Source organism: Aeromonas veronii, assembly GCA_041319085.1.
GTDB classification, from domain to species: Bacteria; Pseudomonadota; Gammaproteobacteria; order Enterobacterales; family Aeromonadaceae; genus Aeromonas; species Aeromonas veronii_F.
Map to the genome: position 1 here is coordinate 2,961,612 of CP101033.1, position 57,671 is coordinate 3,019,282.

The 57,671-nt window shown below is 58.7% G+C and carries 53 protein-coding genes and 1 pseudogene (2 of these 54 cut by a window edge); 13 read left to right on the top strand and 41 right to left on the bottom strand.

Annotated features, from left to right (window positions below):
- The 26 genes from NMD14_13950 to NMD14_14075 all read right to left on the bottom strand — a co-directional run.
- Positions 1-292, bottom strand: the 5' portion of a protein-coding gene (locus tag NMD14_13950) for a chemotaxis response regulator protein-glutamate methylesterase (protein ID XEI31862.1). It extends 827 nt beyond the left edge of the window; only the first 292 of its 1,119 coding nucleotides appear in the window; its start codon is at positions 290-292; the stop codon falls past the left edge of the window.
- Between the two features lie 32 nt (positions 293-324).
- Positions 325-2,475 carry a chemotaxis protein CheA gene (locus NMD14_13955; protein ID XEI31863.1) on the bottom strand — a complete coding sequence of 717 codons (2,151 nt, stop codon included), beginning with the start codon at positions 2,473-2,475 and terminating at the stop codon, positions 325-327.
- 11 nt (positions 2,476-2,486) lie between these two features.
- Positions 2,487-3,227: a protein phosphatase CheZ gene (locus tag NMD14_13960; GenBank protein XEI31864.1), complete on the bottom strand. Its 741-nt coding sequence runs from the start codon at positions 3,225-3,227 to the stop codon at positions 2,487-2,489.
- A 12-nt stretch (positions 3,228-3,239) separates the two neighbouring features.
- The gene (gene cheY, locus NMD14_13965; GenBank protein ID XEI31865.1) at positions 3,240-3,623 is read right to left on the bottom strand and encodes a chemotaxis response regulator CheY; all 384 of its coding nucleotides are present in this window, start codon (positions 3,621-3,623) and stop codon (positions 3,240-3,242) included.
- Positions 3,624-3,734: 111 nt separating this feature from the next.
- Positions 3,735-4,454: an RNA polymerase sigma factor FliA gene (locus tag NMD14_13970; GenBank protein ID XEI31866.1), complete on the bottom strand. Its 720-nt coding sequence runs from the start codon at positions 4,452-4,454 to the stop codon at positions 3,735-3,737.
- Positions 4,447-5,331: a MinD/ParA family protein gene (locus tag NMD14_13975; GenBank protein XEI31867.1), complete on the bottom strand. Its 885-nt coding sequence runs from the start codon at positions 5,329-5,331 to the stop codon at positions 4,447-4,449. The genes NMD14_13970 and NMD14_13975 overlap by 8 nt, the downstream gene beginning before the upstream one ends.
- Complete coding sequence (gene flhF, locus NMD14_13980) at positions 5,324-6,748, bottom strand: flagellar biosynthesis protein FlhF (GenBank protein ID XEI31868.1); 1,425 nt, start codon at positions 6,746-6,748, stop codon at positions 5,324-5,326. Before flhF ends, NMD14_13975 begins: the two co-directional genes overlap by 8 nt.
- A gap of 16 nt (positions 6,749-6,764) precedes the next feature.
- Positions 6,765-8,867 carry a flagellar biosynthesis protein FlhA gene (gene flhA, locus NMD14_13985; GenBank protein XEI31869.1) on the bottom strand — a complete coding sequence of 701 codons (2,103 nt, stop codon included), beginning with the start codon at positions 8,865-8,867 and terminating at the stop codon, positions 6,765-6,767.
- Between the two features lie 107 nt (positions 8,868-8,974).
- Positions 8,975-10,105 (bottom strand): flagellar biosynthesis protein FlhB, encoded by a 1,131-nt coding sequence (gene flhB / locus NMD14_13990; protein ID XEI31870.1) that lies wholly within the window; start codon positions 10,103-10,105, stop codon positions 8,975-8,977.
- Positions 10,098-10,895: a flagellar type III secretion system protein FliR gene (gene fliR, locus NMD14_13995; GenBank protein XEI31871.1), complete on the bottom strand. Its 798-nt coding sequence runs from the start codon at positions 10,893-10,895 to the stop codon at positions 10,098-10,100. The genes flhB and fliR overlap by 8 nt, the downstream gene beginning before the upstream one ends.
- Positions 10,892-11,161: a flagellar biosynthesis protein FliQ gene (gene fliQ / locus NMD14_14000; protein XEI31872.1), complete on the bottom strand. Its 270-nt coding sequence runs from the start codon at positions 11,159-11,161 to the stop codon at positions 10,892-10,894. The genes fliR and fliQ overlap by 4 nt, the downstream gene beginning before the upstream one ends.
- A gap of 25 nt (positions 11,162-11,186) precedes the next feature.
- On the bottom strand, positions 11,187-11,960 hold the full coding sequence (gene fliP, locus NMD14_14005; GenBank protein XEI31873.1) for a flagellar type III secretion system pore protein FliP: 774 nt from the start codon (positions 11,958-11,960) through the stop codon (positions 11,187-11,189).
- Entirely contained in the window at positions 11,947-12,321 is a 375-nt protein-coding gene (gene fliO / locus NMD14_14010; GenBank protein ID XEI31874.1) for a flagellar biosynthetic protein FliO, read from the bottom strand. The genes fliP and fliO overlap by 14 nt, the downstream gene beginning before the upstream one ends.
- Entirely contained in the window at positions 12,318-12,710 is a 393-nt protein-coding gene (gene fliN / locus NMD14_14015) for a flagellar motor switch protein FliN (GenBank protein ID XEI31875.1), read from the bottom strand. The genes fliO and fliN overlap by 4 nt, the downstream gene beginning before the upstream one ends.
- Positions 12,711-12,762: 52 nt before the next feature.
- Positions 12,763-13,833, bottom strand: a complete 1,071-nt coding sequence (gene fliM, locus NMD14_14020; GenBank protein XEI31876.1) for a flagellar motor switch protein FliM — start codon at positions 13,831-13,833, stop codon at positions 12,763-12,765.
- A gap of 7 nt (positions 13,834-13,840) precedes the next feature.
- A complete protein-coding gene (gene fliL, locus NMD14_14025) occupies positions 13,841-14,356 on the bottom strand; it encodes a flagellar basal body-associated protein FliL (GenBank protein ID XEI31877.1) in 516 nt (171 codons plus the stop codon).
- 57 nt (positions 14,357-14,413) lie between these two features.
- Entirely contained in the window at positions 14,414-16,378 is a 1,965-nt protein-coding gene (locus tag NMD14_14030; GenBank protein ID XEI31878.1) for a flagellar hook-length control protein FliK, read from the bottom strand.
- A 66-nt stretch (positions 16,379-16,444) separates the two neighbouring features.
- Positions 16,445-16,885, bottom strand: coding sequence for a flagellar export protein FliJ (gene fliJ, locus NMD14_14035; GenBank protein XEI31879.1), 441 nt, complete (start codon positions 16,883-16,885; stop codon positions 16,445-16,447).
- Between the two features lie 27 nt (positions 16,886-16,912).
- On the bottom strand, positions 16,913-18,244 hold the full coding sequence (gene fliI / locus NMD14_14040) for a flagellar protein export ATPase FliI (protein ID XEI31880.1): 1,332 nt from the start codon (positions 18,242-18,244) through the stop codon (positions 16,913-16,915).
- Between the two features lie 52 nt (positions 18,245-18,296).
- Positions 18,297-19,106, bottom strand: a complete 810-nt coding sequence (locus NMD14_14045) for a flagellar assembly protein FliH (GenBank protein XEI31881.1) — start codon at positions 19,104-19,106, stop codon at positions 18,297-18,299.
- Between the two features lie 68 nt (positions 19,107-19,174).
- Positions 19,175-20,233: a flagellar motor switch protein FliG gene (gene fliG, locus NMD14_14050; protein ID XEI31882.1), complete on the bottom strand. Its 1,059-nt coding sequence runs from the start codon at positions 20,231-20,233 to the stop codon at positions 19,175-19,177.
- Entirely contained in the window at positions 20,226-21,935 is a 1,710-nt protein-coding gene (fliF, locus tag NMD14_14055) for a flagellar M-ring protein FliF (protein XEI31883.1), read from the bottom strand. Before fliF ends, fliG begins: the two co-directional genes overlap by 8 nt.
- Positions 21,936-21,997: 62 nt before the next feature.
- Entirely contained in the window at positions 21,998-22,315 is a 318-nt protein-coding gene (gene fliE / locus NMD14_14060; protein XEI31884.1) for a flagellar hook-basal body complex protein FliE, read from the bottom strand.
- A 183-nt stretch (positions 22,316-22,498) separates the two neighbouring features.
- Entirely contained in the window at positions 22,499-23,275 is a 777-nt protein-coding gene (locus NMD14_14065; protein ID XEI31885.1) for a hypothetical protein, read from the bottom strand.
- A 246-nt stretch (positions 23,276-23,521) separates the two neighbouring features.
- The gene (gene pyk, locus NMD14_14070) at positions 23,522-24,961 is read right to left on the bottom strand and encodes a pyruvate kinase (GenBank protein ID XEI31886.1); all 1,440 of its coding nucleotides are present in this window, start codon (positions 24,959-24,961) and stop codon (positions 23,522-23,524) included.
- 162 nt (positions 24,962-25,123) lie between these two features.
- A complete protein-coding gene (locus NMD14_14075) occupies positions 25,124-25,978 on the bottom strand; it encodes a MurR/RpiR family transcriptional regulator (protein XEI31887.1) in 855 nt (284 codons plus the stop codon).
- A gap of 350 nt (positions 25,979-26,328) precedes the next feature.
- Here NMD14_14075 and glk point away from each other — a divergent pair, with 350 nt between their 5' ends.
- On the top strand, positions 26,329-27,297 hold the full coding sequence (gene glk, locus NMD14_14080) for a glucokinase (GenBank protein ID XEI31888.1): 969 nt from the start codon (positions 26,329-26,331) through the stop codon (positions 27,295-27,297).
- 204 nt (positions 27,298-27,501) lie between these two features.
- Here glk and NMD14_14085 read toward each other — a convergent pair whose 3' ends face one another.
- On the bottom strand, positions 27,502-28,002 hold the full coding sequence (locus NMD14_14085; protein XEI31889.1) for an SRPBCC domain-containing protein: 501 nt from the start codon (positions 28,000-28,002) through the stop codon (positions 27,502-27,504).
- A gap of 161 nt (positions 28,003-28,163) precedes the next feature.
- Here NMD14_14085 and NMD14_14090 point away from each other — a divergent pair, with 161 nt between their 5' ends.
- Entirely contained in the window at positions 28,164-28,601 is a 438-nt protein-coding gene (locus NMD14_14090) for a GNAT family N-acetyltransferase (protein XEI31890.1), read from the top strand.
- Positions 28,602-28,963: 362 nt separating this feature from the next.
- Here the strand turns inward: NMD14_14090 and NMD14_14095 are convergent, their stop codons facing one another.
- Positions 28,964-30,202: a uracil-xanthine permease family protein gene (locus tag NMD14_14095; protein ID XEI31891.1), complete on the bottom strand. Its 1,239-nt coding sequence runs from the start codon at positions 30,200-30,202 to the stop codon at positions 28,964-28,966.
- A gap of 306 nt (positions 30,203-30,508) precedes the next feature.
- Here NMD14_14095 and NMD14_14100 point away from each other — a divergent pair, with 306 nt between their 5' ends.
- Together NMD14_14100 and NMD14_14105 are read left to right on the top strand one after the other, a co-directional pair.
- On the top strand, positions 30,509-31,891 hold the full coding sequence (locus NMD14_14100; GenBank protein XEI31892.1) for a Hint domain-containing protein: 1,383 nt from the start codon (positions 30,509-30,511) through the stop codon (positions 31,889-31,891).
- Positions 31,888-32,229, top strand: a complete 342-nt coding sequence (locus NMD14_14105; GenBank protein ID XEI31893.1) for an RT0821/Lpp0805 family surface protein — start codon at positions 31,888-31,890, stop codon at positions 32,227-32,229. Before NMD14_14100 ends, NMD14_14105 begins: the two co-directional genes overlap by 4 nt.
- Before the next feature lie 86 nt (positions 32,230-32,315).
- On the opposite strand, the gene NMD14_14110 is transcribed toward NMD14_14105, so the two are convergent.
- Complete coding sequence (locus tag NMD14_14110; GenBank protein XEI31894.1) at positions 32,316-34,031, bottom strand: NAD-dependent malic enzyme; 1,716 nt, start codon at positions 34,029-34,031, stop codon at positions 32,316-32,318.
- A 183-nt stretch (positions 34,032-34,214) separates the two neighbouring features.
- Between NMD14_14110 and NMD14_14115 the strand changes: the two genes are divergently transcribed.
- Positions 34,215-35,072 (top strand): transporter substrate-binding domain-containing protein, encoded by an 858-nt coding sequence (locus NMD14_14115; protein XEI31895.1) that lies wholly within the window; start codon positions 34,215-34,217, stop codon positions 35,070-35,072.
- A gap of 90 nt (positions 35,073-35,162) precedes the next feature.
- Here the strand turns inward: NMD14_14115 and NMD14_14120 are convergent, their stop codons facing one another.
- The 9 genes and pseudogenes from NMD14_14120 to NMD14_14160 form a co-directional block, all read right to left on the bottom strand.
- On the bottom strand, positions 35,163-35,573 hold the full coding sequence (locus NMD14_14120; protein ID XEI31896.1) for a DNA breaking-rejoining protein: 411 nt from the start codon (positions 35,571-35,573) through the stop codon (positions 35,163-35,165).
- Between the two features lie 158 nt (positions 35,574-35,731).
- The gene (locus tag NMD14_14125) at positions 35,732-36,703 is read right to left on the bottom strand and encodes a formate dehydrogenase subunit gamma (protein XEI31897.1); all 972 of its coding nucleotides are present in this window, start codon (positions 36,701-36,703) and stop codon (positions 35,732-35,734) included.
- Entirely contained in the window at positions 36,700-37,359 is a 660-nt protein-coding gene (gene fdh3B, locus NMD14_14130) for a formate dehydrogenase FDH3 subunit beta (protein XEI31898.1), read from the bottom strand. The genes NMD14_14125 and fdh3B overlap by 4 nt, the downstream gene beginning before the upstream one ends.
- A gap of 4 nt (positions 37,360-37,363) precedes the next feature.
- Complete coding sequence (locus NMD14_14135) at positions 37,364-40,240, bottom strand: formate dehydrogenase subunit alpha (GenBank protein ID XEI31899.1); 2,877 nt, start codon at positions 40,238-40,240, stop codon at positions 37,364-37,366.
- Between the two features lie 35 nt (positions 40,241-40,275).
- Positions 40,276-40,479, bottom strand: coding sequence for a transcriptional initiation protein Tat (locus tag NMD14_14140; protein XEI31900.1), 204 nt, complete (start codon positions 40,477-40,479; stop codon positions 40,276-40,278).
- Positions 40,480-40,612: 133 nt separating this feature from the next.
- A complete protein-coding gene (locus NMD14_14145) occupies positions 40,613-41,230 on the bottom strand; it encodes a molecular chaperone TorD family protein (GenBank protein XEI31901.1) in 618 nt (205 codons plus the stop codon).
- Between the two features lie 10 nt (positions 41,231-41,240).
- Positions 41,241-42,959, bottom strand: a complete 1,719-nt coding sequence (locus NMD14_14150; protein XEI34770.1) for a 4Fe-4S binding protein — start codon at positions 42,957-42,959, stop codon at positions 41,241-41,243.
- 131 nt (positions 42,960-43,090) lie between these two features.
- Complete coding sequence (locus NMD14_14155; GenBank protein ID XEI31902.1) at positions 43,091-43,684, bottom strand: DUF3306 domain-containing protein; 594 nt, start codon at positions 43,682-43,684, stop codon at positions 43,091-43,093.
- A pseudogene (locus NMD14_14160) lies at positions 43,677-44,266 on the bottom strand (DUF3305 domain-containing protein). Before NMD14_14160 ends, NMD14_14155 begins: the two are co-directional and overlap by 8 nt.
- A 442-nt stretch (positions 44,267-44,708) precedes the next feature.
- Between NMD14_14160 and NMD14_14165 the strand changes: the two are divergent.
- A complete protein-coding gene (locus NMD14_14165; protein XEI31903.1) occupies positions 44,709-45,662 on the top strand; it encodes an IS1595 family transposase in 954 nt (317 codons plus the stop codon).
- Positions 45,663-45,719: 57 nt separating this feature from the next.
- Here NMD14_14165 and NMD14_14170 read toward each other — a convergent pair whose 3' ends face one another.
- On the bottom strand, positions 45,720-47,540 hold the full coding sequence (locus NMD14_14170; GenBank protein ID XEI31904.1) for a DUF4365 domain-containing protein: 1,821 nt from the start codon (positions 47,538-47,540) through the stop codon (positions 45,720-45,722).
- 279 nt (positions 47,541-47,819) lie between these two features.
- Between NMD14_14170 and NMD14_14175 the strand changes: the two genes are divergently transcribed.
- Positions 47,820-48,677, top strand: coding sequence for a formate dehydrogenase accessory sulfurtransferase FdhD (locus tag NMD14_14175; protein ID XEI31905.1), 858 nt, complete (start codon positions 47,820-47,822; stop codon positions 48,675-48,677).
- A 15-nt stretch (positions 48,678-48,692) separates the two neighbouring features.
- Positions 48,693-49,559 (top strand): helix-turn-helix transcriptional regulator, encoded by an 867-nt coding sequence (locus NMD14_14180; protein ID XEI34771.1) that lies wholly within the window; start codon positions 48,693-48,695, stop codon positions 49,557-49,559.
- Positions 49,560-49,639: 80 nt separating this feature from the next.
- Here NMD14_14180 and NMD14_14185 read toward each other — a convergent pair whose 3' ends face one another.
- Positions 49,640-51,742 carry a cache domain-containing protein gene (locus tag NMD14_14185; protein ID XEI31906.1) on the bottom strand — a complete coding sequence of 701 codons (2,103 nt, stop codon included), beginning with the start codon at positions 51,740-51,742 and terminating at the stop codon, positions 49,640-49,642.
- A 25-nt stretch (positions 51,743-51,767) separates the two neighbouring features.
- Entirely contained in the window at positions 51,768-53,123 is a 1,356-nt protein-coding gene (locus NMD14_14190) for a sigma-54 dependent transcriptional regulator (GenBank protein ID XEI31907.1), read from the bottom strand.
- 253 nt (positions 53,124-53,376) lie between these two features.
- Between NMD14_14190 and NMD14_14195 the strand changes: the two genes are divergently transcribed.
- The 5 genes from NMD14_14195 to NMD14_14215 form a co-directional block, all read left to right on the top strand.
- Positions 53,377-54,219 (top strand): substrate-binding domain-containing protein, encoded by an 843-nt coding sequence (locus NMD14_14195; GenBank protein XEI31908.1) that lies wholly within the window; start codon positions 53,377-53,379, stop codon positions 54,217-54,219.
- 150 nt (positions 54,220-54,369) lie between these two features.
- The gene (locus NMD14_14200; GenBank protein ID XEI31909.1) at positions 54,370-55,071 is read left to right on the top strand and encodes an ABC transporter permease; all 702 of its coding nucleotides are present in this window, start codon (positions 54,370-54,372) and stop codon (positions 55,069-55,071) included.
- A gap of 34 nt (positions 55,072-55,105) precedes the next feature.
- Positions 55,106-55,801, top strand: coding sequence for an energy-coupling factor ABC transporter ATP-binding protein (locus tag NMD14_14205; GenBank protein XEI31910.1), 696 nt, complete (start codon positions 55,106-55,108; stop codon positions 55,799-55,801).
- The gene (gene mobA, locus NMD14_14210) at positions 55,773-56,417 is read left to right on the top strand and encodes a molybdenum cofactor guanylyltransferase MobA (protein ID XEI31911.1); all 645 of its coding nucleotides are present in this window, start codon (positions 55,773-55,775) and stop codon (positions 56,415-56,417) included. The genes NMD14_14205 and mobA overlap by 29 nt, the downstream gene beginning before the upstream one ends.
- A protein-coding gene (locus NMD14_14215; GenBank protein ID XEI31912.1) for a bifunctional molybdopterin-guanine dinucleotide biosynthesis adaptor protein MobB/molybdopterin molybdotransferase MoeA crosses the window boundary here: on the top strand, positions 56,414-57,671 show its 5' portion. 521 nt of this gene lie beyond the right edge of the window; the window shows 1,258 of its 1,779 coding nt (coding positions 1-1,258); its start codon is at positions 56,414-56,416; its stop codon lies beyond the right edge, outside the window. The genes mobA and NMD14_14215 overlap by 4 nt, the downstream gene beginning before the upstream one ends.

Here is a 57,671-nt window from a genome sequence, read left to right on the forward strand (position 1 = left end):
CGTCAAGTGCATCCAGCGTCGCCTTGGCCCCTTCATGGGTCAGGGAGGAGAACATCAGAATGGGGGTTGGGCACTTGGCCATGATCTCCCGCACCGCACTGATGCCATCCATCACGGGCATCTCAATGTCCATGGTGATCACATCAGGACGCAGCGACATCGCCTTGTCCACCGCTTCACGCCCATTCTGAGCCGTATCGATCACCGTCAGCATGGGATCCTGATTGATGATCTCGCTCACCCGACGGCGAAAGAAACTTGAATCGTCGACAACTAATATCTTGACTGCCATTGTTGTTATTCTAACTCCTTGAGCCTGAGCTATTAGTGTCTACGCGCATATGCTTTGAGCAGACCCGGCACATCCAAAATAAGAGCAATACCGCCATCACTGGTAATCGTCGCCCCGGCCATGCCAGGCGTACCTTGCAGCAGGTTATCGAGTGGCTTGATCACCACCTCTTCCTGACCAATCAAGCTGTCGACCACAAACCCGATTTGCTGAGTACCAATCTGCACGATCACCACATGCCCGGTATCCTGGCGAGAACGCTTGCTGGACCCACGGTTCAACCATTTGTGCAGATAGAAAAGCGGTATTGCTTTCTCGCGCACTATGATGGTGAGCTGACCATCCACCATATTGGCCTTTTTCAGGTCCAGATGGAAAATTTCGTTCACACAACCAAGGGGCAAGGCGAAGGTCTGTTCACCCACTTCCACCATCAGGGTCGGTAGGATAGCCAGCGTCAACGGAACCTTGATCTCGAGACGGGTACCTTTCCCCCAGGTGGAGTCGATATGTACTGAGCCATTGAGGCTGACAATACTGGTCTTGACCACGTCCATCCCGACACCACGGCCGGAAATATCAGAGATTTCGGCCTTGGTAGAAAAGCCCGGGGCAAAGATCAAGTTATAGGCATCGTTGTCGCTCATGCGTGCTGCGGTATCCGCATCCAGCACGCCACGACTGATCGCAATGGCTTTGAGCTTTTCAGGATCCATACCCGCCCCATCATCCTCGATGCAGAGCAGGATATGGTCACCTTGCTGAGAGGCGCTAAGAGTGATCGTCCCTTGCCGCGGTTTACCCGCCTTCTCCCGCACATCCGGCATCTCGACACCGTGGTCACAAGAGTTGCGAACGAGGTGAACCAGAGGATCGGCGAGCGCCTCTACCAAGTTTTTATCCAGATCGGTCTCTTCCCCCACCATCACCAGCTCAATCTCTTTTTTGAGGGTTCTGGCCAGATCACGAACTACCCGCGGGAAGCGACCAAACACCTTCTTGATTGGCTGCATGCGGGTTTTCATCACCGCACCTTGCAGGTCAGCCGTTACCACATCGAGATTGGCAACAGCTTTTGACATCTCTTCATCATTGCTGGCTATGCCCAAGCTCACCAAACGGTTACGTACCAGTACCAGCTCACCCACCATATTCATGATGACGTCGAGGGTCTTGGTATCCACCCGCACTGTGGTATCGCTTTGTACAGCACTGTTTTCTGCTGGAGCGGGCGCAGCCTTGACAGCTGGCGCAGGTGCCTTGGCTGCTTCTGCGGGTTTTGCCGGTGCTGTCGGTACAGGTTTAGCGACAGGAGCATCTGGCTTGGACGGGGTCCCCGCGGCTGGTGCCCTGGTACTCTGCGGTGCTTGGCCACGGCCATGCAATTCATCAAGCAGACGCTCAAACTCATCATCATCGATAAGCTCGTCCACCTCTTTTTGCACGGACTTCAACGGATTGACTTCTGGCGCTCCGATGTGCTGACCCTGACCATGAAGCTGATCCAGCAAGGCTTCAAACTCATCATCGGTGATATCACCAGAGCCACCCGCTATCGGGGCAACTGCAGCAACTTTGGTGGGGGCACCACCCACGCCGTGAAGTTCGTCCAGCAAACGCTCGAATTCGTCTGCTGAAATTTCATCGATAGAGCCACCGCCATTGACAGGGGCCGGACCACTACTGATGGCAACGGGTTCAACTGCCTCGGGAACAACGTTGACTATTGACGCTGCGGGGTCAGGCTCCGCTGCAACGGCTGCACTGGTGGCAGTGCGCAGTTGCTCTTCCCCTTCCGGCTTGCACAACTCGTGGAGGTCATGAAGCAAATCATCTGACGCAGGGCTGGGTGCTTCGCGATTTTGAACCTGGGCGAACATGACATTGATGGCATCCAGCGCTTGCAGGATCACATCCATCAGCTCGGCGGTAACGGTTCGTTTGCCATTACGCAAAATGTCGAATACGTTTTCTGCACCATGGCATACATCAACCAGTTCGCCGAGCGACAGAAAACCTGCGCCCCCTTTCACAGTATGAAAACCGCGAAAAATGGCATTCAGCAGATTCTTGTCATCAGGCCGTTTTTCCAAGTCAACCAGTTGTTCAGACAACTGTTCCAATATTTCGGATGCTTCGACCAGAAAGTCTTGCAGTATGTCCTCATCAACCTCGAAGGCCATGCGTCACTCCATTAGAATCCCAGGCTAGACAGCAGATCGTCCACATCATCCTGACCATTAACCACATCGGCACGAGTCTCCGGGTGCATGATCGGCCCTTCTGCTTCAATCCCGTTGACAGGAAGGCTGCGAGTTGAATGCTCAGCAGAGGCTTCACCAAACATGGTCAGCATTTCTATTAATTTTGTTTCAACTTCCTGAACAAGCTTGATGACCTTGCGGATCATCTGCCCTGTCAAATCCTGAAAATCTTGCGCCATCAGGATTTCTGTCAGCAGTTGTCGTAATTTATCGGCATCAGACTCAGAAGCCTTAATAAAATCATCAAGTTGGTGACATAAGGATTTGAACTGCCCCACACTCATGTCACGGGACATCAGCGCATTCCAGTTCGGCATCACCAACTGGATATTGTCATTAAGGCGATCCGCTATCGGTAAACTGGCTTCCACCGCATCCATGGTGCGATTGGCCGCTTTATCGGTCATATCGATAACGTAGCTCAGGCGCTCCCGTGCATCGGGAATTTCATGGGTAGCCAAATCGGGAATACGGGGATCGAGGCGAAATTCTTGAAGTGAATCATGCAGTTGTCGGGTCAGCTGACCTACTTTATCAAACAGATCGGCTGCGTTGGGGGCACATACTTCGGCAAGCAGTTCATCGGCCAGCTCAAATTTATCTTGCTCCAGATGAGCAACAAGCGTCCTTGCCTGGTCGAGCGAAATCATTGCTCTCGTTTTGGCCATCATCCCTGCAGCTCCTTAGCCAATTCGTTCGAAAATTTTGTCGAGTTTTTCTTTGAGCGTTGCTGCAGTGAAGGGCTTGACGATGTAACCGTTGACGCCTGCTTGGGCAGCTTCAATGATCTGCTCACGCTTGGCTTCAGCCGTGACCATCAGTACCGGCAGATGCTTGAGCTTCTCATCAACACGGATGGCTTTAAGCAGGTCGATACCTTGCATGCCTGGCATGTTCCAGTCGGTCACCACAAACTGAAAATCACCATTTTTCAGCATCGGCAATGCTGTATTGCCGTCATCCGCCTCATGGGTATTGTTGAATCCCAAATCGCGCAGCAAGTTCTTGATAATCCGGCGCATCGTTGAAAAATCGTCAACAATGAGGATTTTCATGTTCTTGTCCAAAATTCCCTCCTAAATAGCCACCAGAGTGGCTCACTTACATGATGCTAAAAACGGGTTGTGTCGTGCGGATTATGCCTTAGAGTTTCATCTCAGTGTAGCCATTACAAATACTTATAGATGCCAATCTCTCAAACGAGCGCGCAATCTGTGCATTGCCTGACTGTGGATCTGGCTCACACGCGACTCGCTCACATTCAAAACCTCGCCAATTTCACGCAAGTTCAGTTCCTCATCGTAGTAAAGTGAGAGAACCAACGCTTCTCGCTCTGGTAGACGACCAATTTGCTCGGCTAATTGAACTTGAAATCGCTCTGCGGCCAATTCATCGAATCCCGAGCCGGAAGGGGCATCATCGGGGTTGCCAATCACATCCTCACTGACCCCCAAATCCTCGATGCCGATAATTTTGCCGCAGGATACGTCTTGCAGCATTGCATGATAATCAGCAAGGGAGACCCCCATCTGGGCAGCAACCTCGGTATCACGCGCATCACGTCCATGGGTTTGCTCGACATTCTCAATCGCTTCTGCGATTGCCCGGCTGTTGCGATGCACGGAGCGGGGCACCCAGTCACCGCGCCGGATCTCATCCAGCATGGCGCCACGGATGCGGATCCCGGCATACGTCTCGAAGCTGGCGCCCTTGCTGCCGTCAAAGTTACGGGAGGCTTCAAGCAACCCAATCATACCTGCCTGGATCAGGTCATCCAGCAAGACACTGCTGGGCAGGCGAGCCAGCAAATGCTGGGCAATTCGCTTGACCAGGGGAGCATGGCGCTCCACCAGCACGTAGGAATCCTGATGACGCAAGTACGCTTGGGCTTTATTCACGGGAACCTTCCTGTGTTGTAGCCGGTTTCTGCAACAAATTTTCCAGGAAAAACTCCAGATGGCCGCCCGGCTGGTTGGGAACCGGCCAGCTCGCCGCCTTGTTGGCAAGGGCCCTGAACGCCAGCGCGGCCGGCGACTTGGGAAACGCCTCGACAATCAGTTTTTGCTTGCGCACTGCAGCGCGCAGGTTGGTGTCATAAGGCACACAGGCGACCAGCTCCAGCGAGGTATCGAGGAAACGATCTGTTACCCGGGTCAGTTTGGCAAAGAGTTCCTGCCCTTCGCGCAGGCTGCGTACCATATTGGCCACCACCTTGAAGCGGAACACGCCGTGATCCTTGGAAAGGATCTTGATCAGGGCGTAGGCATCGGTGATGGAGGTCGGCTCATCGCAGACCACCACCATGATATCCTGAGCGGCACGGGTGAAGCTCAGCACCATGTCGGAGATCCCCGCCGCCGTATCCACCAGCAGGATGTCGACCTGGGTCTTCATCTCGCTGAAGGCGCGGATAAGCTCGGCATGCTGCACCGGTGAGAGCTCCACCATGGACTGGGTGCCCGAGGTCGCCGGCACGATCATCATGCCGTAAGGGCCTTCAACGATGATATCGTCGAGGGTGCATTCACCAGCCAACACATGGGAGAGGTTGCGATGAACTCGCAGCCCCAGCATAACGTCGACGTTGGCGAGACCCAGGTCGGCATCCAGCACCATCACCCGCTTGCCTTGGGCGGCCATGGCTCCGGCCACGTTCAGGGTTACGTTGGTTTTGCCCACGCCACCTTTGCCACCGGAAACGGCGATTACTTTTACTCGATTGTTTTGACGCATTTTGCGCAGACCACTCGCCTGATCCATATGTATGTTACTCATAAAACTCCGAATCTTCGGCCTCGCCAAAGCCTGTGCCCCAGAAATAGGGCTCCTCAGTTTCTCGCTCCAGCGAGCCCATGGCAGCCCCGACGAGCTGCGCCGCATTGGCAACCTGAATATCTTCCGGAACCCTTTGTCCGTCAGTGATATAGCTGATAGGCAAGGCATTCTGGATACACACGTTAATCACTTCGCCCAGATTCAGACTTTCATCCAATTTGGTAAGTATGCAGCCGCTTAATGGAATACGCCGGAAATGGTCCACCGCCTCCTGCATCACCCGACGCTGGGAAGTTGCCGACATCACCAGATAACTGCGGATCCGCACCTTGGCATTCTTGACCAGGGTATCGAGCTGCTCGGTCAGCCGGATATCCCGCTGGCCAACCCCGGCCGTATCGATAAGTACCAGCCGACGATGGCGGAACTGATAAAGCGCATTGGCCAGCTCTTCGGCATCACGCACCTGCCGTACCGGGCAACCCATGATGCGGCCATAGGTCTGCAGCTGTTCATGGGCCCCAATCCGGTAGTTGTCGGTGGTGATCAGCGCCACCTGCTCGGCGCCATACTTCATGGCGAAACGGGCTGCCAGCTTGGCGATGGTGGTGGTTTTGCCCACCCCGGTCGGACCAAGCAGCGCAACCGCGCCGCCCTGACGCAAAATCTCGTCTTCGCTGATCTTGAGCTGGGCCGTCAGCACCTCGGCCAACTGGGCCATCGCCTGATGGATGGACATATCTTCGGGGATCAGTCCCGCCAGTTGATCGGCAAACCCATCGTCAAAGCCCAGCTTCTTGAGCTCCTTGATCAGCAGGGCCCGCATCGGTTCGCGGCGCTCCACCTCTTGCCACATCAGCCCGGAGATCTGGTGCTCCAGCAATTTACGGATGCTGGCCATCTCCTTGCGCATCCCCTCCATCTCCTGATCCCGCTGGGCAGGTTGAGGCGCACGCTGACCGGAGGCAACCCGGGCCTTGGGCTTGGCAGGTTCCGGGGCTGCGCCCCACTGCCCCTGCTCGGCCAAGGTTTTGGGCGCTGCATTGGCTGCAGCTAGACCGGCCGATTGGGTATTGCCCATTGGCGCCGCATTACCCGGCTTGAGCTTCTGCTGGCGCGCCAGCAAGGCGGCCAGAGTATCGGCATAATGTTCGTTCTGCTCCTTCGCCGGTGTCGGCTCGGGGCGGATCATCTGCCGGGCCGCAGACGAAATATTGACGCTCTCATCGTTCAGCTGACGGCGAACCGGCGCATCTTTGGGCCCCGGAACCTGAGATTGATAATCGACTGCGGCGACTATCTCTACCCCTCCGGTGACTTTCTTGTTGGACATGATGACGGCGTCAGGCCCGAGAGTCTCCTTGACCTCAGCCAGAGCCGTTCGCATGTCCTTGGCAAAAAACCGCTTAATCTTCACCCGTCGTCTCCGCTAACTAGTTCTGCCCTACCGCACTGACGATGCGAATTTGCTTGTCGTCGGGCACTTCCTGATAAGACAGAACGCGCAATCCAGGAATGGCATTCTTGACAAATTTCGCCAGGGTATTGCGCAAGATCCCCGATGTCAGAAGCACGGCCGGTTGGCCTTCCAATTCTTGTCGTTGAGTGGCTTCCACCAGCGAACGCTGCATCCGCTCTGCCAGACCCGGTTCAATACCGGCACCATCTCCGCCACCAGCCTGCAGGGATTGATGCAATATACGTTCCAATTCCGGCGCCAAGGTAATCACCGGCAGCTCGGGATCGGGACCTGCAATCTCCTGCACAATCAGGCGACGCAGGGCAATCCGGCAAGCGGCGGTGAGCACTTCCGGATCCGGACTGCGCGGCGCGTATTCAACCAGGGTCTGCAGGATAGTGCGCATATCGCGGATTGGCACGCCTTCATTGAGCAAATTCTGCAATACCTTCACCAGGTTACCCATGCTGATCACTTCCGGCACCAGCCCTTCGACCAGCTTGCTCTGATGTTTGCCAATCATGTCCAGCAGCTGTTGTACCTCGTCATGCCCCAGCAACAGAGCAGCATGGTTGGTGAGGATCTGGCTCAGATGGGTAGCCACCACGGTCGCGGTATCCACCACCGTATAACCCAGCGTCTGCGCCTGAGAGACCATCTCCTTGGCAACCCAGACCGCTTCCAGGCCGAAGGCGGGATCCCTGGTGGCTATCCCCTGGATCTGGCCAAATACCTGCCCCGGATTGATGGCCATCTCTTTATCATGGTAGACATTGGCCTCGCCGGTACTGACCCCCATCAAGGTGATGCGGTATTGGTTTGGCGCCAGATCCAGGTTGTCGCGAATGTGCACGGCCGGGACCAGAAAGCCCAGCTCTTGCGAGAGTTTCTTGCGCACCCCTTTGATCCGGTTGAGCAGTTCACCACCCTGATTGCGATCCACCAGCGGGATCAGTTGATAGCCCACTTCAAGCCCGATGATATCCACCGGCATTACATCGTCCCAACTCAGCTCTTTCTGCTCATGAGGCTGTTCGGCAGTGGCAGGCAACAGTTCACCTTTGGCCGCTTTGGCGGCCGCCAGTTTCTCGCGGCGCAGCAACCACCAGGCGCCAGCGGCGGCGAGAGCCCCCAGACTCAGGAAGGCAAAATGCGGCATCCCCGGCACCAGCCCCATCATCAACAGAATGCCGGCAGAGATGATCAGCGCCTTGGGATTGTCAAACAGCTGGCCCAGTACTGCGGTACCCATGTCCTGATCGGTATTCTGCCGGGTCACTATGATGGCGGCGGCGATGGAGAGCAGCAGGGAGGGGATCTGCGCCACCAGACCGTCACCGATGGCCAGCAGGGTATAGATCTCGGCCGATTCACCGAAGGTAAGCTGGTGCTGCATCATCCCGATGATGAAGCCGCCGATGATGTTGATAAAGAGGATCATGATGCCCGCAATAGCATCCCCTTTGACAAACTTGGAGGCACCGTCCATGGAGCCGTAGAAGTCGGCTTCCTGGGTCACATCCTGACGACGCTTCTTCGCCTCTTCCTGATTGATGAGACCGGCGTTCAAATCGGCATCGATAGCCATCTGTTTGCCCGGCATCGCATCAAGGGTAAAACGGGCACTCACTTCCGCGATCCGCCCGGCCCCCTTGGTGATGACCACAAAGTTGATGATCATCAGGATGGTAAAAACGATGATGCCGACCGCATAGTTGCCGCCGATCACCACGTTACCGAATGCCTCGATCACATGGCCCGCAGCGGCAGTACCATTATGACCTTCCAGCAACACCACCCGGGTCGAGGCGACGTTCAACGCTAACCGCAGCAGGGTAGCGAGCAACAGAACGGTCGGGAAGGCCGCAAATTCGAGGGGACGCCGAGTATAAACGGCCACCAGCAGTATCACGATGGAGAGGGCAATGTTGAAGGAGAAGAGCACGTCCAACATCAGCGGCGGAATGGGCAACACCACCATGCCGAGCGCAGCCAATACCAGCAGAGGGGTACCAAGGCCTTTGCTCAATACTCCCCGGGACTGTTTTAACTGGCCCAATACTGCCTTGAATTCCATCGCTCTTCTCAATGTCAACCTGCTGGTGCCAGATTAAAGCAAACATTAAGCCAACAATGCAAGATATTGAAATTAAATGGATTTATTTTGACTACGTCAGAACTTTGTCATTTGCGATATTCGGTCGGGATGGGGAGATCTTTCGCCAGCGGTTGAGGACGGCGCCCCTGACCACGGCGGAATTTCTTGAGCTGGAAGACATAGGCAAGCACCTGGGCAACCGCCGCAAACAGCCCCTCTGGGATCTCGTGGCCCAGCTCGGTTGAGTGATAAATAGCTCGAGTCAAAGCGGGTGACGGCATGATGGGGATCTCGTACTCTCTGGCTATTTCTCTGATCTTCAGTGCAATTTCATCAGTGCCCTTGGCCACGACCTTGGGCGCGGCACCGGGTTTGCCCGCATCATACTTGAGCGCCACCGAGTAGTGAGTCGGGTTGGTGATCACCACATCAGCCTTGGGTACATCCCCCATCATCCGGCGCATCGCCATCTGCATCTGCAACTGCCGGATCCGCCCTTTCACTTCGGGCTTGCCTTCGGTGTCCTTGAACTCGTCCTTGATCTCCTGCTTGGTCATCTTGAGCTGACGCATGTGATTCCACTGCTGGAACGGCACATCGATGGCCACGATGGGAAGCAGGGCACAGCAGAGGATGATCAACATCCAGAGAAACAGCTCCAGCGCATCGATAATGCCGCCGGGAAATCCCTCCATAGAGAGATTGAGCAGGTGATTGAACTGGCTGGATAACATCCACCAGGCAAACAAAGTAATGAACACTACCTTGGCGATGGATTTGACCAGCTCGATCAGCGACTGCACTCCGAACATTCGCTTGAAGCCTTTGAGTGGACTCAATTTGCTCATCTTGGGCATCATGGCTTCGGTGGAGAAGTTCATCCCCCCCATCAGGGTGTTGCCGATAAAAGCGGCAATCGCCACCAGCGCGAACAACAGCCCCAGCGGAAGCGCCAGCTCCCCCAGCAGCGCTGGCACCATGGCGATCATGGCATTGGGATCGAAAGCCTGTTCTCTGTCCAGGGTAAAGCCCATGGTGACAACCTTGACCATGGCGGTCGCCAGCGAGCCCTTGAGCATCAACAGGCCAAAGACCGCCGAGAGCAGAACGCTGGCGGTCCCCAACTCTTTTGAACGTGCAATCTGCCCTTTTTCACGGGCCTGTTGCAGTCGTTTGCCCGTGGGTTGTTCGGTACGTTCCTGGTCGGTATCAGCCATGAGCGCCCCCGAAGCACTGGGTGTTGATCAGCTCGCAGCTGACCTCCTGCACCCGCTCCCACATCATGTCGAAGTGGCCGAGGAACCCGCCGATAGTGAGCCAGAGGATCAGCAGACCCGACATCATGCTGACCGCAAAACCGATACTGAAAATGTTGAGCTGCGGCGCCGCCCGGGTCATCACGCCAAAGGCGAAGTTGATCAGCAGCAGAGCGACAATGGCAGAGAGAGCCATCACCAGCGCAGCCTGATACATCACGCCCAGAAACGCACTCAGGGTTTTCATGGACGAAACCGAAAGGCCGTACTCTGAGACAGGCAATGTCTCGAAACTAAGAATGACCAGCCGCAGCATCACCAGATGGCCATCCAGCGCCAGAAACACCAGGGTCGCCAGCATCAGATAGAACTGACCCACCACGGGGGCAGACTGGCCATTCATCGGATCCACCAGAGTGGCAAAACCCAGACTGGTTTGCATGGCGATGACCTGACCGGCCATCACGAAGCTCTCCATCAGAAACTGGGTCATCAGACCGAGGGCAATACCGATCAGCAGTTGCTGGCCCAATACCAGAAAGCTGCCGGCCGAGAAGAGTTCAATGGGGGGCATTTTCGGAAGCAACGGGGCGATCAGAAAGGTGATGGCCAAAGCCAGCCCCATCCGTACCCGCGCAGGAGCAAGGCGGCTGCCAAATACCGCCATCACCATCAGCAGGCTGCTCACCCGCGCCAGCGGCCAGAGGATGGAAGACAACCACTCCATGATCAGAGCGGTTGTGTAGGTCATCCCACCACCTCGGGGATTTGGTTGACCATCAGCACGAAGAAGTCCATCAGACTCTGCAATCCCCAGTGAGCCCCCGCGCCCAGCGCAAACAGCGTCACGATGAGACGGGGCAGAAAGCTCAGGGTCTGTTCGTTGATGGAGGTGGCGGCCTGAAAGATGGCGACCACCAAGCCAACAGCCAAGCTGGGCAAGATCACGGCGCACACCATGATGGTCACCAGCCAGAGCGCCTCGCGAAAGACGTCAACAAAGGTTTCAGGACTCATGTTCGGGCTCCTTGCGCTCGACCGGCTAACCGGCACCCAGTCCGAAACTGTTGGCCAGCGACCCCAGAATGAGGTTCCAGCCATCCACCATCACAAACAGCATCAGCTTGAAGGGCAGCGAGACGATCATCGGCGAGAGCATCATCATCCCCATCGCCATCAGGATACTGGCGACCACCAGATCGATGACCAGGAACGGCAAGAACAACATAAAGCCAATCTGGAAGGCGGTTTTCAGCTCGCTGGTGACAAAGGCAGGGATCAACACCCGCAACGGTACATCCGCTGGTTTCTCCACCTGCACGTTGGCGATCTCCATAAAGGTATTGAGATCCTTGACTCGGGTCTGGGCCAGCATGAACTGGTGGATGGGCAACTCGGCCCGCTCCAGCGCCTCCTTGGCCTGGATGGTCTCGGCCAGATAGGGCTGCAGCGCCTCGTTGTTGATGCGATCCAGCACCGGCGACATGATGAAAAACGACATGAACAGGGCGATGCCGATCAACACCTGGTTGGAGGGGCTCTGTTGCAGACCGATCGCCTGACGCAAGATACCCAGCACCACTATGATGCGAGTAAACGAGGTCATCATGATCACCATGGCCGGCAAGAAGGAGAGCGCGGTCATCAGTGCCAGCACTTGCAGGGTCAGGCTGTACTCCTGAGAGCCATCCCCCAGGGTCTTGACGGTCACCGCCGACATGGCGTCCTGTGCCAGCGTGGGCCAGGAGCAAAACAGGGGGATCAACAGGCTGACCAGCAGCCCCGTTTTCAGCAATAAACCGTTAGCTTTTTTCATGCTTGCCCATCAATTTGCCAAGCTGTTGCGAAAACGCCTGCGGCTGGCTCTCGTCCAGCGGCGCCTCTAGCCGGTAGAGAAAGTTGACCTGCTGCGGCGTTACGCCGACCAGCAACTGCTGTTCCCCCACCTTGACCACCAGCAACTTCTCCTTGTAACCCACCGGCAACGAGGCAATGACCCGCATCTGGCCGCCCCCCAGGGCCGTGGCAATCTTGCTCTTCTTGAGCAGAAAACCCAGCACCAGGATCAGGCCGATGACCATCAGGCTGGAGAGCAGCCAGGAGGTGATGCTGGGAGGATTAGCCCCCTCGGCCAGCGCCGGGGCCGCGAACAGTATCAGAGCGAGGGCACGGATCATTTGAGTTTCTTAATTCGCTCAATCTGGCTGATGACGTCGGTCAGGCGAATACCGAACTTGTCGTTCACCACCACCACCTCGCCGTGAGCGATCAGGGTACCGTTGACCAATACGTCCAGCGGCTCACCTGCAACGCGATCCAGCTCCACCACCGAGCCCTGGTTCAGCTGCAGCAGGTTGCGGATGCTGATCTGGCTACGACCCACTTCCATGGCGATGGTGACCGGAATATCGAGAATGGTATCGAGCTTGCGCCGCTCCTCGGCACTGATGGGGGCGTCGTCAGTCAGCTCCTCCAGGGGGGCAGGCTTGGCTTCGGCAGTGACCTGCTCCTCTAGCGCTGCAGCCCAGGCATCAGCCATCAAATCCTCTTCCTCAGTTCCGCTCATCTCTTTGTTTCCTTATGCTACTTCGTGACCGTTTACCGTAATAAACCGTCGATTATCGCTGTTGATTTTCGATACTGTGCTCGAGCTCTTCCAGCTCGGCCTCGCCATCGATGCGAACCCCGCCCCGAGTCACCAGATGCATCTCGGTCTTGACCCCTTCCGGACGTTTGAGTTTGTCGGTGATCTTGAGCGCCACATTCTCCTTGGTACGCCCCATCTTGGCGTGGAAGGTGGGCAAGTCCTCCACAAAGACCAGCAAATTTTCCGGCATCTCGACCGGGATGATATCGCCGGGTCGCAGTTCCATCAGTTCACGCAGGGTGAGTTCAGTCTCCAGCAGCTTGGCGCGCAGCTCCACCTTGACATCCATGATCTCGTCACGCAGCGCCTTGCTCCAGCGCACATCGGTATCCCCCTTGTCACTCTGCACCCCGGCATCCAGCAGCTCGCGGATCGGCTCCAGCATGGAATAGGGCATCGCCACGTGGAAATCGCCGCCGCCACCATCGAGTTCAATGTGGAACGAGCTGACCACGATCACCTCGGTCGGGCTGACGATGTTGGCCATCGCCGGGTTCACTTCGGAATCGAGATATTCGAAGCCCACGTCCATCACCGGCGCCCAGGCATCCTTGTAATCCTCGAACACCAGTTTGAGCAGCATCTGGATAATGCGCCGTTCGGTCGGCGTGAACTCGCGCCCTTCGATCTTGGCGTGATAACGGCCATCACCACCGAAGAAGTTCTCCACCAGGATAAAGACCAGCCGGGCCTCCATGGTGATGAGCGCCGTCCCCTTGAGCGGGCGGAAGCGCACCATGTTGAGACTGGTCGGCACAAACAAGGTATGAACATACTCGCCAAACTTGAGCATCTGCACGCCGTTGATGGAGACCTCGGCGGTGCGACGCATCATGTTGAACAGGCTGATCCGCATATGGCGGGCGAAACGTTCGTTCACCAGCTCAAGCGTCGGCATGCGACCACGGACGATGCGGTCCTGGGAGGAGAAGTCAAACTGGGTAACGCCAGGATCCCCCGCCGAACCTATCTCTTCCTCTTCAACATCATCGACACCGTGCAAGAGGGCATCAATTTCGTCCTGACTTAACAGATCGCTCACGCTTCACCTACTGCATTACAAAGCCGGTAAACAGCACTTGTTCGATAACGGGGGAAGAGACCAGGTCCTTGAGCACCCGACGGCACTCTTCCAGTGAATCCTTGCGCAGCTTCTCCTTGCCTTCGAAGGTCATCAGCTGTTCGGCACTGGCGGCACTGAATACCCGCAGCAAGGTGCCTTCAATGAGGGGAATATTTTGTGTGGCCAGCGTCTCGTCGGCGGTACCACGCACCATCAACTGGATCTTGATCTGCACCAGCCGATCCCGCTGGGCACCTGCGACGTTGAAGACAAAGGGGCGCGGCATCCCGACATACAGGGAAGGTTTAGGCGCTGCCACCTTGGGTTTTGCCTCGGCACCCTCCGCCGCTTCAGCAGGCGATTTCTGCGAGCCGGAGAGCATCAGGAAGGCGCCAGCAGCACCACCGCCCAGCAAAATAACCGCCAGGGCAATGATAATGATCAGCTTCTTTTTCTTGCCCGCGGCCGGGTCTTTTAGCGTCAACTCGTTATCGTCAGCCATCCCTTGTCCACCCTAGTCTCAAACTTGTTCGATATCATAAACTTACTCGGGATTGCATCAAGCATAGAAATCAATTCCGGAACCGTTTGTCGATTCCACCAGCAAACTGGGGTTGGAATTGGTGAGTTCCCCGTCAACCAGACCGTTACCGGACCGAGGCTGACCGCCACTCTGACCCTGCTGACCCTGCCCGCTACTAAAGGTGGGCTGGCCCTGTTGTTGCTGCTGTTGTTGCGGCTGTTGTTGCGACTGCTGCTGCACCTGCGTCTGACCAAGCTGGATCCCCTGCCCTGCCAACATGTCGCGCAGCCGTGGCATCGTCTGCTCCAGCATCTCGCGGGTCTGTCCATGTTGTACCACGAAATGGACGTTGGCCTGGCTGTCGGCTCCAATCTGGATCTGGATCTTCATCTTGCCAAGGCCGAGGGGGTCGAGCTGAATTTCGGCCTGTTGCAGTTTTTCGGCCAGCATCACGTTGACCTTCTGGTGCAATTCGGCAGGCGCTTCCTGACTGGCCAGTTTCAAATGGGGTAAATTCTGCGGCTCACGGCGCAGCGTGCCCTCGGCGGCGGGCGCCCGGCTATCGGCCACCAGTGGCTGGGGCTGGCTGTTCTGGCCATGCTGAACAGTCTGGCTCTGGCTGCTGTCACCGCTTGATGTCGTCGCAACCAAGCTCTTCTCCGCCTCACCGGCCTTCGGTTTTACCTCAAGCGAAACCGCTTTGCGCACCTCGTCGGTGCCCGTCACTTCCATCTGTTTGATGCCGGCTGAAATGGTCGACAACGGCGCTTGCGGCCCCTGAGATTCAGCCTGTGCCAACACTTGCTGCGGCGCCACCATCACAGGAGCGGCAGCGCTATCGGTCGGAGCCGTTGCATTTGTCGTCACGCTGCCCTGGGCTGCGGCACTTTCTCCGGCACTCTGCGCCGTCCTCACGGGCGCCGAACCTTGATTGGCTACTGTGGTAGTGGCTGTTTGCTGGCTGCCCTCGGCGGCACTCTTTTCTGCCCCCTTGCCAGCAGCACCACTGTTCTCTGCAGTGGTGGCAGTGGTTACGGTGCCCGCCTCAGGTTGCTTGAGCCCCTCGCTGAATGCCTTGAGCGCAGCCCCCTGAGTCGCAGCTTGCGCCGTTTGCCCCTTGCCGGTCACGACGCTGCTGGCTGCGGAGTCGGATTTGCTGTCGCCAGTTTCTTTTGTTGCGAGTGACTCAGCTGATTTGGCGGTGCTTGCCGACTCATCGACCGGCAGCACCTTGGCCAGCAGGGCCATCCGTTCTGCCCCCGTGAGGGGCTTGGTGTGCTTGCCATCCGCGGGGGTTTCGCCCTTGGCAGAGGCTTTTTCCCCAGACTGCTCATCCGGAGTGGTCGCGGCTTTCTCTCCCTCAGAGGAGAGGGCCGCGGGGGAGAGAACGGCAGAAGAGGCATCGCCCTGCGCCACCACACGCGCCGCAGAGGGCGATACGGTGGTGTCAGGAGTCGATTGGGCGGTCGTGGCCAACGGCGATTGCGCCCCGGTCTGACCGGCAAGCTGGCGGGCGATCCTGGCTGCGGCAGGGGCTGGCTCGCTTTCATCAAGCGCAATGCCCTCCTGCACACCCTCTTGCGGCAACGGATTGCCGTCTACCACAGTGGCGCTCTGTTGGGCCGTCACAGCCAGCTGGGGTGTCACTAGCGAGGTATCGAGCTTGAGGGAGTCTTGCAGACGCAGCAGAAAGTCGGTGGCAGGGACTTCCTCTACCTTGTTGTCGGCGTCAGGATCCTGCTCCTTGCCGGTCTCCTCTTTGGGAGCGGCGCTCTCGGTCGCCAAAGATTTGGCTGATCGGACATGGTTACCGCCCTGAGTGGCCTCGGCGGCGCCCTGTTCGCTGTTCCGGGCCTTGGCAATCAGGGTGGCGAAATCACCCTTGCTGTCGCTGCTGGTTCCCCCATCGATACTTTTGCTCTCGACGGAACCGCTCAGAGGCGCTTTGTCCAACCCGTTGGCCGGAGCCGAAGGCGTTTGTGTCAACAGTGTCTGCATCATGATGGGATCCCTGAATTCTGGTGGCCCCAAGGAGATGGCCGCCGACAATGTTCAGATCAAAGCAAGTTACAGGCCAGATTGATGAAAGCGTCGCAACATGGCGTACTCATCCAGCATCTTCTGCTCCTGACGCTGGGCTTTCTGCTGCTCGCGGCTCGCCTGCTTCTCCAGCAGCAGCTCTACCGCCTTGCGCCGCTGCTGGGCCGCCAGCCACTCTTCACGGCGCAATTCGAGGGCCTGACGCACCTGCAACACCCCTTCGTACTGCTGGGTCGCCGCCTGTTCGAGCTTGTTGATAAAGGCGTGATACTGGGTATTTTGCTGGGGCGAAATCCCCTGCAGGCCGCGATCGGTCCACTGTTGGTGATAGATCTGGCGGTACTGGTTGAGGGCATTTTGCTGATCCATGAACAACTTGAGATCCTGCTGCGCCTTCACCAGCGCCAGCGCACACTGCTGCTCCGCCTCCACCAGCCGATCGGCCAACAATACCAACCCTTTACTCATCGTCGACCTCTCTGTTACCGACCGTTATCAGCGCATCAATGGCATCGCCACCATCTGCAAGGCTTGCAGGCCATCATCGTAGTGAATGACCTCACGCATCCCCTGCTGCAAGAACTGATCCAGATAGGGTTTTTGAATGATGGCGCGGTCGATACGCGGATCGGAGCCCTGACTGTAGGCACCGATGGTAATGAGATCCCGGTTCTGCTGATAGAGGGAGTAGAACTGCTTGAGGGTGCGCGCCAGATCCATATGTTCCGGCGAGGTCACCATGGGCATGACCCGGCTGATGGACTTCTCGATGTCGATAGCCGGATAGTGGCCCGCATCGGCCAGCTCGCGCGACAACACTATGTGGCCATCGAGGATCGCCCGCGCCGCATCGGCAATAGGATCTTGCAGGTCATCCCCCTCGGTCAGGACGGTGAAGAAGGCGGTGATGGAGCCCTGGCCGTCACTGCCGTTGCCCGCCCGCTCCACCAGCGCCGGTAATTTGGCAAATACCGAGGGAGGATAGCCCTTGGTCGCTGGCGGCTCGCCCACCGCCAGCGCGATCTCACGCTGGGCCTGGGCATAACGGGTCAGTGAATCCATCAAGAGCAGCACATTAAGCCCCTGATCGCGGAAATATTCTGCAATGGCCAGCGCCGTTTCACACCCCTTTAGCCGCATCAGCGGCGAGGCATCGGCGGGAGCCGCTACCACCACGGAGCGGGCACGGCCCTCCTCTCCCAGAATGTCTTCAATAAACTCTTTCACTTCCCGGCCCCGTTCACCGATGAGGCCGACCACCACCACATCCGCCACCGAGCCGCGGGTCATCATGCCCAGCAGCACCGATTTACCGACACCGGAACCGGCAAACAACCCCATCCGCTGGCCCTGACCGACCGTCAGCACGGCGTTGATGGCGCGCACCCCCACGTCCATCGGCTGATGGATCGGGCGGCGAGAGAGCGGGTTGATGCGGTGCTGGGCAAACTGCACGGTCTGGGAGGAGAGAATGGGACCGAGGCCATCGAGTGGCTGGCCGATGCCGTCGATGACTCGACCTAGCAGGTTCATGCCGACCGGAATGCCGTGCTCTTCGGTGATGGGCACCACCCGGGCACCGGGGATCACCCCCTTGAGCTGCTCGCTCGGCATCAGATAGAGGCGATCGCCAGAAAAACCGACCACTTCAGCCTCCAGCGTCCCATCAAGGGTATCGATGCGACAGAGGGCACCGATGGCGGCACGGCAGCCGATGGCTTCGAGGGTCAGCCCCACCACCCGGGTCAATTTGCCGGCAACCGGCGGTTTGGGGGCGCTGTCGCGTACCTTGTACCCTTGCAACCGGTTCAGTAGCGAGCCGCTCATCTGGCCTCCTGGAAGCTAAAAAGTGCAGCCGGACGGCAACGTCCGGCATCAGTTATGGGCGTGGATCCTGCGACGCATTGTCCCGCAAGAAGTTGCGCAGCAACTGATCGATGCGCCCGGAGAGGGTCAAATCGATGCTGGAGAGCTCGGTGGCCAGTTGCAGATCGCCGGGGGAGAGGGTGGGATCGCGCTGCAATCGCCAGTGGCGCTTGGCGCACTCTTCGGCGCCAAATGCCTGTTCGATGCGTGCGATATCGTCGGGATGCAGCATCAGGGTCACCCCCTGTTCGGCGGCGGGCAGCAAGGCCAACCCCTCTTTAAGAGCCTCCAGCAGAATGCGGGGGGAAGTCTCTGCTTCGTGACGAATGAGCGCGCGGGCCAGTTGCATCACCAGCGAGACCAGTTGCTGCTCTACCGCCTGATCCAGCTCGTTAAGCGGATTGGCAAGGCGGGCGGCGAGCCCCTGCCAGTGGGCGATCTCCTGCTCCACCAACTCGCGGCCCATAGCCAGCCCCTCCTCGCGCCCCTGTTCGAGACCGGCGGAGTGGCCCTGTTGCAATCCTTCCAGCTTGCCCTCTTCCATCCCTTTGGCATAACCGGACTCGCGTCCCTCGGCCATTCCCTCTTCCCAGGCGGCCTGGCGGATCGCTTCGAGCTCTTCGGCGGTGATGCTGGGGGTCGGCTCCTGTTCGGGCTCCGGCTCCACCACCTCCTCTTCCTGCTGATACCAGTCAGGGGCCAGGCCGAGGGCATTGGTGGGCGCCCCCGCCTCTACCTCGACCTCCATCTCGGGCCAGCCCCAGGTCTCAACCCGGGCATCATCGCCCTCGGGGCGCACATAACCACGCAGTTTGTTATTCATGCTTTGCGCGGCTCCTCGCCACAGCCTGATGCGGGCTTGGCATCGCGGTTCTGTTTATGGGCCATGGCTTAGAGGAACTCCTCGCCGCCACCGGCCCCCAGCATGATCTCGCCGGCATCCGCCAGACGACGGGCGATGGAGAGGATCTCCTTCTGGGCCGCTTCCACTTCGGAAACCCGGATCGGCCCCATCGCCTCCAGATCGTCCGCCAGCATTTCGGCCGCCCGTTTAGACATGTTCTTGAAGATCTTCTCGCGCATCTGATCGTCGGAACCCTTGAGGGCCCGTTGCAGCAGATCCCCCGGCACTTCCCGCAGCATGGTCTGGATGCCGCGATCGTCCACATCGATGAGGTTTTCGAACACGAACATCAAATCCTGGATTTGCTGGCTCATCTCCTCGTCCGAATCACGGATGGAGTCCATCAGCTGGCCTTCGATGTTGGTATCCAGGTAGTTCATGATGTTGGCGGCAGCCTTCAGGCCACCCATCTTGGCTGCCTGGGCACCGGCCGCACCGGCGAACTGTTTCTCCATGATATCGTTCAGCTCTTGCAACGCAGCCGGTTGCACCTCTTCGAGGTTGGCGATACGCATCACCAGATCGAGGCGCACCTGCTCCGGGAACTGGCTCAGGATCTCGGCGGATTGCTCCGGATCCAGATAGGAGAGCACGATAGTCTGGATCTGCGGGTGTTCGTTCTGGATGATGCTGGCCACCTGACGGGCATCCATCCACTTGAGGGAGTCGAGGCCACGGGCACCGGAACCGAGAATGATCTGGTCCACCAGGTTGCTCGCCTTGTCCTCGCCAAGGGCTGCCACCAGCGCCTTGCGCACGAAGTCTTCGCTGCCGATACCTATGTTGGTGTACTTCTGGATATCGTCGATGAATTGACGGTGCACTGCCGCCACCCGATCGTGGCTGAAGTCGGACATGGAGGCCATCGACATACCGAGCCGCTGCACCTGCTTGGGCTCGAGATGACGGAAGATTTGGGCGGCATCCTCTTCATTGAGGCTCAGCATCAGCACCGCAGCCATCTCAATCCCCGACATCTGGTCGAGGATCAGGCGCTGACTGTCGGTGATGTCATTGCCGGTGACTTGATTCTTCTTTTCAGGCATCTTTGTTCGTTACCCATTCTTTAATGACCTGAGCGGCCAGATCCGGCTCGTTCGCCACCAGCGCACGGACCGCCTTGAGCAAGTCTTCATCACGATGCAGATCAGGCAGTTTCAGCTGACCATCGCGCAGACCGAATACCGGTTCCGCTTCTGCCTGTGCCGCCAGCAGACTGAGTTCGTCGTCGCCACCCAGTACGGTGTGGTTGTCGAAGTCCAGCTCTCCTTCCGGTTTGGCATCCGGGTAGAGCAGTCGCTTGAGCATGGGGCGAACCACGGTGACGATCAAGACGATGATCACCAGTACCGAGGCGGCAATCCGCACCGCACGCCAGAACCAGGGCTGATCATAGATGGGCAGATCGGCGACGGTTTCCAGCTCGGGTCGGTTGAACGGAATGGCAACCACCTCAAGGGTATCACCACGGGTCACATCAAAGCCAAGGCCACCGCTCAGCAGACGGCGCAGGGTATCGAGTTCAGGCTGGGTACGGGGCTCGCGGGTCACCTTGCCATCGGCGCCGGGCATCGCCTTGTAATCCACGGCAACCGAGACGGTCATGCGGCGAATGCCGCCCATCTGGCGACGGGTATGGCTGACGGTGGTATCCAGTTCGAAGTTGCGGGTCGCCTCTTTGCGGGAACGGCCCGAGGCAGCAGCGCTAGCGCCATCAGCCGTGGCGGCCTGCTCGGGAATGTTGGTGGCGGCGGGTGGCTGGTTGGAGAGGGCACCGGGCACACCACCATTGCTGCCGCTGGCGCTGTTCTCTTCCATGGTCATTTCGGAGCGCACCGCAGGCAGGTCTGGGTTGTAAGTTTTGCGGGTCAGCTCCTGCTGGGAGAAGTCGAGTGAAAGATCCACTTCCGCCGTATAGTTGTCGGCACCCAGCACCGGGATCAGGATGGCGTCAATTTTTTGTTTGTACTCCAGCTCCTGCTTCTGCTGCATGGCAAACTCTTTGCGAGTCTGGGCAGAGAGCGGGTCTTGCGAGCCGGAGTTGAGCAGGCGACCATTCTGGTCGGTCACGGTGACGCGGGTCGGTTCGAGGCCATGAACGGCAGAGGCGACCATATCGACGATGGAATCCACCTCACCCTGCCCCAGCGCCGTCCCTTTCAGGTTGAGCACCACGGTGGCACTGGGTTTGCGTTCGTTGCGGGCGAATACGTTGTCTTTGGGGATGGCCAGCAGCACCTGGGCCTTGGCCACATTCTGGAACTGCTCGATGGCGCTCGCCAACTGGCGCTCGCGGCTCAGCTTGAGACGCTCGCTCTCCATCCGCTGGCTGACGCCAAAACTGGAATCTTTCAGCAGGATATCTTCACCGCCGTTGCTGGCATCGGCGGCATTGGCGAGACCGGCACGGGTCAGCGCCAGCTTGATATTGGGGTAGTTCTCGGCACTAACCAGTACGCTTTTGCCCTCCACTTCATAGGGGATCTTCTGCTGATCGAGGAAGTCGAGGGTCTTCACCAGCTCCTGGGTGGTGTAGGTGCCAAGCGGGCGCATGTCCGGCTCCTTGCCCCACAGCAGGATGAAGACGGCAATGGCCAGACAGATGGCAAGCCCCAGGATCAGGGTGATTTGCCGCAGCACATCGGTGTTGGACAAGAAGCCCAGCGCCGAGCTCTTCTGCTCATTTTCATCAAGGGCGGCGGTGCCCTCATCGTTTATCAGCAGATCGCCGTTTTGGTCAGTAGCCACGATTTATGTCCTTGTTGCTGACATGTTCATGATGCTCGGTCGCCATGATGCGTTGCAATCCTTTATACCGGCATGTTCATGATGGTTTTGTAGGCATCGACCATCTTGTTGCGCACCTGTACCGTGGCTTCAAAGGCGATGGACGATTTTTGGCCCGCGATCATCACCTCGGCCAGATCCACCGACTTGTCGCCCATATCGAAGCGGGTACGCAGATCATTGGCGGCGCCTTGCAGCTCGTTGACGTTGCCGAGCGCCTGTTGCAGCAGCTGACCAAAGTCGGAAGTCACGGGACGACCGGGCTGTGCCAGCGGCGTTGCGCCTGCTTCGATCTTGAGCGCCTGCATCTCTTGCATCAGGCTGCTTGCACTTATTTCCATTTTCCATCCCCAGACAAATCATTGACGCTGGCATGCAATAAGCAATTAAAGTGCCAATCAGAAAAACATCATGTCAGGCAAGGGGTATAGCGGGATCATCAGCAGGATAAAACGCGGAAAATGTGATCGCTCCTGCCGGTTGTTCAACTCGATACTCAACCGACAGGAGATGGCTCTTCACCCTTATTGGGTCAGATCCTTGTCGATCCAATATTTGGAACCAGAGATATTGGCATCGAGCAGCAAGCCCTTCTCGCCAATCTGGTAGATCGCCATGCCGCCGTTGTATTTGGCTCTCAGCTCAGCACTCTCCTTGCCTGCCACTACCCCCACTTCGGAGGTGGCCTCCCACCCCTGGGTCACGAAGGCATCAAATCTGGCCTTGTCTTCAAACAGGATCACCTGCTGATAGAACTTGCCGCCAATCCCGGCCGCCACCCCCGCGCCAAACATCTTCATATAGGTGTGCTTGCCAGTTTTGCGATTGACCGCCACTCCGGCGCCCTGATTGGTATGCAGCATCAGGGAGAACTTGCGCGAATCGAACACCGCATAACCATAAGCCTTGTCAAACAGCAGCTTGGCTGAGGGCTGCTCGTTGAACAGCCGTACCAGTGCGGTATCTGCCATGGTGTTAAGGGCCAGCCGGGCCTCTGGCACCGTCTTGGGATTCAACATCTCATCGAGCTTCTTGTCGGCAACTTTCAACCACTCCTTGCCGGTCGCGATGCTCTTGTCGGTCCAGACCCCGGCGGTGTTGAAAGCATCCTCACCCCAGGCGGAGATGGAGGCCCAACTCTTCTTGGAAAAATCGCTGACATCCTGCCACACCTCCTTGCCGGTCTCGCTCACCGCCGTCCCGAGATCGGAGGCGGCGGCCTTGAGCTTGGCCCAGTCGGCATAACAGGGTGAGAACGCCAGACTCAGTGACAAGGCCAGCAACCAGTTACGATTGTTCATCTTTTTGCTCCCATTCCGTGTTACCCGTTTACGCCCCATCACCCTAGTTTTAGGTCATGGCCGACATAAACAAGTTTGTCATGCATGTCGTGCGCGGGTCATTCCGCATTATCGGGACGACGGGCTATTGAGGCAATCATTGAGTCTAGTCTCATTCCACGCTTGGCGATTGATCCTATACGGCAGCTATAAAAAAAGCTGTTCGCCCGTGGCGAACAGCTTTGATGACAGCACAGGCAGAGGCGCTTATTCGACCATCATCACCTTGCAGGTGTTGGTACTGCCCACGGTTTCCATCTTGTCACCGTGAGTCAGCAGCACCATATCGCCGCTCTGTACCAGACCTTTGGCCTTCAGCACGTCCAGCGCGTCACGGCACACTTCGTAGACCGGCTTGGTCTCGTCACCGTCGAACATTACCGGGGTGACGCCACGGTAGAGGTTGGTCCAGGCCAGGGTCTTGTTGTGGGGAGACATGGCGAAGATCGGCAGACCGGAGCTGATACGGGACATCAGCAGCGGGGTGGTGCCGGATTCGGTCAACGCCACAATCGCCTTGACCCCTTCCAGGTGGTTGGCGGCATACATGGTGGACATGGCCACCGCCTCTTCCACCGAGGTGAAGGTGTAGTTCATGCGATGGTTGGAGACGTTCAGACTCGGGTGCTTCTCGGCACCGACACAGACGCTCGCCATGGAGGTTACAGTCTCGATGGGGAACTGACCGGCGGCGGTTTCGGCGGAGAGCATCACCGCATCGGTACCATCCAGCACGGCGTTGGCCACGTCCATCACTTCGGCACGGGTCGGCAGCGGCGCGTTGATCATCGACTCCATCATCTGGGTCGCGGTGATCACCACACGGTTCAGACGACGGGAGTAGCGGATCAGCTTCTTCTGTACGCCAACCAGCTCGGGGTCACCGATCTCGACACCCAGATCACCACGGGCGACCATCACGGCATCGGAACCGAGGATGATGTCTTCCATCGCCTCATCGGTGGCGACGGTTTCGGCACGCTCAACCTTGGCCACGATCTTGGCATTGGAACCGGCTTCGCGGGCCAGTTCACGGGCGTAGCGCAGGTCATCACCACTGCGTGGGAAGGAGACGGCCAGATAATCCACGTTCATCAGCGCGGCTGTCTTGATATCTTCCTTATCTTTCTCAGTCAGGGCCGGAGCGGAGAGACCACCCCCTTTCTTGTTGATGCCCTTGTTGTTGGAGAGCGGCCCGGCCACGGTCACCGTGGTGTGAATACGGGTACCTTCAACCTGTTCGACTTGCAGTTGCACGCGGCCATCATCCAGCAGCAGGATGTCGCCCGGAACCACATCATTTGGCAGACTCTTGTAGTCGATGCCGACCTGCTCCTGACAACCTTCACCCTTGCCAAGCGCCGCGTCGAGCATGAACTTGTCACCGATGGCCAGATAGATTTTGCCATCCTTGAAAGTGGACACACGGATTTTCGGGCCTTGCAAATCGCCCATGATGGCGACGTGACGACCGAGCTTGGCAGCAATGTCACGCACCTGATTGGCGCGCAGGATATGGTCTTCAGCAGTGCCGTGAGAGAAGTTCATCCGCACCATGTCGGCCCCGGCGCGGATGATCCCTTCGAGGATCCCTTCGCGGTCGGTAGCTGGACCGAGTGTGGTTACAATCTTTGTACGTCTAGGCATGAAAGACTCCAATATGAAGTTGATACGACTTGCGATTCTGCCCCATCAAGCCCATGGCTCGATGCACCCGTTTGCAAACCATCCGGGTGATTTTTGTTATTAAATTACAAGTCTACACCAAGGCAGGTGGCATAGACAGTTGAGAGCCAACGCCCCAGTGATTCAGGAAGAGTGCGGGGTATCGAAGCGGGATTCGCGCAATCCCTCTTTCACTTTTTTCAGATTTTCGCGAAATTTCATCCCCCTACGCAGGGTAAAACCGGTCGCCAGCACATCTACCAGTGCCAGCTGGGCGATGCGAGATGCCATCGGCATATAGACATCGGTATCTTCCGGCACATCCATGGAGAGCACCAGATTGCATTCGCGGGCCAGCGGGGAATCCTTGGCAGTCATGCCGATCACTGTGGCATCGTTCTCACGGGCCAGCGCGGCGATTTCGACCAGCGCCTTAGTGCGGCCAGTGTGGGAGATCAGCACCACCACATCCCCTTCGCTGCTGTTGATGCAGCTCATGCGCATCATGACGATATCGTCAAAACTCACGACCGGAATGTTGAAGCGGAAGAATTTGTTCTGGGCATCGCGGGCAACGGCGGAGGAGGCGCCCAGGCCGAAGAAGCTGATCTTCTTGGACTGAGTCAGGATATCGACGCAACGATTGATAGCGGAGATATCCAGGCTATTTTTGGCGGCATCCAGACAGGCCATGGTGGATTCGAAGATCTTGGCGGTGTAGGTATCCGGCCCATCTTCCGCTTCCACATGACGATTTACATAAGGCGTGCCATTGGCCAGGCTCTGGGCCAGATGGAGTTTGAAATCAGGAAAGCCCTTGGTATCGAGACGGCGGCAAAAGCGGTTGACGGTCGGTTCACTGACGTCGGCCATCTTGGCCAGGGCGGCAATGCTGGAGTGAATGGCGGTCTGGGGAGACGCTAAAATCACCTCGGCAACCTTGCGTTCTGATTTACTGAAACTTTCCAAGTTGTTCGTAATTTTATCAAGGGTATTCATCATCACCACCAGGCATTTTTGTAATTTAGCTTCAGTGTCTTTGCACTCAATCTACGGCTAAGCAGGTTTCCAATAAGGCTAAGCACTATACAAGACAAGCGGTTATCGCAACTAACGCCTGTCATACAAAGTATGACTCATCTCTAATTATTTCGTACTTTTCGTTACAAAACGTCACTTTTTCGTGAAAGCGCTTACAAATGTTGCAAAGCAACAACACTGTGAGCAGGCGCACGTTTGTATCGTTCCGGCGAGTGAGCTGGGCTCAGTTGGGGTAGAATGGGCCACCATAATCCAACAATAATGTCGGGGCAGCACTGTCGTCCCCATCCTGTAACGAAGGAGTTGTTATGCAGCATACTCATGCGCTGGTCGGTGATGTCGGCGGCACCAATGCGCGGCTGGCCCTGTGTGAGCTGGCCACCGGTACTATCTCTCAGGCAAAGACCTACTCAGGTCTGGCCCACCCCAGCCTTGAAGCCGTGGTACGCCTCTATCTGGACGAACACAAGGTAGAGGTGGGTGAAGCTTGCATCGCCATCGCCTGCCCCATCAACGGTGACTGGGTCGCCATGACCAACCACAGCTGGGAGTTCTCCATCAGCGAGATGCAGAGCAATCTCGGGCTGGCTCGCCTGCAGGTGATCAACGACTTTACTGCGGTCTCGATGGCGGTGCCGGTATTGGCGGAATCGGATCGCATCCAGCTAGGCGGCGCGGCGCCGGTGGCTGGCAAACCCATCGCCATCTATGGTGCGGGCACCGGCCTTGGGGTCGCGCATCTGGTCAAGGCGGGCGAACAATGGCTGAGTCTGCCGGGTGAAGGGGGTCATGTGGATTTTGCCGCCAACACCGAAGAGGAAGATGCGGTATTGCAGGTGATGCGGGGTGAGTTGGGCCATGTCTCGGCTGAGCGTTTCCTCTCCGGCCCGGGTCTGGTCAATCTCTATCGCGGGCTGGTGAAGTCAGATGGCCGTGAGCCCGAGCCGTTCGCCCCCAAAGACATTACCGAGCGCGCGCTGGCCGGGGAGTGTCTCGATTGTCGTCGCACCTTGAGCCTGTTCTGCGTGCTGATGGGCCGCTTTGCCGGCAATCTGGCCCTCAACATGGGCACTTTCGGCGGCGTCTATATCGCAGGCGGCATAGTGCCGCGCTTCCAGGAGTTCTTCACCGGTTCCGGTTTCCGGGTCGCCTTTGAAGACAAGGGGCGCTTCAAGTCCTACCTCAAGGAGATCCCGGTGTTCCTGATCACCCATGAAGGACCGGGACTGCTCGGCGCGGGCGCTTACTTGCGCCAGTCGATGGGGATCACTATCTGATTGAAAAGAGGCGCGAGGCGGGATCATTCATGGTTCAGCCTCGATTCAGTGTGAATGGCATAACGTAGCTGCACGTAACCAAGAGTGTTGTGCTTCACAAGGGGTGGAAAGCGATGCTCATCCGCTGGATACGTTTGTCACCTGACAAGCCTGAACTGTTTCAACCGGCCTTTTGGCCGGTTTTTTTATGTCTGACATCCGGGATTACTGGGCTAGCGCCTTCAACTGCGCCTTGTCTGGCGGATTATTCCAGTCGATGGGGCCATGGGTAAAACGGTACTGCAACCGTGGCAGACTGGTCTCCAGCCACTCTTCGCGAAAATAGGCATAACCCTGATCCCAATCCGGATCATTGGCCCAACCGGTCTGCAGGAAGTAGAGGCGAGTACCCTGCCCTTCCGGAACAAAGCGCAGACAAACCTGGGTTTTCTGCTGACGGATATGGGGCAGACTGGGTGGAAAATTCCAACTGAAGCTGAGCAGGTCATAGGGCATGACAGCCATCACCCGGCACCCTTCGCTACCACGCTCGCCTAAGGGAGCATCAGGCCTGAAGTAGATCTCGAAAGGGCCATTCGGTTCGGCCACCATCAAGCATTCAGGAGCCAGAAAGCTGCGCAGACCGCTCTCGGTGGTCCAGGCGTGCCAGACATCGTCTATGTGCGCCGGAACAAAAATGTTGCCTTCAATCTGTTTATTGTCCATAAATCAGCGATCCTCAAGCCATCCATACAGTGGACTCCGGCAGTATAGCCCCATGACAAATACAATGGACAGGGCTTAATCACCCCCTTGTCATTGGCATCAGATTAACCTGCCGCCGTGCGACTACCTCAGCGAACAGGGGCTTGATCCGGGAGGGCATCATGATCCGGCTCATGGAAGAACACGACATTCCCCAACTGGCCCGGCTGTTTTTAAAGAGCCGTCGGGATACCTTTCACTGGGTCGAGCCAGCCTGTTTCAGGGCGGATGATTTTGCAACACAGACCCATGACGAAATCATCTGGGTGGCAGAGCGAGGGGGACATCTATGTGGCTTTATCGCCATCTGGCAGCCTGAAGCGTTCGTGCACCATCTCTATGTCAGCGCGCAATGGCATGGTCAGGGCATAGGGCGATCCCTGCTCGAACATGGCCTGGCGGATGCGCAGCACCAACCCAGCCTCAAGGTGACAACCCGCAACACCGCTGCGGTGTATTTTTACCATCGCTTGGGGTGGCAAAGCACTGAAGAGACCGGTCACTGCGAGATAACCGGCCCCTGGTGCAAATTGATCGCCCCTTGGCCAAAGCGCCCATAGGTCAGCGGTCTGATATTGTCTCTCTGTTCACCGTCTACTGGCACTCAACTTAATAAAAAACCCCGAGGTCGCGATAGGAATGGCCGTCACCGCCACCTCCGCACAGATCAGGGCGTGCGCGACTCACGCTGGGGGCGCGGTAAGTGGCTTATCAAGGATCATGAGATGCGGTGGAGGTTTATGAAAGATCATTCGCCAGTCGTGTAGGTACGTGATAAGGCGGGCCCCTCGCAGTGGGCAGCCAAGGCCACCGCAGTACCGGGTAAAAAAGCCAATAAAAACAATGCCAGTCAGACTTATCTGACTGGCATTCTGCCCAACGGTATCTTCAATAGCGACATGCTTTACCGCAAACGGATCACTCAATCCTTGGCAGCGTCCATCACACCCTCTTCGGAGTGCGCAGGCAGGATCAGGTTGAGCAGGATGGCGGCAACAGATGCCAGGCCAACGCCGGCCAGCGCGAAGTCGCCAATCTTCATCTCCAGCGCACCGACACCGACGGTCAACGTCACGGCGACGATGGCGATATTGCGTGACAGCCCCAGATCCACCTTGGATTCCACCAGCGTCTTGAGGCCGATAGCGGCGATGGATCCGAACAGCAGCAGCATGATACCGCCCATCACCGGCATCGGGATGGAGGTGAGCAGCGCATTGAACTTGCCGAAGAAGGCCAGAATGATGGCAAACACGGCGGCCCAGGTCATGGTGACCGGATTGAAGTTGCGAGTGATCATCACGGCACCGGTCACTTCGGCGTAGGTGGTCACGGGTGGGCCACCGATGAAACCGGCGAAGCAGACGCCGATGCCGTCACCGGCCAGCGTACGGTGCAGACCCGGATCCTTGGTGTAATCCTTGCCAGTCACGCCACCAATCGCCAACACGCCACCGATATGCTCGATACAGGGGGCAATCGCTACCGGCAGCATAAACAGGGCGGCGGCCCAGTTGATCTCCGGGGTTTCGAAGTGAGGCAGCGCCAACCAAGGGCTATTGACCAGACCGTCGAAGTTCACCTGACCCATCAGCACGGCAGAGACATAACCGGCAATCACACCGCACAGGATGGGGATCAGCTTGATCCACCCCTTGCAGAACACCGCTGCAATCAGGGTGACCGCCAGTGAGATACCGGCCAGCGTCAACGCAGTCCCCGCAGGCATCACCTGCTCACCACCGGCACGGCCCATCGCCATGTTGCAGGCAACCTGCGCCACTGAGAGACCGATCACCATGATCACCGGGCCAATCACCACGGGTGGCAGCAATTTGTGTACAAAGCCCATGCCCCGCACGCGAATGAGTGCAGCCAGGATGAAGTACATGAAACCGGCAGCAAACAGGCCAAACATGGTGGATGGCAATCCCCAGGTCTGGGTGGCGTAGATGATAGGGGCGATGAAGGCAAAGCTGGAACCGAGGAAAATCGGGACCTGGCGGCGGGTGCAGAGCTGGAACAACAGGGTTCCCACACCGGCGCCAAGCAGGGCCATGGAGGGGTTCAATCCGGTGAGCAGGGGCACCAGAACCATGGCACCGAAGGCGACAAACAGGATTTGCAGCCCGGCGACACTTTGCTTGACTAAGGAAAACATGGATGTCCTTAATTTTTTGATAACTGATGGGGATATTTATCACTTTTCAGTTATCACAAGACTTTTTCAAGGCACGAAATGAACACAAAATCGTCACTCGTGACCTTTTACTGCTTGGGGAGGGCATGAAACTGGCTTTTTAGGCAGGATTCGTTGCTACAAGCATCGAGTACGCGATTTTACGCATTATTGTGGCGAACGCCAATCGTTTTTCTATCATGTTTATTGTGTTCAGGGTCAAAAATGCCGCCATCCAGAGGGCGATCTATAATAGATACTGTGAATAAAGATGGACAAGGAGTCCCCATGTCACAGCCCCCATTCAAAACCAGCCAGCGCCGATTGCTGATCGGCTCTGCCATCGCACTCGCCCTGTTTGCGAACCCATTCAGTTATGATTTTACCCACAATGAGTGGCAAATGAATCAGGCCTATGCCAAGTCCTGCTTTGTTGCTGGCACCCGCATCACGATGGCCGATGGCTCCATCCGCCCCATCGAAACGCTGCGGGTCGGTGAACAGGTGCTGGATCAGCATGGCGGCAGCAACCAGATCCGGGCGATCGAACGGGTACTGCTGGGAGAGCGCAGGCTATACGGGATCAACAAGCTGCCGCCATTCTTTACCGCAGAGCACCCTCTGCTGACCACTCGGGGCTGGGCGGCCATCTCACCCGCCATGACCCGAACCGAAAACCCGCAACTGACGGTGCTGCCGCTATTTACCGGCATGCAGATAATGTGTCGCCCGGCACATGGCGTGGTGACGGGCAATCTGGCCCTGCAACCCCAACCAGAGTTACTGCTGGTGGAGTCACTCTGCTGGATCGAGGCGCCTCCCACTACCGCACTTTTCAATCTGCTGCTCGATGGCAGCCACAGCTATATCGCCAATGAGCTGATCGTTCACAACAAAGATGGCGATGGTAGCAGTGGGGGAAGCGGCGGAGGCAGCGATGATAGCGGCGGAGGCAGCGATAGCGGCGGTGGCAGCAATAGCGGCGGTGACAGCAATAGCGGCGGTGACAGCAATAGCGGCGGTGGCAGCAACAGCGGCGGTGGCAGCAACAGCGGCGGTGGCAGCGATAGCGATGGGGGCAGTGATGATAGTGGTGGCCAGGGCGAGCATGCTGGCGGTGAACGACATGGTGGCGGTGAACGGCATGCCGGCGGTGAAAAACATGCAGGGGGAGATCGCCATGGCGGCGGTCGCGGACTTGGCAATGGCCTTGATGACAACGGCGTGGATGCCGTCGATGCCAACGGCAACAAACTCAGAGGCGATGGCACTATCGATGACAACGGCGTGGATGCCGTCGATGCCAACGGCAACAAGCTCAGAGGCGATGGCACTATCGATGACAACGGCGTGGATGCCGTCGATGCCAACGGCAACAAGCTCAGAGGCGATGGCACCATCGATGACAACGGCGTGGATGCCGTCGATGCCAACGGCAACAAACTCAGGGGTGATGGCACCATCGATGACAACGACGTGGATACCGTCGATGCCAACGGCAACAAGCTCAGGGGTGATGGCACCATCGATGACAACGGCGTAGATACCGTCAATGCCAACGGCAACAAACTCAGAGGAGATGGCACGGTCGATGATCGCCAGCAAGTGCTTACCGATGAGCAGGAGCGGGCGCTGCTCAACAACGGTTTTCGCCAACAGGGGCAACCATGATGCGATATCTGTTACCACTCCTCCTGCTTGGCCTCGCTGGCTGCGCCACGGTCGACACCCCGCCGCTTTACCATCAGATGGATAAGGCCGATGTTCAACTGGCCAATCAGGCCCTCGCCAAGGCGCTGGAAACCCGCACCAAAGGGCAGAGCCTCACCTGGTTCAATCCGGCCAGCCGTCACTCGGGCAGCGTCACCCCGCTGCGCACCTTCCGCCATACCAGTGGGGAGTGGTGTCGCGACTATCGCGAGCAACTCTATATCGGCAAGGCCAGTCAGCAATGGCAGGATACCGCCTGCCGCAATCAGCAAGGGCGCTGGCGACCACTACGCACTTAATGCGTGACGGGATAAACGAAAGGGGGTAGCAGCGCTCCCCCCCTTGTCATCTTGACCGACCCATTATCTGGGCAGTGGATCCGAGGTTATACCCGACGATAAGGAAGGTAAACCGGCTCCCACATGTGGTTAAGGATATGCTGCTGCAGATCCTGACCGATCAGCGGGTGGGAGGGATCCCGACGCACGATATCCTTGAGCACGGCGGTGGCCACATGCACCGAGATGCTGCGCAGCTCGCGAATGCGCGGATAGACGGCCCCTTTCGCCAAATCCACCTCACTCACGCACTCGGCCAGCGCAAAAGCAGCGGTAGTGAAGATATCGGGCGTGATCTCGCGGATCTGGCTGACGATGGCCGCCAAACCCACTCCGGGGAAGATAAAGACGTTATTGCCCTGCCCGACCCGGAAATCCTGCCCCTCGTAGCTTACATCCTTGAACGGGCTGCCGGTGGCAACGATGGCCTTGCCCTTGCTCCAGCGGTAGATATCTTCCGGCAGAGCTTCACAGTTGGCGGTCGGGTTGGAGAGCGGGAACACCATGGGGCGCTCGCAATGCTGCAGCATCAGCTGGACGTGCTCTTCCTGGAAGGCACCGCCCGATCCGCTGGTCCCCAGCAGCACGGTAATGGGCACATGACGCAGCACATCGGCCAGATTGGCCTTGCCGGGCACCTCGGTGTCCCAGCCAGCCAGCAGCAGCCCCGGTTTGGCGTAACGGCGTTTGTACTCGTCGAGCCCGTCCCGGTTGTCACACACCAGCCCCTGGGTATCCAGAATGTAGATGCGATCGCGGGCCGCCTGCGGTTCCATCCCCTCGCGGATCATCCCCGCGCAGATCTGATCCGCGACGCCAACCCCACCGGCGCCAGCGCCGTAGACCAGATAGTTCTGCTGACCCAGGGTCTCCCCCTTGACCTTGACTGCACCTATGATACCGGCCAGCACCACGGCACCCGTGCCCTGAATGTCATCGTTGAATGACGGCAGCGCCTGCTGGTAGCGAGCCAGATTGTTGAAGGCGTTGGATTTGCTGAAGTCTTCCCACTGCAACACGGCATTGGGGAAGTGGCGCTTGACCCCGGCGACAAATTTGTCGATGAAGTCGTCGTACTCCTTGCCGCGAATGCGCTTGTGGGGCTGACCCAGATACATGGGATCATCCAGCAGTTTCTGGTTGTCGGTGCCTACATCCAGTGCGATGGGCATGCAGCAGGCGGGGTGAATACCGGCCCCCAGGGTATAGAGAGAGAGCTTGCCGATGGGAATACCCATGCCGCCAACACCTTGGTCTCCGATCCCCAGAATGCCCTGGCTATCGGTCACCACAATGATGCGGATCGATTTGGCATCGAAGTGACGAGCCTGACTGCCCATGTCATCCACGTTGCCCGGGGTGATGTAGAGTCCGCGCGGCTTCTGGAAGCGGTGACTGAACTCCTGACACGCCTTGCCCACTGTCGGGGTATAGATGTAGGGGGTCATCTCCTCTACATGGCGTGACAACAGGGCATAGAAGAGGGTTTCGTTACGATCCTGCAGGGCTCGCAGGTTCTGATACTTCTCGATATCGCTACAAGCACTCTTGAACCCTTCGTACACTCGCTCCAGCTGGGCTTCAAAGGTCTGCACCTGAGGTGGCAGCAAGCCATCGAGATCGAAATCGGCCCGTTCCTGTTCGGTAAAGGCGGTGCCCTTGTTGAGATAGCGATTGTTAAGCAGATCAGTGCCGGTCAGTGCAACGGGGCGAAAATCCTGTCCTTGTGCATCTTTCCACAGCAGATATTGTCCGGTAGCCATAGTCATTCTCTTTGATTTACGTGAAATTGCCGTTCGGCAGGAGAGCAAGACTCATAATGAAATCAATCATATGACGTTTATTCAATCGGTTTTGTGAGCTTGGGCATACCCTGCGGCCAAAATAGGCCTTCGGCGGCTCCGACAAGACAAATATTCACGGCAAGAAATGAGACTCATGCTAGCATGGCGGACAACCCAGCCACCCTTCACAGCATCACCGCCGGGAGTGACCCTGATGCCCTCGACTCTGCCAGCCTGTCCCCCCTTCTTCTTGCCATGCGCCTGATCCCGCTACTTTATCTATGGCTGTGCCTGACCTGCCAGTCGGCTCTCGCCGCACCGGGCCGGGTGCTCAACATCATCGTCGGCGAGTGGCCCCCCTTTGTCTCGGAGCAGTCCAAACAGCACGGGCCGGTGGCCCACCTCATCCGCGATCTGTTCAAGGAGGCAGGCTATGAGGTGAAATTCCATTTCGCCCCCTGGGGTAGGGTCTATTCGCTGGCGGCCAACAGCCAGCTCTACGACGCCACCGCCGTCTGGATGTACAAGCCGGAGCGGGAACAGGATTTTCTGTTCAGCGCAGCGGTGCTGCAGGAGCAGTTTGTCTTCTTCTCCCTCAAATCACGGCAGTTACAGGCCGAGCGCCTTGAGCAGATCATCGGCATGCGGTTGGGGGGCGATATCGCCTACAGCTACGGGCCCGAGCTGGACAAGATGGTAGCGGAGGGCAAGGTAAGCCAGCAGCGGGTTACCGATGTGAAGCAGAACTTCGGCAAGCTGCTGCGCGGGCGCATCGACCTCTATCCGCAAGAGCTGCGGGTCGGTCTGGCCGAGTTGCAGAGCCAGCTCGATCCCATCAGCGCCGCGCTCATTACCCACAGCCAGACCCCTTTTCTGCGCAACGACAGCTTCGTGATGTTCCCACGCAAGATGCCGGATTCAGCCAAACTGCGGGATCAGTTCAATCAGCAGTTGCAGCAGGCCATCGCCAGCGGGCGTTATCAGACCTACTTCGAGCAGCTGGCTCGGGGCGAATATTGACCTTGGCGAGGCCAAAACAGAGGGGATAAAACAACGGTGGCGGCCCTTTGTGGCTGCCACCCTTGTGACCATTCTCAGCCACAGCGGGCATTAACCGCTGATGCCTACCTCCAGCTTGAACGAGGTCTTGGCCTTGCTGCTCTCGGCCGCCCCCATCTGGTAGACCCGAATGGTATAAGTGCCCTTGGCGGGCAGGGTCGCCTCAAAGTGGTTCCCTTCGGTGGAGCCGATAAAGATCGCCTCCCCCTTGCTGCCTGGCGGCAGAATATTGAAGTAGGGCTTGCCGGTCAGGATCACCACCATGCTCTGGCCCTTGTTGGCCGTCAGCTTGTAATCGAGGGTCTGGCGGCCCTGAATGGTGCCATTGATAGTTGCCCCTGACTCCCCCTTCTTGAACTGCACCTGCTGGGTTTTGATCCCGTCAGCCGCCTGCGCAACGCCCGCCATGCCACCGAAGAGCGCCGATGCGCATACCGCTGCCAGCCATGCTTTTCTCATCATTTGTCATCCCTTATGTGAATGGAGTCCCTGTTACTCTTGCTCAAGATGGCCAAAAAAACCACTGCTGGTTACTGTCGCGCTCAATCTATTTGCCATCACGATCGACCCGTCATAAAAGGGGCGCCGCAGCGCCCCTCCTTTTTACTCTTTGTCGACCATCAGCTTGATTTGTCCGTCTTGGGCTCATCGAGGGTGTGCTTCACCTCTTCATACCAGAGGTCGTGGTGCTCCTTGGCCCAGGTCTCGTCCACCTCACCTGTCACCATCCCCTCCAGCGCCCCTTCCAGCTGGAACAGGCCCATATAGATATGGAAGATAAAGCCGCAGATAAGGATCAGCGCGCCGACGATATGGATAAAGCTGGCCCACTCCATCTGACGGCGCAGCTGGCCGAAGATGGGGAAATCGAGGAACAGCCCGGTCGCCACCACGATGCCGCCAAACCAGATCAACAGCCAGAAGATCGCCTTCTCGCCGCCGTTGGAGAAGCCCGCCGAAGGGTGGCTTCCCTTGTGCTTGCCCAGCATGCCGCCCGCCTTCATAAACCACTGCACATCCACCATATTGACGATGTTGTGGCGGAACCACTTGATGAGCACCCCCATCAGGCAGAGGAAGAAGAGCGGCCCCACGTAGTTGTGGAATACCTTGGCAAACCAGATCCAGTTCTCCCACACCCCGAGGCTCACCACCGGCTTGATGAAGTACTTGCCGTAGATGATGGCCAGCCCCGACCCGGAGAGGGTCAGAAACATGGCTGCCGTGGTCCAGTGCAGCGCCCGATCCAGCCTGCTCCAGCGCTTGAGCTTGCGCCCGGTGCGCGGTTTGGAGAGCTTGGTCTGCCCCACCACCAGGTACATCAGGCCACACATGGCGAGCGACCCGAAAATAGCGATGGCGCCCAGCGGAGACACCCACTTGGTCTTCACCTCGAACCAGAGCTGGCCCGGCACCGAGATAAGCACCCCGTGCTCCGGCGAGCGGGAGGTAGTCACCCCCTCCTGCCCATCCTTCACCGCCCGCCAGTAGTCGGCGCCGGCAAAGCCGACCGCCTCTTTCTGCGCATCAGCGAAGCCGGGCGCGCTGAACAGCAGCAAGGCCGTCAGCAGCGCTGTCAGCCAGTGTCTCATTGGCCATCCTCCTGCTTGCCAAGCTTGAGCCCCTTGCCTCTGCCATCGTGAGGTTTGCTGGCATCGCGATAGAGCGCCTTATCATCCTCACCCCAACCCGCATGAGGGGCGCCGCGATAGGCGACCCGCTCGCGGAAGATGTCGGAGATCACCTGCGCATCCCCTGCCAGCAGTGCCTTGGTAGAGCAGAGCTCGGCACACATCGGCAGCTTGCCCTCGGCGATGCGGTTGGCACCGTACTTCTGGCGCTCCGCCTCGCTGTGATCCTCTTCCGGGCCACCGGCACAGAAGGTGCACTTGTCCATCTTGCCCCGATCGCCAAAGGCGGCGGTCTTCGGGAACTGGGGCGCCCCGAACGGGCAGGCGAACAGGCAGTAGCCGCAACCGATACAGAGATCCTTGTTGTGCAGCACGATGCCGTCGTCGGTGTGATAGAAGCAGTCGGCCGGACAAACCGCCATGCAGGGGGCATCGGTGCAGTGCATGCAGGCGACCGAGATGGAGGTCTCTCCCGGCAGGCCGTCGTTGAGGGTTACCACCCGGCGACGCTGGATGCCCCACTCGAGGGCATCGTCGTTCTCGTTCTTGCACGCCGTCACACAGCCGTTGCACTCGATGCAGCGCTTGGTGTCACACATGAATTTCATTCTGGCCATGGGATCAGGCTCCTACTTTGCGAAAACGGCACAGGGTGACCTTGGTCTCCTGCATCTGGGTGACCGGGTCATAACCATAGGTGGTGACTATGTTGACCGACTCCCCCAGCACATAGGGGTCAGACCCTTCCGGATATTTGGATCGCAGATCCTTGCCCTCGAAATGGCCGCCGAAGTGGAACGGCATAAAGGCGAGCCCCGGTTTGACCCGCGGGGTCACCAGCGCCTTCACTTTCACCCTGCCCCCTTCCGGCCCCTCGACCCAGACATACTGGCCGTCACGCACACCGACGTCGTTGGCATCCGCCGGGTTCATCTCGACAAACATCTCCTGCTGCAACTCGGCGAGCCAAGGGTTGGAGCGGGTCTCATCACCGCCCCCCTCGTACTCCACCAGACGGCCCGAGGTGAGGATGATCGGGAACTCCTTGCTGACGTCCTTCTCCTGCACCGAGGCGTACTGGGTCGGCAGGCGCCACAGGCTTTTCGAATCAGGCCAGGTGGCGTAGTCGGCCAGCAAGTCGCGGCGCGGGGTGTAGAGCGGCTCGCGGTGCTTGGGCACCTGATCCGGGAAGGTCCACACCACGCAGCGCGCCTTGGCGTTGCCATACGGCACAAAGCCGTGCTTGATGGCGACCCGCTGGATGCCGCCGGAGAGGTCAGTCTTCCAGTTCTTGCCCTCGGCCTCCTTCTTCTCGGCCTCGGTCAGCTCATCCCACCAGCCAAGCTGCTTCATCAGGTCGGCAGTGATCTCGGGATAGCCGTCTTCTACTTCGCTTCCCTTCGGCCAGGACTCTTCGGCCAGCAGCGAGACGCCCTGATACTCGATACCGAAACGGGCGCGGAAACCGCCGCCCCCTTCCGAGACCGGAATGCTGGTGTCGTAGAGGATGTGGCTGCCAGGATGTTTCATCTCCGGGGTGCCCCAGCAGGGCCACGGCAGACCGTACACTTCACCGCTGACCGGGCCACCTTCGGCCTTGAGGTTGGTCTTGTGGAAGGTGTGCCAGTTCTGCTGGTGCGCCTTGAGCCGCTCCGGGCTCTGGCCGGTGTAGCCCACGCTCCACATGCCACGGTTGTATTCGCGGGTGATGTCTTCCAGCAGTGGCTCGTTGTTCTCTACCTTGATGTGCTTGAACAGCTCATCGGCAAAGCCGAGCTTCTTGCTCAGCAGATACATGATCTCGTGATCGACCTTGGATTCGAACAGGGGCTCGATCACCTTGTCGCGCCACTGCATGGAGCGGTTGGTGGCGGTGACGGAGCCATAGGTCTCGAACTGGGTGGTGGCTGGCAGCAGGTAGACGCCGTCGGTGCGATCGTTCATGACGGCGGCGACGGTAGGGTACGGGTCGACAATCACCATCATGTCGAGCTTTTGCATCGCCTTCTTCATCTCGGGGCCGCGGGTCTGGGAGTTGACCGCATGGCCCCAGTAGAACATGGCGCGGATGTTGGAACCCTGCTCGATGAGGTCAGCGTTCTCCAGCACCCCGTCCACCCAGCGGGAGACAGGAATGCCGTTGTTGTTCATCGGCAGCTTGCCGTTGTAGGCCTTGTTGTCAAAGCGGGCCTTGATCCACTCGTAATCGACATCCCACACCCGGGCCCAGTGCTTCCAGGAGCCCTCTTCCAGCCCGTAGTAGCCGGGCAGAGAGTCGGAGGTGACGCCAAAGTCGGTGGCGCCCTGCACGTTGTCATGACCACGGAAGATGTTGGTGCCCGCCCCGCTCTTGCCCACGTTGCCGAGGGCCAGTTCGAGGATGCAGTAAGCACGGGTGTTGTTGTTGCCTGTGGTGTGCTGGGTGCCGCCCATGCACCAGACCACGCAGCCGGGGCGGTTGTCGGCCAGCAGCTTGGCGGCATCGTGCACTTGCTGTTCGTTGAGGCCGGTCACCCGCTCCACTTCCGCCGGAGTCCAGCGCGCCACCTCTTTTTGCACCTCGTCCATGCCGTAGACTCGGGTGCGGATGAACTCCTTGTCTTCCCAGCCGTTCTTGAAAATGTGCCAGAGCATGCCCCAGATAAAGGCGACGTCGGTGCCCGGACGCAGGGAGAGGTACATGTCCGCCTTGGCGGCAGTGCGGGTGCGGCGCGGGTCGACCACCAGGATCTTGCAGCCGTTGCGCTCTTTCGCCAGCAGGATGTGCTGCATGGCGACCGGGTGGGCCTCCGCCGGGTTGGAGCCGATAAACATGATCGACTTGCTGTTGTGCATGTCGTTGAGGCTGTTGGTCATGGCGCCGTAGCCCCAGGTGTTGGCGACCCCGGCGACCGTGGTGGAGTGGCAGATCCGCGCCTGGTGATCCACGTTGTTAGTGCCCCACAGGGACGCCATCTTGCGAAACAGGTAGGCCTGCTCGTTGGAGTGCTTGGCGGAGCCGAGCCAGTAGACGCTGTCGGGGCCGGACTCCTTGCGCAGGCGCAGCACTTCATTGCCTACCTCTTCGATGGCCTGATCCCAGCTGAGGCGCTGCCACTTGCCGCCCACCAGTTTCATCGGGTACTTGAGGCGACGCTCGCCGTGGCCGTGCTCGCGCAGGGCCGCCCCTTTGGCACAGTGACCGCCAAGGTTGAAGGGGTGATCGAAGGCTGGCTCCTGACCGGTCCAGACGCCGTTCTGCACCTCGGCATAGACGCCGCAGCCCACCGAGCAGTGGGAACAGATGGTGCGCTTCACCTCGACCGGCACGTCGGCCGCCACGGTTTTGGCCTCGGCCCGCTGCATCATGGCTGGGGCCAGCCAACCGGCGGCCACGGCGCCACCGGCCACCAGACTTGAGTTGACCATAAAGGCGCGACGGGTCAGCCCCTGACCGCGAACAGCCTCATTGCTCTGCTCGCCCGCCTGGGGCTGCTCGGCACGTTTTGTCAGTTTCATGAGTTCTCCTTCGCTATATTCGGCACTGATCCGGCTCAGTCGGTGCCGCGCAGGGTGCGATAAAAGTCGTGAACATGGGGGGTCTCCCGATAGCCCTGATCAGGCTTGGTATCGTGGGTCAACGCCTCTTTGCTCACCACCCGACCGGCAGCACCGGCCAGTACGCCTATGGTGGCGACCACGCCAACTCCCTTGATCAGATTGCGGCGAGACGGGTCTTTCAGCTGTTCATCGCTCATTCTTGTGACCTCTGTTGTTGTTCTTGCTGGCGCCTGCGCGCCAGCTTCGCGTCCAATGGGATATCTCGTCTGCTCGTTTTGTTATGTGCAGCTCTTGCTATGCACAGCTCTTATTGCGCACAGACAGGGGCATTCAGCCCGTCACCACGCAGGCGCCAAACGGCAGGCGCAATTCGTTTTCCAGCTTGAAGAAATCTTCGGCCAGCGCACCGACCGCCCGGTAGAAGCTGCCCCCTTTCGCCTGTTGCTGATCGCGGCAGCAGGCAAGTACCCAGGGGGCAAGGTGGCGCTCATAGAAGCGGTTGCGCTCCGGGTGCTGCTCGCCAATCAGTACCGCCATCACCTCACAGAGGGCGGCGAGATGATCTTCCGGCTCGCACACTCCGCTCTGGCGCTCGAAGCCGAGGGACTGCAGATCTGCGCGCAGTACCGCCAGCGGCAGCTCCATCAAAGAGCCGGTGAGATACCAGGAGGCAAACGGCACGATCTCCCCGCGCCCCAGCCCGATAAAGAGATCCTGATACTCCTCGGCAAGCTCGTTTTCGTGGTGGCTGCTGGCAGCCAGCTGCACCAGCCCCAGCCCTCTGGCAAAGGGGCCCGGCATAGCCTGCAACCCTTGCAGCCAGGCGAGCTGTTCACCACGGGGGGCGGCGCGCCAGAGACTTGCCAGCAGGGCGTAGAGATCGGCGCTGCTCTGTTCCAGTTCGGTTATGGTCAGTTCGCCAGCCTTTTCGTTATGTTGTTCACTCATCACTGGCCCCTCACACCTTGAGCTGGGAGACGGGATCCGCCGCCAGCGCCGCAAACACGTCCTTGACCCGGCAATCCTCACACATCAGCAGCCGCTGGGCGGCCTCGTTCTGAAAGTGGGAGTGACCGGCCAGTTTTTGCTGGATGCGGCGGATCATCGAGGCGGGCGCGAACGGCTTGGCGCAGCGAATGCAGCAGGCAGCCTCTTCGGCTTTCAGGCTCTGCACGGCGCGGCGCGCCTCGGGCACGGGTTGCAGACGGGGCACCAGTACGATGGCCTGCTCGGGGCACGCCTTTTCGCACATGCCGCACTGGATGCAATCCTGCTCAATAAAGTTGAGGCCGGGCGTGTGCCCAACCGCATGCAGGGCGCGGCTCGGGCAGACCGCCACGCAGCCCATGCAGAGGGTGCAGTCAGATTCTTTCAGCTCCACGCTGCCGTAAGGGGCACCGTGGGGCACCGCCAGCGGCTCGCGGCTCCCCTCGTTGGCCTGCCAGAGGGCATCGAAGGCGGCAAACAGGTTCTCCCGTTTGTCCCCTTTGAGCGGCTTCTCCAACAGGGCAACGGCTGGCTCACCGGAGATCGGCTTATCTTGTTCGGCATCCGGGTTAAACAGGGCGATGCGATCGGCAGCAAGCCCAGCGCCCGCCAAGAGCACGGCGGCGCTGGCCAGTTCCCGCTCAACCAGTGCACGGACGCTGGCGGGGGCGTCATCGACCAGCGCAATGCGCACCGCGCTGGCGCCATAGGCAAGGGCGGCGAACCAGCTCTCGATGCCTAAACTCGCGCTCTCCTCCACCCAGACCGGCAGCCAGTTGGCGGGCAGGCGGGTGAGTTCGGCTTCCACCCATTCACGCTCGTTTTCACCGGCGATCAGCAGTCGAGGCACTTCGCCGCCCGCCTCCCGGTAGTGCTTGAGCAATCGGAACAGATAGTCGCCGCTGGTGTTGGCATCGGGCTGGTGATAGACAATCGCCCCGGTCGGACAGGCCGAGGCACAGCTGCCAAAGCCCTGACAGAGATGGGGATCAATCTGGATGCGACCATTGATGGGCTTGAGGGCATCGGTCGGGCAGACATCGAGACAGCGGCTGCAACCGGGCACGCCGCGGGCGGTAAAGGCGCAGGCCTCGGGGTCGAGGCGAAAATAGCGCGGCTTATCGAAGATGCCGGTGAGAGCACAGAGCTCGGCAAGCCGTTCAGCCAGCCCTTGGTCATCGGTCAGATGCAGATAGCCGACCGGCGGACGTTCCAGCGCAAAGAGCGGGGCTCGGCCCAGATCGGCCACCAGATCGAAGCGCGGCTCGCCATTTTCCGCAGCCTGCTGAGTAAAACAGAGCGCCGCCAGGTTAACCCGCTCACCCTGACCATTGAGGCCGATAAGCTGGAACTGCCCCAGATACCCTGTCAGGCCCGGTTCGCGCAGGGTCAGGGCCGCGAGGGATGCGGTGGCATCGAAAATGGTTTCGAGATCGGCCGCCTCGGCATCGTGGACCGCTTCGGTCACCAGCAGGGTGGGCTTCACCCCGGCAGGCAGCAGACTGGCCGCGCGGCGAATGCGATCTTCCGGGCCGACCAGCAGCAGGCGCCCCTGACTCTGGTAAGAGACAGTGGCCGGGATCAGGTTGTCGGTCTTGACCGTATGCTGCAGCGCATAGGCGCGAGCGCGCGCGTTATGCTCGGCCGCCCCCGCCCCATGGGCAAGATTGGAGGCCAGATTTGAGGTCAGATTTGGCAATGTTTGTTCAGTGCTCACATTACACTCCTGCGCGCGCCACCTCATGGGATGGGCGCTTGTTGGTAAGCCGAGAGAGCAAGAGGCGAGCCAACTCCCCCGGGAAAAAAGTGACTGACAGGGAGTCAGGATCCTGAGGGTTCCATTCCCTCACCCTTGGTTGGGACATTTTGTCCACCACAGGAAACCAAAATGTCCCGATCGTCGATGTGGGTTTGAGAATGGTTATCAGCCAGCTCGTCGGCGGCAGGTGCGCTGACAACCGCCACCGGTTCAGCGGATCCGCTGGCCGGATTGGCCATCTCGCTCTCCGGGGCGGTTACCTGATCCACCAGCCAATTGCGTAGCCCGGCGGTCAGGGCCGCGGGCAGCAATTCGGGCTGGCTGAAATCCTGGGTGTAGTCGTCGAGCCCATCCGGTTTATGGCTGCGAAACATGGCCCGCAGCGCCTCCCTGTCGGGGAGTTTGGCCTTGCCCGGCTGGGCTGTTATCAGCTGCGGTTCGCCACTCTCTGCCCCCTCAACGGCAAGAGGTTCACAGCTCCCCTTGTCAGTGCTGACTACGGAGCTATCCAGCGCGGCATCAGGAATTTCAGCTTCGCCACTGCCTTCGATGGGGGCTGAAACCGCCTTGGGAATGGCCTCTTCCCGTGGCTGCAATACCTGATGCTTGCGCGCCTCACTCTTGCGAGACGACCAGCGCTTAAGGAACTCACTCATGGGCGCTGTTTCCGGCCTTGTTTCCGGCCTTGTTTCCAGCGTTGTTTCCGGCGTCGCTGCCACGCTCGCGGCCATCGGGGCCGGTGGCCTTGACGGCGCCACAGCTGGCTTGATCCTGGCTATCGACACCGAGCTGATCCTGCGCCCGCCCCTTGCCCTTCTTGCCCTTGCGACGGGCCTCCAGCAGCTCGCCGTGACGGCCGATAAAGGCCTCCACCCAGGCTTGCAGCGCCTCGGGCAGCGGGCAGGAGAGCACCTGCCGCTCGCCATCCATATAGGCGGCAGCCACGGTCTGGCTCAGGGTCAGGCCGTCGGCCACAAAGCCACTGTCCACGCTGCTTCCGGTCACAAACAGGCGGGGCGAGCCGGAGCTTAAGTTGAAGCGATAATCCCCCGCTCGTCGCGAAACAGAGTAAGGGGCAAGGCACCGGCAGCCTCCGGTTCGGCGGGGTGGAGCGCCGCAATCTCGAAACGGCGGCTCTGCCAGCGGCCAACCTGACTGTCGATGGCCTTTAACTCCAATTGCAGCCAGCGCTGCGGGGAGAGGGGTTTGGTTGTCTCTTGCACTGTCACGGCTCCCATCAGAAGGTCTCTGCCGGGCCGCCCTCCCCCGTGAACCACCCAGTTCGGGGTGGATCAGGGCAGGAGATTTATGGCGGCCACGGCCATCAATGGGATAAGACATAGCAAGAGTGGGGCCAAGGCCGGTCTGGTGGCCGATGGGGGTTGGGTCGTCGTGCGGGATATGGGTTGGCGCGAGCGTAGGTTGGCGCTGAGCGCAGCGAAGCCCAACATGCGGCGTAAGACCAATCCGTCAGAACCTAATCAGCAGGAATGGCAATAATCGAATAACGTTGAATTATCCGATTATCGCTTTTGAAATATTCCGCGGTAAACGTTGGGCTTCACTTAGTTCAACACCAACATACGAGTCGTTCAAGATGGAACAATATGGCGCTGTTCCAGAGCCGTATTGGTGGCAAGCGTTATACTTATTTCAGGTTATTTGAGTAAGGAGCTTGCCATGGACAGCCAAGCGTTTTCCTCAATGCTGCGTTCTTTTGCCCAGCTCGACCCAATCCAGCTAGAACGCGCCCAGGAACAACTTCGTCACCATCTGCAACGTGATCAACTCCATCAGGCATTGGCAAACCAGAGCGAGGCTGTCGCAGCATGCCCCTGTTGCAATTCCTCCCATGTCATTCATTGGGGACGTGCTCGTGGTCAGCAGCGGTTCCGTTGTAAGGCATGCGGCAAAACATTCAATCAATTGGATGGTTCTGCTTTGGCGGGGCTTCATCACAAGCACAAGTGGGCTGCCTATGCTGACTGCCTCAGTCGTGGGTTGTCGCTGCGAGCCGCAGCCAGAGAGTGCGCCATCAACCTGAAGACCGCATTTCGTTGGCGCCATCGCTTTCTACGCTACGCACTGACCACTCGAGCCAAGCAATTGGCCGGGATCGTCGAGGCCGATGAGGTATTTGTAGCCGAATCATTTAAGGGACGACGTCATCTGGATCGTCCAGCAAGACGCCGGGGCGCGAAGGGTAAAAAACGTGGGCATATACCCTTGGTCCCGCTCTTAATCGCACTAGATCGATATGGTCGAGAAAGTGATGCTGTGTTGTTAGATAAAAGCCTGAGTCAAATCGAACCTTCCCTAAAACCACTCCTCACGGCGGGAACAATCCTGTGCACGGATGGCAATCTAAGTTACAGCACGATTGCACAGAATGCGCCGGGCGTGATCCATAAGCGGTTGATCGCCAGCGCTCATCATCGAGTAGAAGATGATGTTTTCCACATCCAGACCCTCAATAACTACGTGAGTCGTTGGCGGGAATGGATGGCCAAATTTCACGGAGTAGGGACAGACTACCTGGAAAACTACCTTGCTTGGTTTCGAGTGGTGAACCAGGAGCCGAATACATCCTGTTCATGGCTGCTTGGCGGAGTCACTCGGCTCACCTACACGTAAAGGGAACAGCGCCAACAATATTCATCAATAGGCTACGAATAAAAACTTGCCTATGATTTAAAATTTATACTTACTTAAAAATGGCATGTTTTCCTTTACAGCCGACTCATACCATTTAAGACTCCATGACCACTCTTGTGCTCTAGGCTTACAGTCAGAGCAACCTATACAATGCTGCTGTTTAAAGGAATATCCCAGATTAGGACCATCCGAATCATCATATAACATGGTTAATAGATTTCCTGTTCCTTGAGCATAACCATGTTTTAAGCATACTAATAGATGTAAACCACCAACAGAATGCATCCTTAGTGATTGAGCGATAATACCACCCGGACGATAATGAACAAATAAATGCTCACAATTCTTCATAATATTAGTAGGATCATAGTTCTTTAACCCCATATCTACGACACGACCAAATTCACTGTCTTGGTCATCTGGATCCATTCCTAAGTTCTTAGCGATGTTTATAAAATATGCTTGCTGCTCTTCAATACTGATGGAATAAAAGTCTTGAACCTTGCTTTTTTCTTGTACAGCCCTCTCAATACCATCTAACACATCCGTCATATCAGGAATATTTGAAATTACGACTTCGCGTATCTCCTGCGCAGTCACATGGTTTTTATTAACCATCATGAAAACCAAGTAGTATAATTGTTCAATTTTAACAAAATCTTTTGATATAACACAGCAAGTCATTACAAGACCAGCCATACTTTTATGCCAATTTCCCAAGAACTCTATTGATTCCTTTGTGCCACGTGCCTCATGAATTGAAGTAAAAATCAATATTGATGGGTATATATCGATAAAAAAATCAGAGAGGATATTATATTGTCCATCTCTTGTTAATCGATGGCATAACTCAATACATTTTTGTAATGAAATGCAACTCTCATGATAGAGCTGCTGTGTTTGGTTATTAAATATAGCGTGTTCAAAAGAGCCTTTTTCAAAGTGACTAATGGAATTATGTATTGCATGCAATTGATCTAGTTGGAGCTTAAATTTAACTCTTCGAGCTTTGCCTATTGCAATCAGTCTATGAACCCTACTTTTTTGTTCTCTAGCTAGGGAAATAAACCTATGACAAATCTCATAGTTTTCATAAAAAATATCTTTACTTACATTTGTAAATGGCGCAATTTGAAAAGCTTGCCAATAATATAAAAGAGCAACGAACCTATCCTTAGCTGGAACTATTGGAGATGAGAATATTTCTGCGGCCTTCTGATAGACACCATGAAAATTCTTATCAAATAAATAATTATTTAGCTGCTGATGATACGCTTTGAATAGCGCGTCACCAATATCATCAATTTTCTTGCTCAGCGTTGATGGATTGACTATTGGATATTTTTTAATTGAATCCTGTAAGCCTTTCACATTAAGGTAATCCCAGCACTCCACAACAGACATCAGCATTTTGTTTGCTGAACTGGTATTTTTCCTAATTAAATAATTGTCGATTGGAAGGTGGACCTGAATCGACTCATTGTTTTCTGACTCCGCAGCTCTTTTTATTAAAGCCTCATTGTTTGTAATCATCAACCAGAAAATTTTCTCTGATGAGATTTCTACAACTACCAGAACAACTGGTACTTTGAAGTCTAAGTAATACTTCAACCTCTCCATTTTCAAATTAAAAGATAATATCTTGCCATCGTTAATATATGTAGAGTTCTCCTCACCTTTAATCTGTACCTTAAAGACGCTTTCTTTACCTAAAGCCTTACCACTCTCATCCTTTAGCTCTATCTCGCCATCAATACCAAAATCATTTTGGTCCTCTTGACTGCGAAATATCCAGCTGCTTGGTAAGTTATACTCAAATATACGACCGGCTTCCGTTCCTATTTCACCTGCATTCATTAGATATTACAACCTTATTTAAAATACGTATAACGTGGATTCAATGGCATGTTTTACATACCACCTATAAAGTTTGGTTAAAATTCTAACCCTCTTGGTTTTCAAAGAAAAGCGTGACTGTTTACAACTTACTCAGAATGGGAGCAGGCTCGCTTTTATTAAAACAACATAATTACGCTTTTCGTACCATCACTCTGATATTTTGTCGGTCCCATTAATCTGGAACAAAACTTGCTGTATCCCTCCCCTTAGATCCCGGCAACCGGTCGCGAGGGGCCCATGACACCGACCTTTATCAAAAGCAATGCCGCAGCCCAGCTCACCATGGCCGTCGAGGTGATGGATGAACAGGGCACAATGAACACCCGCCAAATCGCCTGTGAGCGGCCACTGACGGTCTACCTCAACTGGAAGGAGATAGTAACTCTGATGACGCTGGGGGCCCGCCCCGAGGCGCTGGTGCTGGGTTATCTCAAAAATCAGGGCTTTATCGAGGATATCTCAGCCATCGAGTCGGTGATCGTCGACTGGGAGAGCGAGGCCGCCGCCGTGGTAAGCAGTCAGCAGGCCGCCGATCTCGACAAATCCTTGGAGAAGAAGACGGTCACCTCCGGCTGCGGTCAGGGCACCATGTATGGCAGCGTGATGAAGAAGCTCGAAGGGCTGGTCTTGGCGGCGCCTGAGCTTAAACAGAGCACCCTCTACGCCCTGCTCAAGGCGCTGTCGGCCCATAACGAAACCTACAAGATGGCCGGCGCCGTGCATGGCTGCGCCATCTGTCGCGGCAGCGAAATCCTCTCCTTTGTCGAGGATGTGGGGCGCCACAATGCGGTGGATACCCTGGCGGGCGAGCTCTGGATGCGCGGCGAGGCTGGCCACGACAAGATCTTCTACACCACGGGGCGGCTCACCTCGGAGATGGTGATCAAGGTGGCACAGATGGGCATTCCGGTGCTGCTGTCGCGCTCCGGCGTCACCCAGATGGGGCTGGATCTGGCCCGCCAGCTCGGTATCACCATGATTGCCCGCGCCAAGGGGCGCCACTTCGAGGTCTTTAGCGGCCACGATCATCTGGTGCTGGACGAGAAGCCGCCGATGCTGGCACCCGGTTCATCTGGTCGCGGGATGCGGGATTAAACCATGAACGAGTTTATGAATGTGAAGCAGGTGGCCGAGTACCTCGATCTCAACGAGAAGAAGGTCTACCAGCTCGCCAACGAAGCGCGTATCCCCGCCACCAAGGCGACCGGCAAGTGGCTGTTTCCCCGCTCCCTGCTCGACCGCTGGCTGCTCGGCAGCTGCCACGAGGGGGTGATGAACGACCGGCTGCTGCTGGCGGGCTCGGACGACGTGCTGCTGCACTACGCCAGCAGCCGCTTGGCACAGCAGCTCGGCACCCAGGCACTGGTGGGCTACACCCCGTGCGGCACCCGTCAGGGGCTGGCGATGCTGGCGCGCGGCCATGTGGAGATCGTAGCCATCCACTGGGGGCAGGCCGAGGAGGCCCACCTGCGCCACCCGGCGCTGGTGCAGCAGTATCAGGGCCACCGGCAATGGGTGATCGTTCATGGATTTAGGCGGGTGCAGGGGCTGGTGCTGCGCCAGGGGCTGCAACCCAAGGAGGCGAAAGAGGCGCTCGACTGGCGCTGGGCCATGCGTCAAGAAGGGGCTGGCAGCCAGCGCGCCCTGCAGGAGTGGCTGCAAACGCAAGGGGAGTCGCTGACCCGGCTGGAGCGCACCATTGAGGTCAACAGCGAGCGGGAGCTGGCCGCCGCCATCAGCCGCGGCGATGCGGATGTCGGGCCCGGCGCCCAGAGCACAGCCACCGAGTTTGGCCTCGGCTTTATGCCCTTGTCGCAGGAGTGCTTCGATCTGGTGATGCCGCAGGGGGTCTTCTTTCGCACCCTGCTGCAACAGCTGATCGGCTGGCTGCAATCCCCCGAGGGACGCGAGCTGGCGGCCCGCCTCGGCGGCTATGACCTGACCCAGAGCGGCAAGCTGGTGTGGAGTCCGCAGTAAATAACCACTCACCCACAGACAAAACAGCCCGCCAACCATGTTGACGGGCTGTTTTTATAACGGGCCTTTTTATAAAAGCATCAATCGCTTGTCTCACGCCCCTCGGCATTGAGGGCGATGCGCCACCCTTCCAGTTTCGCGGGCTCGCTGCCGCTGGGCAGCAGGGCGTGGCTGCGCAGCCGCACGGTAAAGCAGCTCCCCTGCCCCGGGGTGGAGTCCACCAACAGCTCCCCGCCCCAGCGGCTGATGATGCGGTGGCTCAGGGCCAGCCCCAGCCCGGTGCCGGTGGCGCGGGTAGTGAAGAAGGGGTCGAAGATCTTGTCGATAATGGCCGCCTCGATGCCGCTGCCGTTGTCGATCACTCGCACCTCGGCCCCGCGCAACTGACCCAGTTCATCGACCCAGTCGCGACTCTCGACCCGGATCTCCCCCTGCTCCCCCAGCGCGTGGCTGGCGTTGACCAAGAGGTTGATCAGCACCTGCAACAACTGCTGGCGATCCGCCTCGATGGGCTGCTGCGCCTTGAGATCGGCCACCAGCGCCACCTGCTGCTGACGCAGGGCGGAGCGCACCAGGGTCAGGCTCTCTTCGATAATGGGATTGAGGTGCTGCCACACCGGCGCTGTCTCGTAGTCGCCGGGGCGCGAATATTGCAGCAGGCTGCGGGTGATGGCGCGAATGCGCTCGATCTGGGCCAGCACCAGCGCCAGCTCCTCGCTGACCGGCTCGGCCGCCTCTCCCAGCTCCAGCTTCATCAGCTCCACATTGCCGAGGATCACCGCCAATGGGTTATTGATCTCATGGGCCACCCCGGCCGACAGCTCGCCGAGGGCCGCCAGCTTCTCGCTGATCAGCAGCTGCTGGCGCGCCTCGGTCAGCATATGGATATGATCTTCCAGCTCGGCAGTCTTGAGCTCGAGGCTTTGGGTGCGCTCGGCCACCTTCTGCTCCAGCTCATCGGCGCTGCGGGCCATCTGCTGCTGATGCGCCTCTTGCCTGTCCAGCATGGCGTCGAACTGGCGACCGAGCTGGGCCAGTTCGTGGTCGGGATCGAGGGCCAGCGGGCCGATACGGGCCGATTTCCCGGCCTGTACCTGCCGCACCACCTTGTGCATCCGCTCGATGGGGGAGAAGAGATCCCGCGCGCCGCGATAGACCAGCAGGCCGGAGAGCAGCAACAGCAGCACTACGCCGGAGCCCAGCTCCACCAGATTAGTGAGGTAGGTACGGATGATGGGCCACTCGAGAAAACCGACATAGAGCATGCCGAGCCGCTCGCCCTTGGCTCCCAGCAGCGGCTCGTAGCCAGAGACATACCAGGCGTCGTGGACGAAGGCGCGGTCAACCCACATCTCCCCCCGCCCCAGCACCTGCTCGCGCACCGGTGGCGAGACCCGGGTGCCCACCGCCCGGCCCACCTGACGGCTGCTGCTGACCGGCACGTTGGTGCTCACCCGCAGATCGTCGAGAAACAGGGTGACGGTGCCGACGCTGCCATCCGGCAGGGTGTTTTTGGCAAACACCTGCCCCTTGAGCTCATCCACCAGCCGGGTGCTGCCGTTGACAAGCTCGCCCCCCTCCAGCACCGCCCAAAGCGATCCGTCGCGGCCCATCACCGGCGCCAGAGAGAGGCTGATCAGCCCACGGTCCTCCACCACCTTAGTGCCATCCCGCTGCCACAGCACAGCCCGCTTGGCCAGTTGCGGGGAGAGGGCGAGCATCTCCTGCTGCGACCAGACCACGAAGTAACTGACACTGCGCCCGGCCGTGAGGGCGGCGCGCTCCTGCGCCGTCAGCTGATCCAGTTCGGGGCCACGGCGCAAGCGCAGAAAATCGAGGCCATAGTTGGCTGCCAGCGGCATCACCCAGTCATGCAGCTGATCCGGCGATTCCCGCAGCCGCAACTGAAAGGCCCAGGCATCGCGCAAATGCTCGAGATGCTCGGTCTGGCGCTGCTGCTGCACTCTGATGGCATGGTGGGCCACCCCGAGATCGCTGCGCACCGTGGTGAGCAGGTTCTGCCAGCTGTAGGTGAGGGTCCAGTAGAGGGTGAGCGCGATCATGCCTACCAGAGTGAGCATGATGGGCACCGAGGTGAGCAGCAGCAGACGCCAGCGCACTTTGGTACGCACGCAGCGGGGCAACAGGGTGCGCATGCAGCGGGAGAGCAGGGTCAGTTTCATCGCCACCCCATCCGATCAACTTTACTCATTCGATGGCCCACTCCTTGAATTTGCGATCCAGCGTCTTGCGCGCCACCCCGAGCACCCGGGAGGCGGCCGACTTGTTGCCATCATGGCTCGCCACCACTTGCAGGATGTGGGCCTTCTCCACCTCCGCCAGCGGCCATGCCAGCGGATAGCCCTCCTCGCTCACCCCCTGTTCGGCGGGCTTGCTGCTCTGCCAGTAATCCGCCGGCGGCTTGCCCAGCAGCAGGCAGCGTTCGATGAGGTTGCGCAGCTCCCGCACGTTGCCGGGCCAGGGATAGGCCTGCATCGCCACCACATCTTCGTGGGTCCAGCTCAAGGAGCCCATCCCCATCTCGGCGGTGAGCTGGCGGGTAAAGTGGTGCACCAGCGCGGGGATATCGTCGATGCGATCCCGCAAGGGGGCCACCGGCAGCGCCACCACGTTGAGGCGATAGAAGAGATCCTCGCGAAAGCGGCCCGCCTCCACCTCGGCCTTGAGGTTGCGGTTGGTGGCGGCGACGATGCGTACATCCACCGCCAATTCGCGCTCGGCGCCGACCGGGCGGATCGCCTTCTGCTCCAGCGCCCGCAGCAACGAAGCCTGCATGGCCAGCGGCATCTCGCCGATCTCGTCGAGAAACAGGGTGCCCTGATGGGCGACCCGAAACAGGCCGTCACGCCCCTTGCGGGCGCCGGTAAAAGCTCCCTGCACATGGCCAAACAGCTCGCTTTCCAGCAGCTCCGGTGCGATGGAGGCGCAGTTGAGGGGCACAAAGGCCCCCATCCGGCCGGAGAGTTGATGCAGGGCGCGGGCCACCAGCTCCTTGCCGGTGCCGGACTCCCCCTCCACCAGCACGGCGGCATTGGAGGGGGCGACCCGAGCGATGAGCGTCTTGAGCTCGCGGGTCTTGGCGCTGTCGCCAATCAGGGTGGGCGGGAACAGCTTGCTCACCTCCCGGCGCAGCAGCAGGTTCTCCCGCTCCATCTGGCGGCGCTCGATGACTCTGTCCACCGCCTGCACCATCTGATCGAGGTTGAAGGGCTTGAGGATAAAGTCGCTGGCGCCGAGGCGCAGCGCCTTGAGGGCGGTCTCCATATCACCAAAACCGGTCATGAAGATGATGTCGCTGCGGCGGGTAGCGGGGTCTATGGCTTCGTGCCACTCGATGCCGGAGCGCCCAGGCAGCCGGATGTCGGCGATGATAAGGTCGAAGTGAAGGCGGCAGCGCAGGGCTTCCGCCTCCTCCACGCTGGCGGCAGTCTCAATCTGGGCGAAGCGCTTGGCCAGCGCCTTGGCCAGAAAGCTGCGCATGCCGGGCTCATCGTCAACGATAAGCAGGGAGAGGGCAGACCAGCGGCTGGGAGGGAGTGTCATGGAAAAAAGTACCTCGGATGCACGTACGGTCGGTGAATGTCCCGATAACCGGAACTTGAGTGGGACATTTTGTCCTTACCGTATCAAAAGCACCAACATCAATTATTAAAAGCGATAACAAGCTCACCTAATTGATTCTAATAAGCTTCTGTTTTTAAACGGCAAACCGTGAATGCACCAGCAAAGGAACAGTTTGGCACCCTGTTTGCTTACTCTTACCCTCTCTTTATCCACGCTGAAAAGTTGCATCACGATGACGATTAACACCAGCCTCAAACGTTTTGCCCTCTCCCTCGCCGCCAGCCTGCTGATCGCCGGGGCCGCCCACGCCGAAGCGGATACTAATGCCACAAAAGCGCCGATCCGCCTCGCCACCACCACCAGCACCGAGCAGTCCGGTCTGCTGGGCTGGCTGCTGCCCCAGTTCACCAAGGAGACCGGTTATCCGGTGCAGGTGATGGCGGCCGGTACCGGCCAGAGCCTGAAGATGGGCGAGAATGGCGATGCGGATCTGGTGATGACCCACGCTCCCTCTGCCGAGAAGAAGTTCGTCGATGCGGGTTTTGGCATCGAGCCAGTACACCTGATGTACAACGACTTCGTTATCGTCGGCCCGGCAAAAGATCCGGCGGGTCTGGCCAAGCTGCACGACGCGGCCAAGGGGCTGCAAGCCATCAAGGAGCAGGGCCAGACCTTTATCTCCCGCGGTGACGAGTCTGGCACCCACATCAAGGAGAAGACCCTGTGGCAGGCCGCTGACGTCAAACCCGAGTTTGCCGGTTACAAATCCATCGGCCAGGGGATGGGTCCGACCCTGACCATGGCCTCCGAGCTCGGTGCCTACACCCTGACCGACCGCGGCACCTGGCTCGCCTACCAGAGCAAGCTGGATCTCGCCGTACTGCTGGAGGGTGACAAGCGTCTGTTCAACCCCTATCAGGTGATCCTGGTCAACCCCAAGCGCTACCCGGATCTCAACACCGAAGGGGCCCGCACCCTGAAGAACTGGCTGGTCTCCGAGCATGGCCAGCAGCTGATCGGCGACTTCAAGGTGGCGGGTCAGGCGCTGTTTGTCGCGGATGCCAACGGGAAATAATGGCAACGCTGACCCCTGCGATGACCTTGATGGCCCTCCCCCGGTTCGCTGAGGGAGGCGCCTGATGCCGACCCTGCTCGACACGACCGTATTGACGTCCCTCGCCCTGCACTACTCGCCCTGCACTATGAGAGAGGAGAGAGAGGTCTGATGCCAACCCTGCTCGATACTACGTTGGCGGCCCTCGCCCTGCTGTTCAGTGGTGACACCGAACTGTGGCAGGTGGTGGGGGTCTCCTTCTCCGTCTCCGGCATCGCCCTGCTGCTGGTGCTGCTGCCCGCCTTGCTGCTGGGCTTTGCGCTGGCCTACCTGCCGCTACCCGGCCGCTGGCTCTGGCTCTCCTGCATCAATACCCTGCAATCGGTGCCCACCGTGGTGATTGGCCTGCTGCTTTATATGTTGCTGTCGCGAGCTGGCCCCTTTGGCGACTGGAAGCTGCTCTTTACCCAGCAGGCGATGGTGGTGGGGCAGATGCTGATCGCCTTTCCGGTGATCGCTACCATGGCTCACGCAGCGTTTGTCCAGAGCGACCGGCGAGCCTGGGAGACCGCCCTGACCCTGGGGGTCTCCTGGCCCAAGGCGCTGATCGGGCTGATGCACGAGTGCCGCTTTGGCCTGCTGGCCGCCATCATCGGCGCCTTTAGCCGCATCGTTACAGAGGTGGGCTGCTCCATGATGGTGGGGGGCAATATCCTGCACTTCACCCGCAATATCCCCACCGCCATCGCGCTGGAGACCCAGAAAGGGGCCTTCACCCAGGGGGTGGCCCTCGGCATAGTGCTGCTCACCCTCGCCCTCGCGCTCAACCTGTTGCTGACGGCGTGTCGCGGCCACAGCTATCTGAAGAACTGACCATGCCCCCACTGTGTATCAACAGGAGTAACCCATGGCTCTGACCGCCCACCAGCTGACGATGCGCTTTGGCGAGCGCCAGCTGTTCGAGATTGACCGGCTCGCCATCGCACCGGGGGATGCCATCTGGCTGCATGGAGCCAACGGGGTGGGCAAGACCACCTTGCTCAAAATCCTGGCAGGGCTGCTCGCCCCCACCCGCGGCCACACCAATCTGCCGGGGCGCTGGCAACAGCGGCTCAACCGGCTGCTCAAGCGGGATCTGGGGCCGGGCCGGGTCACCTATCTGCACCAGACCCCCTATCTGTTCGATCGCACGGTGCACGACAACGTCGCCTGGGCGCTCGATAAACAGCTCGGCAGCGAGATCCGAGTGTTCGAGGCGCTGCGCCGGGTCGAGCTGGAGGGGTTGGCGCGGGAGCACATCAGCATTTTGTCCGGTGGCGAACGGCAACGGCTGGCAATGGCCCGCGCCTGGGCGCTGCAACCGGCCTTTCTGCTGATGGATGAGCCCACCGCCAATCTGGACACACATTCGGTTGCCCTGATGGCCGCATTGGCGCAAGATCTGCGGGAACATGGCAGCGGCCTGGTCGTCATCAGCCACCAGAGCAATGCCCTGACCGACCTGTGCGAGCGGCAATGGACCCTCGCCCGTGGCCAGCTGCAAGAGACGACCCCTTTAAAAATCATCGAGCGACATGACTTCAAAAAGCGACAGCCACTCTGATCCCGTTGCCGTATCAGCAGTGATCCTGGCAGGAGGCCGCGCCACCCGGATGGGGGGCGAAGACAAGGGATGGGTAGCACTGGCGGGACGCCCTCTTATCGACCATGTTTTGGCGCGCCTGCGCCCCCAGGTGGATGAGGTGCTGATCAACGCCAACCGCAGTCAGGCCCGCTATCAGGCGCTGGCCCCGGTCATCAGCGATGACAACAACGACTATCTCGGCCCGCTGGCGGGCATGCAGGCAGGTCTTGCCGCCTCCCGTCACGACTGGGTGCTGTTCGTCCCCTGCGATGGCCCCGCCCTGCCGCTGGATCTGATGAGCCGCTTTCGCGCCGCCCTGACCCCGGATACCGAGCTGGTAGTGGCCCACGATGGCGACTGGCTGCAACCCGTGGTGGCCCTGCTGCACAAATCCCTGCTCCCCTCCCTCACCGCCGCACTGGCCGAGGGAGAGCGCAAAATCGATATCTGGTTTGCCCGCCACCATATGGCGGTGGTGAGCTTTGCCGATCAGCCGGATGCCTTTATCAATCTCAACAGCCCTGCCGAGCTGGCCGCCTACGAGGCCCGTCTGCTTGCCACGGCTATCGACCCCCAACAAGGAGTCACCTCATGACCCCGGCCCCCACCCTTCCCCTGCTCGGCTTCGCCGCCTGGAGCGGCACCGGCAAGACCACCTTGCTGGAGCAGTTGATCCCCCTGCTGGTGGATCGCGGCCTGCGCATCGGGGTGCTCAAGCACGCCCATCACGATTTTGATATCGACCAGCCGGGCAAGGACAGCTATCGCCTGCGCAAGGCGGGTGCCCGACAGATGATGGTCGCCTCCCGCCGCCGCCATGCGCGCATAACTGAAACAACGCACGGCGAAACGGAACTGGCCGAAGCTGACTTTCGCCAGCTGCTGGCCAGCTTCGATCAGACAGAGCTCGATCTGCTCTTGGTCGAGGGGTTCAAACACGAACACTTCCCGAAAATCGAGCTGCACCGCGCCGAGATTGGCAAGCCGCTGCTCTTCCCCGAAGACAGCGACATCATTGCGCTGGCCAGCGATCAGCCCCAACAGAGTGGCGAACAACAGCAGACAAGCCTGCCCCGCCTCAATATCAACGATCTGGCGGCCATCGCCGACTTCGTCTGTTGCTGGCTTGACGGCTGCCAGAACAAGGAGCCGGAGGCGGGCAAGGGTTTTCTCTCGGTCGAAGCGGCCCGCAGCGCCATTCTGGCAGCTCTCACCCCGAGCACAGCCAGCTGCGACAAGCCGCTGGCCCAGTGCCACGGCGCCGTGCTGGCCGCCGATCTGATCAGCCCCATCAATGTGCCGCCCCACGCCAACTCGGCGATGGATGGCATTGGCCTTCGGGGCGACGATCTCGCCGCCGGTCGCTGGCTGCTGGTGGGTGAAGTGCTGGCGGGCCAGCAGCGCCATGAGCCGGTGCTGGCCGGTCAGGCGGTGCAGATCATGACCGGCGCCCCGCTGCCCCCCGGTGTCGATACCGTGGTGATGCGGGAAGAGACGCTTATTGAGGGTGAGTGGGTCACCGTCACCGCCCCGATACGAGCAGGGCAGAATGTGCGCCTCGCCGGCGAAGATCTCGCCAAAGGCGCGGTCGCCATTGCGGCAGGTACGTATCTTGGCGCACCCCAGCTGGGGCTGGCGGCATCACTCGGTCAAGCCAGTCTCACTGTGCGCACCCCGCTGAAAGTGGCGCTGTTCAGTACCGGTGACGAAGTGCAGGCCCCGGGCGAGCAGCTCGCCCCCGGCCATATCTTCGACAGCAACCGCTTCACCCTGATGGCCCTTATCCGCGCCGCCGGTTGCGAGGTGATGGATCTTGGCATCATTCCCGATGACAAGACCATCCTGCGCC

Excerpts from the sequence above, each read along its gene's own strand:
- NMD14_14170 (XEI31904.1), bottom strand. The coding sequence starts at position 47,540 with ATGAATGCAGGTGAAATAGGAACGGAAGCCGGTCGTATATTTGAGTAT.
- NMD14_14125 (XEI31897.1), bottom strand. The coding sequence starts at position 36,703 with ATGAGACACTGGCTGACAGCGCTGCTGACGGCCTTGCTGCTGTTCAGC.
- fliR (XEI31871.1), bottom strand. The coding sequence starts at position 10,895 with ATGACCTACACAACCGCTCTGATCATGGAGTGGTTGTCTTCCATCCTC.
- fliI (XEI31880.1), bottom strand. The coding sequence starts at position 18,244 with ATGAGCGGCTCGCTACTGAACCGGTTGCAAGGGTACAAGGTACGCGAC.
- NMD14_14175 (XEI31905.1), top strand. The coding sequence starts at position 47,820 with ATGACACCGACCTTTATCAAAAGCAATGCCGCAGCCCAGCTCACCATG.
- NMD14_14065 (XEI31885.1), bottom strand. The coding sequence starts at position 23,275 with ATGAACAATCGTAACTGGTTGCTGGCCTTGTCACTGAGTCTGGCGTTC.
- NMD14_13960 (XEI31864.1), bottom strand. The coding sequence starts at position 3,227 with ATGATGGCCAAAACGAGAGCAATGATTTCGCTCGACCAGGCAAGGACG.
- fdh3B (XEI31898.1), bottom strand. The coding sequence starts at position 37,359 with ATGGCCAGAATGAAATTCATGTGTGACACCAAGCGCTGCATCGAGTGC.
- flhB (XEI31870.1), bottom strand. The coding sequence starts at position 10,105 with ATGGCTGATACCGACCAGGAACGTACCGAACAACCCACGGGCAAACGA.
- NMD14_14090 (XEI31890.1), top strand. The coding sequence starts at position 28,164 with ATGATCCGGCTCATGGAAGAACACGACATTCCCCAACTGGCCCGGCTG.
- NMD14_14195 (XEI31908.1), top strand. The coding sequence starts at position 53,377 with ATGACGATTAACACCAGCCTCAAACGTTTTGCCCTCTCCCTCGCCGCC.
- NMD14_13975 (XEI31867.1), bottom strand. The coding sequence starts at position 5,331 with ATGAGTAACATACATATGGATCAGGCGAGTGGTCTGCGCAAAATGCGT.
- fliJ (XEI31879.1), bottom strand. The coding sequence starts at position 16,885 with ATGAGTAAAGGGTTGGTATTGTTGGCCGATCGGCTGGTGGAGGCGGAG.
- NMD14_14030 (XEI31878.1), bottom strand. The coding sequence starts at position 16,378 with ATGATGCAGACACTGTTGACACAAACGCCTTCGGCTCCGGCCAACGGG.
- pyk (XEI31886.1), bottom strand. The coding sequence starts at position 24,961 with ATGCCTAGACGTACAAAGATTGTAACCACACTCGGTCCAGCTACCGAC.
- NMD14_14045 (XEI31881.1), bottom strand. The coding sequence starts at position 19,106 with ATGAATAACAAACTGCGTGGTTATGTGCGCCCCGAGGGCGATGATGCC.
- fliO (XEI31874.1), bottom strand. The coding sequence starts at position 12,321 with ATGATCCGTGCCCTCGCTCTGATACTGTTCGCGGCCCCGGCGCTGGCC.
- fliL (XEI31877.1), bottom strand. The coding sequence starts at position 14,356 with ATGGCTGACGATAACGAGTTGACGCTAAAAGACCCGGCCGCGGGCAAG.
- fliE (XEI31884.1), bottom strand. The coding sequence starts at position 22,315 with ATGGAAATAAGTGCAAGCAGCCTGATGCAAGAGATGCAGGCGCTCAAG.
- NMD14_14180 (XEI34771.1), top strand. The coding sequence starts at position 48,693 with ATGAATGTGAAGCAGGTGGCCGAGTACCTCGATCTCAACGAGAAGAAG.
- NMD14_14095 (XEI31891.1), bottom strand. The coding sequence starts at position 30,202 with ATGTTTTCCTTAGTCAAGCAAAGTGTCGCCGGGCTGCAAATCCTGTTT.
- NMD14_14155 (XEI31902.1), bottom strand. The coding sequence starts at position 43,684 with ATGAGTGAGTTCCTTAAGCGCTGGTCGTCTCGCAAGAGTGAGGCGCGC.
- NMD14_14100 (XEI31892.1), top strand. The coding sequence starts at position 30,509 with ATGTCACAGCCCCCATTCAAAACCAGCCAGCGCCGATTGCTGATCGGC.
- NMD14_14075 (XEI31887.1), bottom strand. The coding sequence starts at position 25,978 with ATGAATACCCTTGATAAAATTACGAACAACTTGGAAAGTTTCAGTAAA.
- NMD14_14085 (XEI31889.1), bottom strand. The coding sequence starts at position 28,002 with ATGGACAATAAACAGATTGAAGGCAACATTTTTGTTCCGGCGCACATA.
- fliP (XEI31873.1), bottom strand. The coding sequence starts at position 11,960 with ATGAAAAAAGCTAACGGTTTATTGCTGAAAACGGGGCTGCTGGTCAGC.
- fliN (XEI31875.1), bottom strand. The coding sequence starts at position 12,710 with ATGAGCGGAACTGAGGAAGAGGATTTGATGGCTGATGCCTGGGCTGCA.
- NMD14_13955 (XEI31863.1), bottom strand. The coding sequence starts at position 2,475 with ATGGCCTTCGAGGTTGATGAGGACATACTGCAAGACTTTCTGGTCGAA.
- NMD14_14190 (XEI31907.1), bottom strand. The coding sequence starts at position 53,123 with ATGACACTCCCTCCCAGCCGCTGGTCTGCCCTCTCCCTGCTTATCGTT.
- NMD14_14185 (XEI31906.1), bottom strand. The coding sequence starts at position 51,742 with ATGAAACTGACCCTGCTCTCCCGCTGCATGCGCACCCTGTTGCCCCGC.
- fliG (XEI31882.1), bottom strand. The coding sequence starts at position 20,233 with ATGCCTGAAAAGAAGAATCAAGTCACCGGCAATGACATCACCGACAGT.
- mobA (XEI31911.1), top strand. The coding sequence starts at position 55,773 with ATGACTTCAAAAAGCGACAGCCACTCTGATCCCGTTGCCGTATCAGCA.
- NMD14_14205 (XEI31910.1), top strand. The coding sequence starts at position 55,106 with ATGGCTCTGACCGCCCACCAGCTGACGATGCGCTTTGGCGAGCGCCAG.
- NMD14_14135 (XEI31899.1), bottom strand. The coding sequence starts at position 40,240 with ATGAAACTGACAAAACGTGCCGAGCAGCCCCAGGCGGGCGAGCAGAGC.
- NMD14_14115 (XEI31895.1), top strand. The coding sequence starts at position 34,215 with ATGGCGGACAACCCAGCCACCCTTCACAGCATCACCGCCGGGAGTGAC.
- flhA (XEI31869.1), bottom strand. The coding sequence starts at position 8,867 with ATGGAATTCAAGGCAGTATTGGGCCAGTTAAAACAGTCCCGGGGAGTA.
- NMD14_14120 (XEI31896.1), bottom strand. The coding sequence starts at position 35,573 with ATGATGAGAAAAGCATGGCTGGCAGCGGTATGCGCATCGGCGCTCTTC.
- NMD14_14145 (XEI31901.1), bottom strand. The coding sequence starts at position 41,230 with ATGAGTGAACAACATAACGAAAAGGCTGGCGAACTGACCATAACCGAA.
- NMD14_14200 (XEI31909.1), top strand. The coding sequence starts at position 54,370 with ATGCCAACCCTGCTCGATACTACGTTGGCGGCCCTCGCCCTGCTGTTC.
- NMD14_14105 (XEI31893.1), top strand. The coding sequence starts at position 31,888 with ATGATGCGATATCTGTTACCACTCCTCCTGCTTGGCCTCGCTGGCTGC.
- NMD14_14140 (XEI31900.1), bottom strand. The coding sequence starts at position 40,479 with ATGAGCGATGAACAGCTGAAAGACCCGTCTCGCCGCAATCTGATCAAG.
- fliQ (XEI31872.1), bottom strand. The coding sequence starts at position 11,161 with ATGAGTCCTGAAACCTTTGTTGACGTCTTTCGCGAGGCGCTCTGGCTG.
- NMD14_14110 (XEI31894.1), bottom strand. The coding sequence starts at position 34,031 with ATGGCTACCGGACAATATCTGCTGTGGAAAGATGCACAAGGACAGGAT.
- glk (XEI31888.1), top strand. The coding sequence starts at position 26,329 with ATGCAGCATACTCATGCGCTGGTCGGTGATGTCGGCGGCACCAATGCG.
- NMD14_14165 (XEI31903.1), top strand. The coding sequence starts at position 44,709 with ATGGACAGCCAAGCGTTTTCCTCAATGCTGCGTTCTTTTGCCCAGCTC.